Annotated in this window: 57 protein-coding genes, 1 tRNA gene and 1 pseudogene (2 of these 59 cut by a window edge); 26 read left to right on the plus strand and 33 right to left on the minus strand. The window is 65.4% G+C overall.

The genetic code is table 11. The features are described from left to right. The 4 genes from NR101_RS01915 to NR101_RS01930 all read left to right on the plus strand — a co-directional run. Positions 1-77, plus strand: the end of a protein-coding gene (locus tag NR101_RS01915; protein ID WP_256774472.1) for a TonB-dependent receptor. 2,062 nt of this gene lie to the left of the window's left edge; only the last 77 of its 2,139 coding nucleotides appear in the window; the start codon falls outside the window, past its left edge; the stop codon is at positions 75-77. Between the two features lie 8 nt (positions 78-85). After that, positions 86-1,216 carry a PepSY-associated TM helix domain-containing protein gene (locus NR101_RS01920; RefSeq protein ID WP_256774473.1) on the plus strand — a complete coding sequence of 377 codons (1,131 nt, stop codon included), beginning with the start codon at positions 86-88 and terminating at the stop codon, positions 1,214-1,216. Next, complete coding sequence (locus tag NR101_RS01925; RefSeq protein ID WP_256774474.1) at positions 1,213-1,338, plus strand: hypothetical protein; 126 nt, start codon at positions 1,213-1,215, stop codon at positions 1,336-1,338. Before NR101_RS01920 ends, NR101_RS01925 begins: the two co-directional genes overlap by 4 nt. Before the next feature lie 161 nt (positions 1,339-1,499). After that, positions 1,500-1,862, plus strand: coding sequence for a hypothetical protein (locus NR101_RS01930; RefSeq protein ID WP_256774475.1), 363 nt, complete (start codon positions 1,500-1,502; stop codon positions 1,860-1,862). A 49-nt stretch (positions 1,863-1,911) separates the two neighbouring features. Here NR101_RS01930 and NR101_RS01935 read toward each other — a convergent pair whose 3' ends face one another. Together NR101_RS01935 and NR101_RS01940 are read right to left on the minus strand one after the other, a co-directional pair. Then, the gene (locus NR101_RS01935) at positions 1,912-2,607 is read right to left on the minus strand and encodes a thermonuclease family protein (RefSeq protein ID WP_256774476.1); all 696 of its coding nucleotides are present in this window, start codon (positions 2,605-2,607) and stop codon (positions 1,912-1,914) included. A 201-nt stretch (positions 2,608-2,808) separates the two neighbouring features. Further along, positions 2,809-4,053, minus strand: a complete 1,245-nt coding sequence (locus tag NR101_RS01940) for an MFS transporter (RefSeq protein ID WP_256774477.1) — start codon at positions 4,051-4,053, stop codon at positions 2,809-2,811. A 103-nt stretch (positions 4,054-4,156) separates the two neighbouring features. Here NR101_RS01940 and NR101_RS01945 point away from each other — a divergent pair, with 103 nt between their 5' ends. After that, a complete protein-coding gene (locus NR101_RS01945) occupies positions 4,157-5,122 on the plus strand; it encodes an AraC family transcriptional regulator (protein WP_256774478.1) in 966 nt (321 codons plus the stop codon). 370 nt (positions 5,123-5,492) lie between these two features. On the opposite strand, the gene NR101_RS01950 is transcribed toward NR101_RS01945, so the two are convergent. The 8 genes and pseudogenes from NR101_RS01950 to NR101_RS01985 form a co-directional block, all read right to left on the minus strand. After that, complete coding sequence (locus NR101_RS01950; RefSeq protein WP_256774584.1) at positions 5,493-6,044, minus strand: CPBP family intramembrane glutamic endopeptidase; 552 nt, start codon at positions 6,042-6,044, stop codon at positions 5,493-5,495. Between the two features lie 192 nt (positions 6,045-6,236). Next, positions 6,237-7,034: a bifunctional hydroxymethylpyrimidine kinase/phosphomethylpyrimidine kinase gene (gene thiD, locus NR101_RS01955; protein WP_256774479.1), complete on the minus strand. Its 798-nt coding sequence runs from the start codon at positions 7,032-7,034 to the stop codon at positions 6,237-6,239. Positions 7,035-7,112: 78 nt separating this feature from the next. Further along, the gene (locus NR101_RS01960) at positions 7,113-8,462 is read right to left on the minus strand and encodes an acyl-CoA thioesterase/BAAT N-terminal domain-containing protein (RefSeq protein ID WP_256774480.1); all 1,350 of its coding nucleotides are present in this window, start codon (positions 8,460-8,462) and stop codon (positions 7,113-7,115) included. Positions 8,463-8,567: 105 nt separating this feature from the next. Continuing rightward, a complete protein-coding gene (locus tag NR101_RS01965; RefSeq protein ID WP_256774481.1) occupies positions 8,568-9,272 on the minus strand; it encodes a LytTR family DNA-binding domain-containing protein in 705 nt (234 codons plus the stop codon). Then, positions 9,269-10,390: a histidine kinase gene (locus NR101_RS01970; RefSeq protein ID WP_256774482.1), complete on the minus strand. Its 1,122-nt coding sequence runs from the start codon at positions 10,388-10,390 to the stop codon at positions 9,269-9,271. The genes NR101_RS01965 and NR101_RS01970 overlap by 4 nt, the downstream gene beginning before the upstream one ends. Before the next feature lie 83 nt (positions 10,391-10,473). Further along, positions 10,474-10,866, minus strand: a complete 393-nt coding sequence (locus NR101_RS01975; RefSeq protein WP_256774483.1) for a hypothetical protein — start codon at positions 10,864-10,866, stop codon at positions 10,474-10,476. Positions 10,867-10,951: 85 nt separating this feature from the next. Beyond that, a complete protein-coding gene (locus NR101_RS01980) occupies positions 10,952-11,311 on the minus strand; it encodes a hypothetical protein (protein WP_256774484.1) in 360 nt (119 codons plus the stop codon). A 389-nt stretch (positions 11,312-11,700) separates the two neighbouring features. After that, positions 11,701-12,097 (minus strand): annotated as a pseudogene (locus tag NR101_RS01985) (RHS repeat-associated core domain-containing protein); the annotation flags it as partial. A gap of 374 nt (positions 12,098-12,471) precedes the next feature. Between NR101_RS01985 and NR101_RS01990 the strand changes: the two are divergent. The 4 genes from NR101_RS01990 to NR101_RS02005 all read left to right on the plus strand — a co-directional run bounded on the left by NR101_RS01990 (position 12,472) and on the right by NR101_RS02005 (position 16,801). Continuing rightward, complete coding sequence (locus tag NR101_RS01990; protein ID WP_256774485.1) at positions 12,472-14,226, plus strand: asparagine synthase C-terminal domain-containing protein; 1,755 nt, start codon at positions 12,472-12,474, stop codon at positions 14,224-14,226. Positions 14,227-14,846: 620 nt separating this feature from the next. Continuing rightward, positions 14,847-15,335, plus strand: coding sequence for an EAL domain-containing protein (locus tag NR101_RS01995; protein WP_256774486.1), 489 nt, complete (start codon positions 14,847-14,849; stop codon positions 15,333-15,335). A gap of 378 nt (positions 15,336-15,713) precedes the next feature. Continuing rightward, positions 15,714-16,478 (plus strand): EAL domain-containing protein, encoded by a 765-nt coding sequence (locus tag NR101_RS02000; protein ID WP_256774487.1) that lies wholly within the window; start codon positions 15,714-15,716, stop codon positions 16,476-16,478. Beyond that, complete coding sequence (locus tag NR101_RS02005) at positions 16,478-16,801, plus strand: hypothetical protein (RefSeq protein ID WP_256774488.1); 324 nt, start codon at positions 16,478-16,480, stop codon at positions 16,799-16,801. Before NR101_RS02000 ends, NR101_RS02005 begins: the two co-directional genes overlap by 1 nt. Positions 16,802-16,941: 140 nt before the next feature. Here the strand turns inward: NR101_RS02005 and NR101_RS02010 are convergent. After that, positions 16,942-17,031 (minus strand) — tRNA-Ser (locus NR101_RS02010). A gap of 156 nt (positions 17,032-17,187) precedes the next feature. Next, complete coding sequence (locus NR101_RS02015) at positions 17,188-18,180, minus strand: LysR substrate-binding domain-containing protein (RefSeq protein WP_256774489.1); 993 nt, start codon at positions 18,178-18,180, stop codon at positions 17,188-17,190. A 124-nt stretch (positions 18,181-18,304) separates the two neighbouring features. Here NR101_RS02015 and NR101_RS02020 point away from each other — a divergent pair, with 124 nt between their 5' ends. Further along, positions 18,305-18,886 carry an NAD(P)H-dependent oxidoreductase gene (locus NR101_RS02020; RefSeq protein ID WP_256774490.1) on the plus strand — a complete coding sequence of 194 codons (582 nt, stop codon included), beginning with the start codon at positions 18,305-18,307 and terminating at the stop codon, positions 18,884-18,886. Positions 18,887-19,213: 327 nt separating this feature from the next. On the opposite strand, the gene serS is transcribed toward NR101_RS02020, so the two are convergent. Then, positions 19,214-20,494 carry a serine--tRNA ligase gene (gene serS, locus NR101_RS02025; RefSeq protein WP_256774491.1) on the minus strand — a complete coding sequence of 427 codons (1,281 nt, stop codon included), beginning with the start codon at positions 20,492-20,494 and terminating at the stop codon, positions 19,214-19,216. Between the two features lie 134 nt (positions 20,495-20,628). Between serS and NR101_RS02030 the strand changes: the two genes are divergently transcribed. After that, on the plus strand, positions 20,629-21,264 hold the full coding sequence (locus NR101_RS02030; RefSeq protein WP_256774492.1) for an energy transducer TonB: 636 nt from the start codon (positions 20,629-20,631) through the stop codon (positions 21,262-21,264). A 169-nt stretch (positions 21,265-21,433) separates the two neighbouring features. Continuing rightward, entirely contained in the window at positions 21,434-22,015 is a 582-nt protein-coding gene (locus tag NR101_RS02035; protein ID WP_256774493.1) for an energy transducer TonB, read from the plus strand. A 207-nt stretch (positions 22,016-22,222) separates the two neighbouring features. On the opposite strand, the gene aroA is transcribed toward NR101_RS02035, so the two are convergent. From aroA to NR101_RS02055, 4 genes are all read right to left on the minus strand, one after another. After that, entirely contained in the window at positions 22,223-23,536 is a 1,314-nt protein-coding gene (aroA, locus tag NR101_RS02040) for a 3-phosphoshikimate 1-carboxyvinyltransferase (RefSeq protein ID WP_256774494.1), read from the minus strand. 117 nt (positions 23,537-23,653) lie between these two features. After that, positions 23,654-24,862 carry a prephenate dehydratase gene (gene pheA / locus NR101_RS02045; RefSeq protein ID WP_256774495.1) on the minus strand — a complete coding sequence of 403 codons (1,209 nt, stop codon included), beginning with the start codon at positions 24,860-24,862 and terminating at the stop codon, positions 23,654-23,656. Positions 24,863-24,914: 52 nt separating this feature from the next. Further along, a complete protein-coding gene (serC, locus tag NR101_RS02050) occupies positions 24,915-26,000 on the minus strand; it encodes a 3-phosphoserine/phosphohydroxythreonine transaminase (RefSeq protein WP_256774496.1) in 1,086 nt (361 codons plus the stop codon). 192 nt (positions 26,001-26,192) lie between these two features. After that, positions 26,193-26,993: an FHA domain-containing protein gene (locus tag NR101_RS02055; protein WP_256774497.1), complete on the minus strand. Its 801-nt coding sequence runs from the start codon at positions 26,991-26,993 to the stop codon at positions 26,193-26,195. Positions 26,994-27,113: 120 nt separating this feature from the next. On the opposite strand from NR101_RS02055, the gene NR101_RS02060 reads away from it, so the two are divergent. From NR101_RS02060 to NR101_RS02070, 3 genes are all read left to right on the plus strand, one after another. Beyond that, a complete protein-coding gene (locus NR101_RS02060; RefSeq protein ID WP_256774498.1) occupies positions 27,114-27,389 on the plus strand; it encodes a polyhydroxyalkanoic acid system family protein in 276 nt (91 codons plus the stop codon). A gap of 87 nt (positions 27,390-27,476) precedes the next feature. After that, the gene (locus NR101_RS02065; RefSeq protein ID WP_256774499.1) at positions 27,477-27,977 is read left to right on the plus strand and encodes a phasin family protein; all 501 of its coding nucleotides are present in this window, start codon (positions 27,477-27,479) and stop codon (positions 27,975-27,977) included. Between the two features lie 271 nt (positions 27,978-28,248). Then, positions 28,249-29,268: a restriction endonuclease gene (locus tag NR101_RS02070; protein ID WP_256774500.1), complete on the plus strand. Its 1,020-nt coding sequence runs from the start codon at positions 28,249-28,251 to the stop codon at positions 29,266-29,268. Between the two features lie 68 nt (positions 29,269-29,336). On the opposite strand, the gene hutC is transcribed toward NR101_RS02070, so the two are convergent. Then, entirely contained in the window at positions 29,337-30,065 is a 729-nt protein-coding gene (gene hutC, locus NR101_RS02075; RefSeq protein WP_256774501.1) for a histidine utilization repressor, read from the minus strand. Between the two features lie 30 nt (positions 30,066-30,095). Next, on the minus strand, positions 30,096-31,487 hold the full coding sequence (locus tag NR101_RS02080; protein WP_256774502.1) for a formimidoylglutamate deiminase: 1,392 nt from the start codon (positions 31,485-31,487) through the stop codon (positions 30,096-30,098). A 63-nt stretch (positions 31,488-31,550) separates the two neighbouring features. Here NR101_RS02080 and hutI point away from each other — a divergent pair, with 63 nt between their 5' ends. The 6 genes from hutI (at position 31,551) to NR101_RS02110 (ending at position 40,107) form a co-directional block, all read left to right on the plus strand. Then, positions 31,551-32,750 (plus strand): imidazolonepropionase, encoded by a 1,200-nt coding sequence (gene hutI, locus NR101_RS02085; RefSeq protein ID WP_256774503.1) that lies wholly within the window; start codon positions 31,551-31,553, stop codon positions 32,748-32,750. A 23-nt stretch (positions 32,751-32,773) separates the two neighbouring features. Then, positions 32,774-34,315, plus strand: a complete 1,542-nt coding sequence (hutH, locus tag NR101_RS02090; RefSeq protein WP_256774504.1) for a histidine ammonia-lyase — start codon at positions 32,774-32,776, stop codon at positions 34,313-34,315. Further along, positions 34,312-35,166, plus strand: coding sequence for an N-formylglutamate deformylase (gene hutG, locus NR101_RS02095; RefSeq protein ID WP_256774505.1), 855 nt, complete (start codon positions 34,312-34,314; stop codon positions 35,164-35,166). The genes hutH and hutG overlap by 4 nt, the downstream gene beginning before the upstream one ends. Further along, positions 35,163-36,830 carry a urocanate hydratase gene (gene hutU / locus NR101_RS02100; RefSeq protein ID WP_256774506.1) on the plus strand — a complete coding sequence of 556 codons (1,668 nt, stop codon included), beginning with the start codon at positions 35,163-35,165 and terminating at the stop codon, positions 36,828-36,830. Before hutG ends, hutU begins: the two co-directional genes overlap by 4 nt. A gap of 191 nt (positions 36,831-37,021) precedes the next feature. Continuing rightward, on the plus strand, positions 37,022-37,822 hold the full coding sequence (locus NR101_RS02105; RefSeq protein ID WP_256774507.1) for a restriction endonuclease: 801 nt from the start codon (positions 37,022-37,024) through the stop codon (positions 37,820-37,822). Between the two features lie 176 nt (positions 37,823-37,998). Further along, positions 37,999-40,107, plus strand: a complete 2,109-nt coding sequence (locus NR101_RS02110) for a TonB-dependent receptor (RefSeq protein ID WP_256774508.1) — start codon at positions 37,999-38,001, stop codon at positions 40,105-40,107. A gap of 108 nt (positions 40,108-40,215) precedes the next feature. Here the strand turns inward: NR101_RS02110 and NR101_RS02115 are convergent, their stop codons facing one another. From NR101_RS02115 to NR101_RS02130, 4 genes are read right to left on the minus strand one after another with little or no spacing between them, the layout of a single operon-like run. Then, positions 40,216-40,578, minus strand: coding sequence for a hypothetical protein (locus tag NR101_RS02115; RefSeq protein WP_256774509.1), 363 nt, complete (start codon positions 40,576-40,578; stop codon positions 40,216-40,218). A gap of 2 nt (positions 40,579-40,580) precedes the next feature. Then, the gene (locus NR101_RS02120; RefSeq protein WP_256774510.1) at positions 40,581-41,369 is read right to left on the minus strand and encodes a hypothetical protein; all 789 of its coding nucleotides are present in this window, start codon (positions 41,367-41,369) and stop codon (positions 40,581-40,583) included. After that, the gene (locus tag NR101_RS02125; RefSeq protein ID WP_256774511.1) at positions 41,366-41,746 is read right to left on the minus strand and encodes a VOC family protein; all 381 of its coding nucleotides are present in this window, start codon (positions 41,744-41,746) and stop codon (positions 41,366-41,368) included. The genes NR101_RS02120 and NR101_RS02125 overlap by 4 nt, the downstream gene beginning before the upstream one ends. 46 nt (positions 41,747-41,792) lie before the next feature. After that, entirely contained in the window at positions 41,793-42,377 is a 585-nt protein-coding gene (locus tag NR101_RS02130; RefSeq protein WP_256774512.1) for a TetR/AcrR family transcriptional regulator, read from the minus strand. A gap of 70 nt (positions 42,378-42,447) precedes the next feature. Between NR101_RS02130 and NR101_RS02135 the strand changes: the two genes are divergently transcribed. Then, positions 42,448-42,990, plus strand: a complete 543-nt coding sequence (locus NR101_RS02135; protein WP_256774513.1) for a thioesterase family protein — start codon at positions 42,448-42,450, stop codon at positions 42,988-42,990. A 93-nt stretch (positions 42,991-43,083) separates the two neighbouring features. Here NR101_RS02135 and NR101_RS02140 read toward each other — a convergent pair whose 3' ends face one another. Both NR101_RS02140 and NR101_RS02145 read right to left on the minus strand, forming a co-directional pair. Further along, entirely contained in the window at positions 43,084-43,866 is a 783-nt protein-coding gene (locus tag NR101_RS02140; protein WP_256774514.1) for an SGNH/GDSL hydrolase family protein, read from the minus strand. Between the two features lie 62 nt (positions 43,867-43,928). Then, positions 43,929-44,606, minus strand: a complete 678-nt coding sequence (locus NR101_RS02145; protein WP_256774515.1) for an HAD family hydrolase — start codon at positions 44,604-44,606, stop codon at positions 43,929-43,931. Between the two features lie 142 nt (positions 44,607-44,748). Here NR101_RS02145 and NR101_RS02150 point away from each other — a divergent pair, with 142 nt between their 5' ends. After that, positions 44,749-45,726, plus strand: coding sequence for a hypothetical protein (locus NR101_RS02150; RefSeq protein WP_256777695.1), 978 nt, complete (start codon positions 44,749-44,751; stop codon positions 45,724-45,726). Positions 45,727-45,828: 102 nt separating this feature from the next. On the opposite strand, the gene NR101_RS02155 is transcribed toward NR101_RS02150, so the two are convergent. Together NR101_RS02155 and NR101_RS02160 are read right to left on the minus strand one after the other, a co-directional pair. Next, positions 45,829-48,291 carry a prolyl oligopeptidase family serine peptidase gene (locus NR101_RS02155; protein WP_256774517.1) on the minus strand — a complete coding sequence of 821 codons (2,463 nt, stop codon included), beginning with the start codon at positions 48,289-48,291 and terminating at the stop codon, positions 45,829-45,831. 147 nt (positions 48,292-48,438) lie between these two features. After that, positions 48,439-48,768: a hypothetical protein gene (locus NR101_RS02160; RefSeq protein ID WP_256774518.1), complete on the minus strand. Its 330-nt coding sequence runs from the start codon at positions 48,766-48,768 to the stop codon at positions 48,439-48,441. Between the two features lie 298 nt (positions 48,769-49,066). Here NR101_RS02160 and NR101_RS02165 point away from each other — a divergent pair, with 298 nt between their 5' ends. After that, a complete protein-coding gene (locus NR101_RS02165) occupies positions 49,067-49,519 on the plus strand; it encodes a hypothetical protein (protein ID WP_256774519.1) in 453 nt (150 codons plus the stop codon). Between the two features lie 18 nt (positions 49,520-49,537). Here NR101_RS02165 and NR101_RS02170 read toward each other — a convergent pair whose 3' ends face one another. The 4 genes from NR101_RS02170 to NR101_RS02185 all read right to left on the minus strand — a co-directional run bounded on the left by NR101_RS02170 (position 49,538) and on the right by NR101_RS02185 (position 52,419). Further along, positions 49,538-49,906, minus strand: coding sequence for a hypothetical protein (locus tag NR101_RS02170; protein ID WP_256774520.1), 369 nt, complete (start codon positions 49,904-49,906; stop codon positions 49,538-49,540). A gap of 127 nt (positions 49,907-50,033) precedes the next feature. After that, positions 50,034-50,516 carry a LuxR family transcriptional regulator gene (locus NR101_RS02175; RefSeq protein ID WP_256774521.1) on the minus strand — a complete coding sequence of 161 codons (483 nt, stop codon included), beginning with the start codon at positions 50,514-50,516 and terminating at the stop codon, positions 50,034-50,036. A 131-nt stretch (positions 50,517-50,647) separates the two neighbouring features. After that, positions 50,648-51,907: a cytochrome P450 gene (locus NR101_RS02180; protein WP_256774522.1), complete on the minus strand. Its 1,260-nt coding sequence runs from the start codon at positions 51,905-51,907 to the stop codon at positions 50,648-50,650. A 359-nt stretch (positions 51,908-52,266) separates the two neighbouring features. Continuing rightward, positions 52,267-52,419, minus strand: a complete 153-nt coding sequence (locus tag NR101_RS02185) for a hypothetical protein (RefSeq protein ID WP_256774523.1) — start codon at positions 52,417-52,419, stop codon at positions 52,267-52,269. 58 nt (positions 52,420-52,477) lie between these two features. On the opposite strand from NR101_RS02185, the gene NR101_RS02190 reads away from it, so the two are divergent. After that, on the plus strand, positions 52,478-53,254 hold the full coding sequence (locus tag NR101_RS02190; RefSeq protein ID WP_256774524.1) for a HipA family kinase: 777 nt from the start codon (positions 52,478-52,480) through the stop codon (positions 53,252-53,254). Then, entirely contained in the window at positions 53,232-53,624 is a 393-nt protein-coding gene (locus tag NR101_RS02195; protein WP_256774525.1) for a DUF3037 domain-containing protein, read from the plus strand. Before NR101_RS02190 ends, NR101_RS02195 begins: the two co-directional genes overlap by 23 nt. Before the next feature lie 7 nt (positions 53,625-53,631). Here the strand turns inward: NR101_RS02195 and NR101_RS02200 are convergent, their stop codons facing one another. Both NR101_RS02200 and NR101_RS02205 read right to left on the minus strand, forming a co-directional pair. Then, complete coding sequence (locus tag NR101_RS02200; RefSeq protein WP_256774526.1) at positions 53,632-54,135, minus strand: DUF4952 domain-containing protein; 504 nt, start codon at positions 54,133-54,135, stop codon at positions 53,632-53,634. 64 nt (positions 54,136-54,199) lie between these two features. Continuing rightward, positions 54,200-55,513, minus strand: partial view of a membrane-bound PQQ-dependent dehydrogenase, glucose/quinate/shikimate family gene (locus NR101_RS02205; protein ID WP_256774527.1) — the 3' portion only. It continues 1,203 nt past the right edge of the window; 1,314 of the gene's 2,517 nt are visible here — the last part of the coding sequence; its start codon lies beyond the right edge, outside the window — the gene reads right to left on this strand; its stop codon occupies positions 54,200-54,202.

Genomic DNA, 55,513 nt, shown 5'->3' on the forward strand with positions numbered 1-55,513 from the left:
GTGGCTTCACCGAGCGCACCGGCCACTTCCCGGGTGAGCCACGCCGCGTGTACGTGCAAGCGGCGTACGCCTTCTGAGCCCGCCCATGCGCCAGCCTACGCCAGCGCCCCCCAACCGCCCTGCACGCAGCGGGAGTGGGCGCCGGCTGTGGTTCGACCTGCACAGCTGGCTCGGCCTGAAGCTCTGCCTGTTCATGGGCTTTGTCTGCCTCACCGGCACGCTGGCGGTGTTCTCGCAGGAGATCGACTGGCTGCTGCACGCCCCCATGCGCGTGGCCGATGGGGGTGAGCAGGCCGGCTGGGGGCCGGTCATCCATGCCGCGCAGGCGGCACATCCGGACTGGGAGCTGGAAGGCATCTCCGCCGGCCACACACGCCTGTTCGCGGCGCGCGCGCAGATGCGCCTGCCCGATGGCAAACGACGCTTTGTGTGGGTCAACCCGTATACCGCGCAGGTGACCGGCGACACGGGCTGGTTCAATACGCAGCGGCTGCTGCGCAACACCCACCGCCACCTGATGCTGCCGGTGGCCTGGGGCGTGCCACTGGTGGCGGCGCTGTCCATCCCGTTGCTGCTGTCGCTGTTGAGCAGCCTGTACATCTACAAGAAGTGGTGGCGCGGTTTCTTCAAACGGCCCGACCCCTCACGACCGCGCCGCCTGTGGGGCGATGTCCACCGCTTGGCCGGGGTGTGGTCACTCTGGTTTCTGCTGCTGATCGGGTTGACCGGGGCGTGGTATCTGATCGAATCCCTTGGCGGCGATGCACCGGCCGCGCCGACCATGCGACTGGCCAAGGGCGATGACCGCGTTGCCGCCGTCGACCCGGCCGCCGTCGACGCCGCTGTGCAGACCGTCCGCCAGCAATGGCCCCGCCTTCACATCCTCGGCGCCATTCCCGCACGCGATGGCGGGAGCATCCTGTTCCTGGGGGAGGCCGACGCCTGGCTGGTGCGGGAGCGGGCCAACAACATCGCCGTGGACCTGCGCACCGGGCACGTGATCGGCATGCATGACGGCCGTGCGCTGGGGGTCCATCAGCGCATCGCCGAAATGGCCGACCCCCTGCACTTCGGCAGCTTCGGCGGTTGGCCCATCCGACTCCTGTGGTTGCTGGCCGGCACGCTGTTGACCGGGCTGTGCTTCACCGGCGTGTATCTCTACGGACTTCGCACAGTGGATTCGCTGCGATCAGCAGCCAAAAGGCGGCAGACATGAGTCATGAAAAACTGCCCGGCCCTTGGCGCGCGGCGTGGCACGGCATGGGACGTTGGCGATGGCTGTGGCTGGCCCTGCTGCTGGTGTGGGCGTCGCTGGTGCCGCTGGAGGCCATGAAGTAGCGGGGCCTCACCCGTCTGGACGAGCTGAATTAACTACGTCCAGCACAACGTGGATCGATTGCGCGTTTGGCCAGCCCATGACGTCGAGTGGCCATGCCGGTGCTGGTCATACATCGTCAAGGCGACAGTGGCATGCTGCATGTTCGTGCGGGAGATCAACGATGCGGATAACGGGAAATATTCTTGCAGCGAGCGCTGTCACGCTGAAGGTCGGCGTGGTGTTCTGGGTGCTGGTGGCCTGGCGGACACCGGGGGGCGAGCCGTGGGATGCGCCTGCGTTCTGGACGGTCGTCTATCCCATCGCATTGGGCATCGCCGCAGTGCTGGGTGCCTGTTTCCCCCGGCAGGCGTGGCTGTGGGGACTGCTGCTCATGGTGCTGCAGGTGCCGGTGGTGGCCGTGACGTCTGGCTTTGGCCCGTTGTTGCTGGCCGGACTGGTATACGCACTGGTGCTGGCGGTGCCTGCGATGGCTATCGCGGCGGCGGCCGGGGCGCTCCGTCGCCACCTGCATGGGATGGCTTGAGAGGCACGCGCCCAACGCCGCGCTAGTCGTGATTACGCAGCAAGGGCGCTCAGCGCCTCGCCGGCTGCCACCCTGCTCGCATTGCATCCGAAGGGCTGCAGAACATGCGCTCGCCGCGGCTCAAGTCGATGCGCGTGCGCGCGTAGTCCCGCTGGCCCGGCACGTGGTAGATCTTCTTGCCCTCGCGGGAGATGTTGCCCTTGATGCGGCATCCGCCCGGCGCCGGCTGCGCGGCCACCGGGGCTGATCGTACCGTCTGGTCACGCTTGCTGCGACGGTAGTCAGCGGGCATCTGAAACGGCCCCTGCCAGAGGTTTTGCCGGTGCTGGCGCGCGTCGGCTTCGTCTGCGATGAATGCCGTCGCGTATTGGCGATAGGCGACCGCCCAACCGGAGCGCACCATCCACCGATTGACCGACTCACCCCGAACAAAGCACTCCGCCACCACCCTGCCGTAGCGGTCCGTGTCCTTGGGCAGGCAACGAACGGTCTGGTCCAGCAGATAGCCGTCCAGCGCGGCGGCGGACCGCCGGCCACAGGGCCAAGCGCGCCCATTTTTGGTGGTGCATTGCTGCGCGCTTTCCGGGGCATCGACTCCCCACAGGCGGATGCGCTGCTTGGCCACGGTGACGGTGTCCCCATCCGTGACCGTCGCGCGGCCGACCAGCTCTGCTGCGACACCAGGAACCGAAGCAAAAACCAACAACAAACCCACCATACCTTTCAACACCATCAACAACGACATCCTCTAAGCGCATGCTCGGTGCGAGCGCGAGTACAAACACGGGCGCACACTTTAACGGAAGTGGAACAGGGACGCCGATTACATCGAGAGTCCTTCAATCCCTGCTTGCGTTCCTGGCGTGGTCGCCGCCGGTCTCCTCTACGACAAAATAGATCCAAGGCGTGTTTAGCGATCACGAGGACAGCCTGGGGCGGATGTCGACTAAATATGAAACGCCGGACCTGCCGACAACGTCGGCGCGTTCACCCTGACTCGCAACGCGATGAGCAGGCTGGCAAGGAGCATTACTGCGGCAGCGACGGTGAGGACTGCAACGATGCCCCCCAGCCCGAACACCAGGCCGCCCAATGCGGCTCCCGCAGCGATGGAGGACTGCACCGCTGCGACCACCATCCCGCCGGCACTCTCGGCCTGATCGGGCACCGCACGCGCGACCCAGCTCGACCAGGCAACGGGCACGCCACCGAAGGCCAGGCCCCAGAGCGCAACCAGGATCGATAGCCCGCCAACGCCCACCGGCAACAGGAGCATGCCCAGAGCGGCTACGCCCACCAAGGCGGGCATGATCACCAACGTGACTTTCAAACTGCGCTCCATAAGCCAACCGGCCAGTAATGTGCCGACAAAATTCGCCACACCGAACCCGAGCAGGATCAGCGCCAGGCCATCAGCGCTCATCTGCCCCAGGCTCTCCAACGTGGGGCGGATGTAGGTGAAGAGCGAGTACTGACCGGTGTGTGCCAGAACGCAGCCCAGCATGCCGATTGCAATGCCTGGCCGGCGCAGGAGCCCCACCACCGAGTCGGGGACTGCCGCCTTGCGCGGGGCCATGCGGGGCAGCGTGAACCACTGGAACGCAAACGTGAGTCCACCTACCGCCGTCGCCGCCCAGAAGGCGCTGCGCCAGCCCAGCAGCCCGCCCAGGTAGCTCCCCAAAGGAACGGAAACCACCGTGCCGACCGCAATCCCGCTGAAGATGATGGACAGCGCGCGAGGCACGCGCTGCGGCGGCACCAACCGCATGGCCACGGCCGCTGCCATGCTCCAGAAACCGCCCAGCGCGACGCCCAGAAGGACGCGCATCACCAGCAGGACGCCCATGCTGGACGACAATGCCACCAAGGCGTTGGAGAGGATCATCAGAGCCGTGAAACTCAACAGCACCAGCCGCCTGTCTATCGAGCGGGTCAGTCGCGGCACAAGCAGGCCAGCGAACAAGGCCACGACCGCAGTAACCGTCACGGCTTGACCGGCCAGCGCCTCCGACACCCCCAGGTCCGCCGCCATCGGCGTCAACAGGCTGGCAGGCAGATATTCGGCCGTGAGCAGCCCGAAAACACCCATGGCCAGCGAAAACACGGCCACCCATGCCGATGAAGACGGCTCCGCGCTATCCGTGGCCACAGAATCACGCGCGCCTGCAGCATCAACTACGTTATTGCTCATCAAAGATCCCAGTGCATTCGTGCAGCCGAGAGTTTAGGGAGCCATGCCAGGATGATCTATGATTGTCCAACCTGTATTTTTGATCGAACCCCCGAGCCGTCTCATGAGCCACGCTACACCCCAGCCCACGGATCTGATCAACGAGCTGCTGACCGGCATGCGGCTGCATGGCGTCCAATACCGGCGCATTCAGACCGGGCCGACCTTTGGTCTTGGATTTCCGCCAAAGCCAGGCCATGCCTATTTCCATTACCTGGCAGTGGGCACCGCGATTCTGCGTGGCGCGGACGGCAGCCAACACCTTCTCTCTGCCGGGGACGTCGTGCTTCTTCCCCGCGGAGAAGGCCACGCGTTGTTGTCTGGCGAGGACCATCCGGTCCAGTGCCTGGAAACGATAGACGCCGCCCCACTAGGCGACACGGTGAGTGGCATAGACACGTGCCCGAGCACCCATGCCGTGCCAAGCGCGGTGCTCTTCCACGGATGCATGGTGTTCGATCTGGGCGGCATGCAAGGGTTGAGCAAGTTGATGCCGGCGGTGATGTTGGCCGATGGCAACGCCGCTCACTTTCCTGGGCTGTTGCCGATCGTCGACGCGATGAAGCGCGAGGTGTGTTCCGGTCGCATCGGATTTGCAGGAATACTCGCCCGGCTGGCGGATGCAGTGGCCGCCATGATCGTGCGTGACTGGGTCGAGCGCGGTTGCGACGGCGCATCCGGCCTGGTCATGGCCATGCGCGACCCGCGCCTATCGCTGTCGTTGCTTGCCCTGCACAGAGACCCTGGGCGTGACTGGACCGTTGAAGCGCTCGCTGCAGAATCCAACATCTCACGTTCTGTCTTTGCAGACCGGTTCCAGACCGTCATTGGAACCGCGCCCCTGCGGTACGTGACTGAGCTGCGAATGCAGTTGGCAAGTCAATGGCTGACCCACCAGAGCCTGTCCATCGAGGTCGTGGCAGAGCGCCTGGGCTACGCCTCGCAGGCAGCGTTCAGTCGTGCCTACAAGCGCGTCATGGGGCACTCTCCTGGCGCGACTCGGCGCGGGCGCGCCTTGGCCTCGGCATAGGGGGAGCCAGTCCTGCCTTCGAACAATCGCCTCGCCCTTCGCGGCTTATCGCCGCTGCAAGGTCGGTACTTTGCCCGCCTTGAGCTTGGGGCAGCCGCAGACCGAGGCCGGCCGCTGCTGCGCCTGATCCTGCTTCAGGCACATAGACTTCAATCGGGCACCATGCCGTCGCCTGAGGAGAGCCACGGGATGCAAAAACCCCCGAGTTCCATCTCAACCGTCGGCATCCCCTCTGACCCCTGCACGCCGTCCCGTGACTTCAGGGAGCCCTGCCCCATTCCGAATCCGGAAGACGGCCATCAATAGCCAAACGCACCTGTCAAAGCGTGCCATCCGAACGCGGTGCCTCGGCCAACAATAGTCAACTTGATCAATACCAACCAAGGTAGAGCGTCGCCACTCCCCACGTATCGATCAAGCCGTGCGCCAACACGAGCGACCAGAGGTTGCGCCCAGATCGGAGGTAGGCAAACCCAAAAAGTGCACCGACCAGACCCGTCACGACGATCCCCGACAGCCCTTGATTTGCATGCATGAGGCCGAAGACCAGTCCGCCCGTCAACGACGCGGGATAGATGCGACCAGGCACCCCACCGAATAGCGCGTGAAGCTGGTGCATGAGGAACGCGCGAAAGACGAGTTCCTCGCCGATTGCCGCACTAAGCCAAGCGCCGGCAACAAGCGTCAGTGCAGCAGGCAAATTGCCAAGCAACGGTCCGTAGCCGCTGTAGTCGGCCTTCGTGTTCGTCAGATGATCCACGAGGGGTTGAATGAGCGGGTCGACAAGGCCCACGACAATCCCGACCACCAGGGCCGTCCACGCCAGCGTCTGGCCGAGTGATCGCCGTTGCAGCCCGCAATACGACGGTGAGCGCATCTCCATCCAAACGAACGTCATGCCCAGCAGACCGACCAGGGGCATGCGCCAAGGGAATGGGAGCCATGGAAAATATGCCAATGCAAGCACACATGCCACCAGCAGCAGCCTGATGGGCATCGCTATCCGGACGTGCGGGCGTGAGGGCACTGTCGAGTCAGAGTTGGTCTGCATAGGGAATTCCTGGTGTCAAAGTTCAGCCATCACTTTGGGAGCGGTCTGAGTCCCTTGCAGCGACTAACGCCACAAGGCGTGGAAGTGGTGGACAGGACCCTGACCATGGCCTACGTCAAGCTTCTCAGCTGCGCTTATCGCACCGCTTAGATAGGCCTTCGCCTCCCCAACTGCATCGGCTACGGGCATTTTGGGAATCAACGCGGCAAGTGCCGCCGATAGCGTGCAGCCGGTTCCATGCGTGTTGCGCGTGGCGATCCTCGGTGCGTTGAAGGTCCACCTCCCTCCATGTCCGGCCAGCAGGTCAGTGCTCTCATCACCCTTCAGGTGTCCGCCCTTCAACAGCACCCACTCGCTCCCAAGATTCACCATTGCATCCAGGGTTTGATGCATCTGCTCAATGCTGGCGGCCTCCGGCACACCAAGCAAATCGCTGGCCTCGGGCAAGTTGGGAGTGACGATCGTGCATAGCGGGAGCAGCTCATCTCTCAGCACCGCAACCGCGTCTTCCTCCAAGAGGCGGTCACCACTTTTGGCCACCATCACTGGATCCAGAACAATAGGGCACGTGGCACGCTCGCGTAGCGTCTTGGCGATGGCTCGGGCAACGCCCGCGTTGGCAACCATGCCAATTTTGATTGCATCCACGCGCACGTCATCGAAGACAGCCTCAAGCTGTGCCTGCACGAAATCGGGGTCAAGCGCTACAAATCGCCGGACACCTTGGGTGTTTTGGGCGACAACCGCAGCAATGACAGTCATGCCATACGCACCCAGCGCTGAGAACGCTTTAAGGTCTGCTTGAATGCCGGCGCCGCCGGTGGGGTCTGTTCCTGCAATGCTCAAAACGTTGGGGATCACGTGTTCCTCCAAAACCCGGTCAACCGCAGAGGCGGAGAGCTTAGCGCTAGGCGTTCGCAGGGTGAACTGCCTATTCGTTCACTTCGACGAGGGGAGCGAGTCACGTTCACTTTTCAGTGCCGCTCGCAGGAACCGGATGACAGCCACACCACCCTCGCGGTCCGCGCGCGCATAGCCCTTGGGAGTGCCGCCCACTTGGAGGTGAGGACCTAGGTCGTGTCGATACGTGGTTGGCTGCCAGAACAGGGAGATCAAGTGCCCGGCATCACTGAAATAGACGATCTCGTCCGGCTTATCACGATGATGATTCGCCAGATAGCCACTCGCCACCGCCGCCATCTCACCAGAGAGACCAAGCTGATCGTCTCCCGCTGCTACGAGCATGAGCGGGCCGTTGATCTTCTCGATCGGCAACATGGCAGATTTCAACGCTGACTGTGCCGTAGCGTCTTCCTCATCAAACCATCGCGAATCCTCCATATACGGCAGGAAGGGCAGATCTTTCCCCTTCAAGGTCAGACCGGGCTCATCGACCGCACGGAAATCGGCTGGTGCGATATCTCGCCGTATGCCTCGGAAGGGCGCTGGACTTCCCACTATCGAGACCACGGCGCGCAGGCGCTGGTCATGCGACGCGGCGGCCATCGCAATCGTGCCGCCCCAGGACCCTCCCAACACGCCTATTCCAGACGCGTCCACGTAGCTTTGCTCTTGCAGCCAATCCACCGCCACCGAAACGGGATCAATCGGAACCCGCACGAGGTCCTTGGGCAAGCCAGGCATGCGGTAGTAAGCCACTGACATGGCCAGGAACCCATGAGAGGCAAGCCACGCGGCGTACATGTTTGCGCTCTCAATGCCACCCTCGGAGCCACCGAGCGTAATGACGACGGGATGACGGCGACCGTCTGTCAGCACTCTCCTGGGTGCGTAGATGTTGGCGATCAAGCCAGGAGACTCCACAGTGAACGCCGAGACGTCTTCGCCGTCGATCCAGCGGCGGAGTTGGACGGTTTCCGCGACGTTTCCTTCAATAACCAGTTCGAGCGTGAAAATCGCAGGCTCGAATCGCAAGTCTCCCTCTCTCCTTTTGATGGGGAAAGGCGACGGCCTTCCTGGACCGTCCGGTTTCATCGACCAGAACAGTCCCGTCTGATCGACTCCCGTATAGCTGCCCGCCTCGGCGGCCGTCGTCGTGGGGTCAACCCTGCCTTCCAGATCTGCTCGATAGACCGCGTTGGAGCGCCAGCTGGTGCCCTTGGAGTCCCGCATGGCCAGCCGAAGCTCAACGACATCCGTAGGCCGCATGCCTGAGATAGACACCCCCAGTGGCGCGTCAGCCCGACTGTCTACCGAGACGATGTTCAGTGTCGCGGCATAACTATTGGCGCAAGCCAGAAGAAGCAATAAGAGGGCGAATCGACGCATTCAGGGGGCACTCTGAGGGTGACCTCAGAGCTTGCGAGCAGGACGCATGCCTGAGACGGGCTTTGGCGTGAGCCGTGCTCTACGTGGCACCAATCGTGCAGACATCTACGGCAATCGCGGCAAACTGGCTTCGAGTTGTGTTCGGAACTGTCGGCTGACCCGGAGGATCGTGCCGTCAATGAGTTCCAATAGAGCGTCCTGGTTTCGCGCGGAACGAAGTGCTGCGATACGCCTTACATTCACCAATGAGGATCGGTGGATACGGATAAATCCGCTCGGCTCCAACGCCTCCGCAAGACTTGCCATGCTATCGCGGCGCAGATACGTGTCCTTTCCCACATGGATGCAAACGTAATGGCCAGCCACGTCAACATAGTCAATGTCTGCCGGCGACAGATAGACCGTCCGATCGCCCGATTGAACCGCTATTCGCACGGTGCGTTCGACCTTTCCATCCAGGCGCTCCCGGACACGTCGCATGGCCAACTGCAACCGGTGTGGATCCACCGGTTTGAGCAAGTAATCCAACGCCCCGGTCTCGAAGGCGCGAACGGCGTGTGCACTGTAAGCGGTGATGAAGACGATGTGCGGCACCAGTTCCTCAAGATGCTGCACGAGATCCAAGCCGCTGCCGTCCGGCAGCCCGATATCGAGAAGAACGAGATCAACATCCCCAACCTTCGCGCGCTCAAGCGCAGCCTCCAATGTTGATGCCTCCCCTACGACCGTGACGTCAGGCTCGCTTGCCAGCAAACGAGTGAGTCGCGCTCGCGCAAGAGAAATGTCGTCAACAATCAACGTGCGAATCATGGTTGATCGCGTTCCATCAGCGGGAGACGGATTGAAGCAATAAACCGTTTCTTCTCACACTGGGTCGTCAACGATGCCCCAGCCCCATGCGCCAGTACCAATCTCTTCCTGAGGTGGTCCAAGCCAATCCCCAGACCGCCTGATGAGCGCCCATTGACCGAGTTCACCACACTAATGACAAGATCCCCGTCTTGAAGGGTGGCGCCAATTTTGATTTCGACTGCCCCGTCAGTATCCGCGCCGTGCTGGATGGCATTTTCCAAAAGCGGTTGCAACACCATCGAAGGGACGGATGCATCCCAGGCACCGGGCTCGATCTCCGCAACGAACGTAATGTTGCCGGACAGCACCTGATGCAACTCGATGAACTCAGCGCATGCCCCAATTTCGTCCCTCAAAGCCACCGCAGGAGCGCTTTCCAGCAACGCTCGAAGCAAGTTTGCGACATGCCCTAAGGCCCGATCAGCTTTGGGAGCATCACGATATCCAAGCTCGCCGATGGCATTGAGCGCGTTGAAGATGAAGTGTTGGTGTAGCCGTGATCGCAGTGCTTCTTCGTTCAAACGCGCCAGAAGCGTCTCTCGTTCGCTTTTCAGGGCAGTATGCGCCAACAGCTGCCCTACCCCCATCACAGCGACGTAAAGCGGTATGGCAAATAGAGCGGTGGCCACCAAAGCACGCTGACTGCTGTTCAGATCCGACTGCCCTTGCCCAGCAAGTCCGAACATATTCAAGATGCCATGCCCCAATCCCCAGCCCGCCCCTGTTAGAAGGGGAATCGCTGGAAGACCGAACAATACGACCCAAATCAGGTGGTAGGCAGACCGGCCACCTCCGATGATCCATCGTCCTGAGAGACGGAGCAGCATGGGGGTCGCCAATGCCCATGGCGTGTAGCTGCCGACGAGAAACAAGAAGGCATGCAGGAAATCCGAAGCCTCCGGCGCGCCCGCTGAGGGGGCCGTCAAGACGACGGCAGGTGTGTAGGCGAACGCGAGCACGAGCCAAGACAGCCCAACCCACTGCCATCGAACTCTCACGATGGACCAATTGCCCGTCATCCGGGCGCTTAAAGGCGCAGAGGTGGTGTTCGACTTGATCAAAGGAGCTGCGGGCATCGAATCATCCGGGCCATTTTCTACTCCCCTAGACAGAATGCAAGAGCAAGCCATAGCCCAATAAGGAACGCCTTGGCGAGTGCTTACCGCCGCAGCAATGGTGAGGGCCGCAACGATGCCCCAAGCCTGAACACCAGGCCGCCCAATGCGGCTCCCGCTGCGATGGAAGACTGCAACGCTGCGACCACCATCCCGCCAGCACTCTCGGCCTGATCGGGCACCGCACGCGCGACCCCGCTGGACCAAGCGACGGGCACGCCACCGAAGGTCACGCACCAGAGCGCAACCAGGATCGATAGCCCGCCAACACCCACCGGCAACAGGAGCATGCCCAGAGCGGCTACGCCCACCAACGCAGGCATGATCACCAACGTGACTTTCAAACTGCGCTCCATAAGGCAACCGGCCAGTAATGTGCCGACAGAATTCGCGACACCGAACCCGAGCAGGATCAGCGCCAGGTCATCAACGCTCATCTGCCCCAGGCTCCCCAACGTGGGGCGGATGTAGGTGAAGAGCGAGTACCGACCGGTGTGTGCTGGCTTAGGCGGATCTGCCTGCTCACTGAGTTCTCTGCGCGAAAGCAAATGCAAGCTTCCTGAGCTCAACCCACGCCGGCTTCCTGAGATCCTCAATACCATCTCCAGCGTAAGCATCAGTCGGCATTTCTTCTTCCGCAATCACAACTGCATTGATCATTGCCTTTGCCTCACTGGAAATCTGATCCCATTGAACCAGGGGCTTACCAGCAAGAATTTCCTGCCTCAACTCCCAAGCTACGCCAGGATGTCCATCAAAGTCTGCGAACAACTCCTCAATGGGCTTCGCCATAGATCGAACTGCATCCTCGAAATAGAGAAGGCAAGTGGCCATAGATTCATCTAAAGAGATCACATTTCCTTCTTCAGTACGGCTCTTCATTTTCGCCCCTAATATCAATTGTTTGTTGTTCGCTTTCCCCAAGAGGCGCCGAGTAGCTCGACAGAGCGAAGACGAGACCCCAACCGGAGGTGGCGCCAGCCAACCGAATAAACTTGGCGCCCTGCTGGGGCAAGGATGAGCCATCTGAGGCGTCAGCGGAGATCCTGTTGGACTGTAGCGCCGCCAGCCCTTCTCCGTCGGGGATTTCGCCTTCCAGCACCCTCCATTTGTGGCAGAAGCGGGCCCACCATTTTTAGCATCAGGCACGTATCTGCACACCTGTCAGTTGGCGCCATTTGCAGGACTCATGAATTTTCCAGGGGCTTGACCTGGTGCCGGGGACCACGGCCCCCTGGAATCCCGGTTGGAGGACTTTGGCCGGAGTAGGCCTGCAAGCCCAAGGGATCAACGGCACCTAAGGGGTTTCCCTCAGCGTAAGAACATGCGCTCATTCCACCTGAAAGCCCAATCGGATCACTCTGAGAGTACCTACCCACCGATGGGTCGTACTCGCGCTGATAGTTATAGAACAACCCGCTCGCGGCCGTGGCTTGCTGACCCGGGAAGCGCAGCGATAGATCATAAGCCACGCCATCACCATCCGGATCCGCACTCGGGATCTGGTCGCCGAACACCTCGCTCTTATTGCTCCAATGCCAGATCGCAACATCCCGCACCGGGTCGATCACCACACGAGGCGTGCCCAGGTGATCAGGCTGGATGTAGGCGAGCTCGTGGGATACCGGTACTTGGCGTGTTGATCAGAGCAACCGGATGGTTGTCCAGCAAGGGCAATCTCAATCGAATCCTGACAACTTCCTGACGCTCAACAAATGAATCTGGTCATTGCCCGTCGCGGCCGTGGGTACGCGCTTTCCAGCGAGTAGTCCACTTGACCAAGATCGGCTCTGTGGAGCCGCTTTCATACTTTGCCTCGTGCCATCCCACGTGGACAAGGAACGCGAGGCGTCTTATCCCCGTCGTTGGCCGGCGGCATTGGAGTGAACGTGTCTGGAATCGCTGGCAAGTGGGTTGCGCATCGAACGTCGTGTGCCGAGGAGCTCAATAGCACGGCGAGGCGATTGGCGCACTCGCTTTCGCATAGAGGTAGCCACTCACATGACTGGACCGGAGGCTCCTGCGCGCCTGCATTGGCGACAGTGTCATCTGACGAGGGCGCATCCGGTCTCGCGGCAAGCCTGGACGGACGCTATGTCGTGGCGGCAACAGATTTCTCAACACCACGGCCACTGGGGAACTGCACGACGGTTGCTCAGCTGATCGCAACCAGATTGCCTGGGCTTGGCGTTATGGGTTCCCTGCAACTGGTTTCAGAGCCTGTCAGCGTGGCCATCTGGGACGGGCAGGAGAAGACACTGACGTTGATGCGCGATCGTATGGGCCAAACGGATCTCTACTACAGTTGCAATGCGTTTGGGCTGACCTTCGCGACAGATCTCAAGACGCTGGCAGATGAATCGGCCGGCTCCCAGGACGTTGATACGGATTCGCTTTCACACCTATTTCGCCTTGGCTACATCCCCGCCCCTTTCACCGCGTATCGCGGCGTCTTCAAATTGCCGGCTGGGTCTACTCGAACGTTTCACTTGTCCGATGTCCGCCAATGGCAGTCAATCCATGCGTCCCCTGGTCCGTTCATCCCCCACTGGGACCTGCGTGAACAGGCAGAGCGAAACATAGCGTGCAAGCGCACGGGCTCTCTGACATCTTCCATCGATGCCGTGATAAATGCACTCGACGAGGCCATTTCCCGCACTGCCAACCAGTCTAGCGCTACGTTGCTGTCTGGAGGAGTTGACTCCAGCTTGATTGCTGCGTTGCTTCAGCGTCAGAGCGTTGCGCCCATAGAGACAATATCCGTCGGATTCGATGATCCGGGTCATGACGAGGCCCGATGGGCAGCGGAAGTTGCAACGCACCTGGGTGCAAAGAACACGCGCCTGGTCATGGCTGACAGTGACGCCCTGCGCCTGGTTGAAACGGCCGCCAGGGTGTTCAGTGAGCCCTACGCAGACTCTTCTGCCATTCCAGCACTTCTGGCCGCAGAGGCGACCAGCGGCTTCAACACGGTGCTCACCGGCGACGGGGGCGACGAGCTCTTCTTTGGTCACGGCGCGTACGTCAAATCGCTGAGAAATCACAACCTCGTCCGCCACGTTCCACGTTGGCTACGGAGAGCATCACGCGGCTACATGTCTCGCGCTCCGGAAAGCGCCAGGCTGGGCGGTATTGCCGCGCTGCTGTCTGAAGCTCAATGCGAGTCATTGGCTGAGATTTACCAAACGCGTGCCTCAAGGTGGAGAAATCCAGCCGGCGCGTTGAGGTTTGCTGCCAGCTCGACTTCCCCGCTGCTCAATGCCACGAGGCACCTGCGAAACGGGCATCCAGGTGAGCTTCTCCTCTATTTGGATCAGACCAACGAGCTTCCCGACGGGCTGTTGACCAAGTCAGATCGAGCGTTTGGCGCGTACGGAGTTAAGGCACGCAATCCCTTCCTTGATGACCAGGTGGTGGGCCTAGCATGGCGCCTCCCCTTCGAACACAAGTTCCGGGATGGCGAGACCAAAGTTGTGCTCAAACGTGCGCTGGACCGCTTCCTTCCCGAGCAACACAGTCGCAGACCCAAGAAAGGATTCGGCGCCCCCATTGCTCGATGGCTCAATGGACCGCTGCGTGACTGGGCCGAAGACCTGCTGGATCCGATTGCCATCAGGAACAGGGGAATCCTCAATGAAGAGGTGGTTTCTGGAGTGTGGCGGTCGTTCCTGGATGGGAATCGTAAATTCCACACGCACCTGTGGCCAATATTGATGTTTCAGGCGTGGGACCGGGAATGGAATGGTGCCTATTCCGGCGCAGGCTCTGGCCGAGTGAGACAACAGGAGGCCGCATGAGAGCACTTCAACGTTGGTTTCTATGGCTGACATGCAGGCATAAGAGAGCACCTGGGTTGAACGAGGGCTTTGTGATTGAAGATTGAGGACTACACAGCCTCTGGAAGTCCTGATCAGGCGCGCCGGTGTTCGGCTTCGCACTGCCCTAGAGGGGATTGCCACGATCTACCACGTGGAGGCAACGCGGTTCGCGTTCTTGGTCGACATGCCCTCCGCCCAACAACTCGAACGCTTGACCATGGAACTGAGGACCAAGATGCTCCGCCCTCTGATGGCCGTCTCGTTCCCTATCTCACCAAGCCTCCACGCAGGCATCTGCACTGTTTTCGATGAAGATGAAAGCAGTCACAACCTGCTGGTTAGCACCTATGGGGCGCTCGATACCCGCGCAGCGTTTCTCTGGTACTCCGCAGATCGAGACGAGCGAGTTCACGGCGCAAAGGCGACAGATTCCTCTGTCCATCAATCTCTCCAGTGGTTTTCTCTCCCGCCTTACCGCTTGGCACGCCATCCGCGAAAAGCTCTCCCTTAGGTCTACACCTCTTTCGATGATCGAGTTTGAAATCACCTAGGGTGAGTGGCTTGGCCCCAACTCGACTGCGGCCAGGCAGATTGTCGCCATGACACGCGCTGGCGTCAGGATCTCAATCGATGACGTTGGCAGTGGCTACAGTAACTTCAGCTATCTTTCCGACCTTCCCATCCACACCATCAAACTCGACAAATCACTGATCGATGGCGTCGCTAAAGACCCCCGCTCAAGAGCAAGGGTCTCAGCCATCCACCAGCTAGCGCACGAACTCGGTTACCTCACGGTGGCTGAAGGCGTGGAACACCGCGATCAGCTCGATGTCCTGAAGCGCTTGGGCTTCGATCAAATACAGGGATACCTGCTCGCCATTCCTGCGCCCGCCTCCAAGGTAGCCGAGCTTTTCGAGACGGTCGATGAGCACGTCCATCTTGCGGGCACCGTGCAGCCGAAGAGGTCGTTTCTGCGCAAAGTGCCGCTGCCGGACGGGCCCGCGGTGGCCCACGGCAAACAGCACCGCCGGATTGCAAGTGAGTTGTCCACGCGCTTCCAGCGCCTTACACGTCGTAACTCTATGTGACCCCTCGGTCCCCGCGCCCAGATAGAGTCAATTTCCATGCCGAACCGCCGCCGCCCCCCCCTTCCCTTCCAAGGGGCTGCACCCATGCATAGCCACTGATTGGCGACGGATCAATGCCGCCATGCCCCTCAGACCGGGTGCGCCTGCAGCACCGCACTGGCTTCCGGCAAAGAACCAAGCAACACCCAGGGCTGCCCGCTACTTCCTTGGCAACTTGACTCAGCCGATGGCGACCGGTAGTCAGTTCACGCAGAGGCGCTGGTGGTCCAGCCTGCGTGCAACCCTGCAGGCTGTTAGCGGCACCCGCCCCGGCGGCGTAGACATGGCCGTGATGGGCGTCGGTTATTCTTTGCCTTAGCCGAACACGGAATCAAGCGCATGCCTTCCATCGACAAGCCCGCTGGATGTGCGATATGCCGCGATGCGGATCCGCTGCAGTTCGAATTCACTTATGCATTCCAGCCTATCGTCGATGTGCGCGCACGCAAGGTGTTCGCGCATGAAGCGCTGGTGCGCGGTCCGGCCGGCGAACCTGCAAGTTCCGTACTGTCACGTATCACAGCGGAGAATCGCTATTCGTTCGACCAAGCCTGTCGTGAGAAGGCCATCCGGATCGCGGCTTCGTTGGACTTGCGCTCCCATCTTTCAATCAACTTTTTGCCCAATGCGATCTACCGGCCGGAGGTGTGCATACGTTCTACGCTTCAAGCTGCAGAGCGACATGGCTTTCCGGTTGAGAGAATAATCTTTGAAACCGTCGAGGGGGAGCAAGTCAGCGATGGAAAATGGCTGGCTGAGATCCTGAGTGAGTACAAACGTATCGGCTTCAAGACCGCAATTGATGATTTCGGTGCCGGTTTTGCTGGCCTGAACCTCTTGGCAGATTTCCAACCGGACATGGTCAAGCTGGATATGGCGTTGATCCGGGACATCGACCATAGCCTGTCACGACGTGCGATCGTGGCTGGCGTGGTATCCATGTGCGAGCAGCTGGCTATTGATGTGATTGCCGAAGGCATAGAGACCATTGATGAGGCGCACTGCCTGTCAGATCTCGGCATCAGCCTGATGCAAGGCTACTGGTTCGGCCGTCCGCAGTTCGAGTGCGCGCTACGCGAGGCCGACATCCCCTGGACGATGTGATGCGCGCCATGGCAGGTTCGCTCTCAACCTATAGCAACCTCGCTTTGTCCGCCTATCAAGCAGCCAGCCGCCCGCCCCAGTCCCCGGTTGCAATGCCGACATTGAACACGCCCGCATGCAGCGATCCGGCAACCTCCATGGCCCGGGTGACGGCATTCATCATCCAGGTCATCGGACCCAACGACACGCCTCCGTACGCCCCATCCCACAGCACCAATGAAGAGACGGACATCGTCTTTGCTGTCGATCTGCCAGCGTTCCGTGATCGTGCCGGCCGCCGCTTGCGTTCGATGACAACCTGCAAGTCGCTGGGAACACACTGACGAGAGGCGTAGGTGCCGGAAGGGGGTGCGGATGAGGTGATGGGGGATGCGCATTCGGGAGATGTGTCCCGATCCGTGTCCCGCTGGCAGACCCAGGCATTCGAAGTAAGTTACATAAACTCAATAACTTAGATGAATATTGGCGGAGAGAGTGGGATTCGAACCCACGGAAGGTTTGACCCTTCGCCGGTTTTCAAGACCGGTGCCTTAAACCGCTCGGCCATCTCTCCGTATCGGTAGCGCTGTCCGCGCACCGCGTGCCCAGGTCATTGCAACCCAGACATCCAGCCGGGGCATCGCCCCGACCAGCATGGCTCCCCGGCACGAAGCCGGGGGTCGCATTCTCGCATTTCAGGTGGGGTTTGCCCACCCGGCCGGTGCCGGGCTCAGCCCGCATCCACCGCCAACGCACCCAGCGCGCTGGCCTTGATCTTCTCCTTGGCCCGCTCGCACGCGCCACCGCAATCCAGGCGCGAGGCCTCCAGTTGTGGCGGCAGGTGTTCGGCCAGGAAGTCGATGAACACCCGCACCGCCGGCAGCAGGCCGCGGCGCGAGGCGAACACGGCGTGGCACACGCCCTGCGGCAGCGACCATTCCGGCAGCACCACTTCCAGCTCGCCGCTGCGCACGGCATCGGCGCAGACGGTCTCGGGCAGCATGGTGATGCCGAAGCCGTCCTTGACCATGCTTTGCAGCAGCGGGAAATCGAAACCGGCCACGCGTGGCTGCAGGTCCACGCGGCGTACCGCGCCTTCGGGGCCGTGCAGTTCCCAACGCTGGCGGGCTTCGTCTTCGCTGATGCTCAGGGTGACGTGGTTGGCCAGTTCGTCCGGGTCCTTGGGGCGGCCGGCACGGTCGAGGTATTTCGGGCTCGCCACCAGCAGTTCCTGCACCTGGCCGAAGCTGCGCATGACCAGGCTGCCGTCATCGTCCAGCCGCGAGCGCACGCGCAGGGCGACGTCGTAGCCTTCGTTGATGATGTCCACGCGGCGGTTGCTGATGTTCAGCTGCAGCCGCACCTTGGGGTACTGGGCCAGGAACTTGGGCAGCAGCTTGGGCAGCTGCATCTGCGCCAGCGACACCGGTACGCTGGCGCGCACCAGGCCGCGTGGCTCGGCGCTCAGCCGGTCCACCACTTCGCGCGCGGCCTGGGCCTCGGCGAGCATGGTCTGGGCGTGGCGGTGCACGCTGGTGCCCACGTCGGTCACCGCGAAGCGGCGCGTGGAGCGCTGCAGCAGGCGTACGCCCAGGTCGGTTTCCAGCTGGCTGATGCGGCGGCTCAGACGCGATTTGGGGATGCCCAGGGCGCGTTCGGCGGCGGCGAAACCACCGTGGTCGACCACCATGGCGAAGTAGTAGAGATCGTTGAGGTCTTGCATACCGAAGTTCCAGATATAGAACAATACATGGTATTCAACCACCTTTATTCCAACCAAGCAACAACCTAACCTGTTTTCCGTCGGCGGCGCCTTGCCCGCCCCTCCCAGATAACAGGTGATTGCCATGAAGCTTCTTCACATCGATGCCAGCGTCCTTGGCGACAACTCGGTTTCCCGCCAGCTCTCGGCTGCCGTGGTCCAGCAGTGGCGTGACCAGGTGCCGGGCCTGGAGGTCACCTACCGCGACCTGGACGCCCAGCCCGTTGCGCACCTGCGCAGCAGTTCGCTGGCCCAGACCGACGCGGCCGAAGTGGCCGACGCGGCGCTGGTGCTGGAGCAGTTCCTGGCCGCCGACGTGGTGGTCATCGGCTCCCCAATGTACAACTTCAGCGTGGCCTCCACCCTCAAGGCGTGGATCGACCGCCTGGCGGTGGCTGGCAAGACCTTCAAGTACACCGATACCGGCCCGGTGGGCCTGGCCGGCGGCAAGCGCGTGATCGTGGCCAGCAGCCGCGGCGGCCTGCACACCGGTGCCCCGACCGACTTCCAGGACCCGTACCTGCGCCAGGTGTTCGCGTTCTTCGGGATCGACGAGGTGGAATTCGTGCGCGCCGAGGGCATCGCCTACTCGCCGCAGCACCGCACCGACGCGATCGCTCAGGCGCTGGCCGCGCTGCCGCAGCCGCGTGAGCTGGCCGCTGCCTGAGGTGTAACCCCACGCCACTCCCTCCCCCTCGTCGTGGTGGCGTGGTGCGCGGCGCCGGTTTTCTCTCCCTTGCCGGTGTTGCGCCTGATGGCCCCTTTTGGGGCCATCTTTTTGAGATCGCGGGTATGCACTTGGCCGCGGTTGGCTCGCGTTGAATCAACGTGGAAAGCGTCAGCCACGCAGGGCGTGGCCTACCCGCCCAGGAACAACGGGGGTAGAGCCACCCCATGGGTGGCTGCACGTGGTGCCCGAACGGTACGGCAGCCACCCATGGGGTGGCTCTACCTCCTGGGTGCAAAAAACCCGCATTTCGGCGGGTTTTTCGTTTCAGGCGATGGTCTCGATGCCGCCCATGTAGGGCTTGAGCGCGTCCGGCACGGTGATGCTGCCGTCGGCGTTCTGGTAGTTCTCCATCACCGCGATCATCGCCCGGCCCACGGCCACGCCGGAGCCGTTGAGGGTGTGCAGCAGTTCGGGCTTGCCGGTTTCCGGGTTGCGCCAGCGGGCCTGCATGCGGCGGGCCTGGAAATCGCCACAGTTGGAGCACGAGGAGATCTCGCGGTAGGTGTCCTGCGAGGGCAGCCACACTTCCAGGTCGTAGGTCTTGATCGCCGAGAAGCCCATGTCGCCGGTGCACAGCAGCACCTTGCGGTACGGCAGGCCCAGCTTCTCCAGCACCACTTCGGCGCAGCGGGTCATGCGCTGGTGTTCTTCGTCGCTCTGCGCCGGGGTGCAGGCGGCCACCAGTTCGACCTTCTCGAACTGGTGCTGGCGGATCATGCCGCGCACGTCGCGGCCGCCGCTGCCGGCTTCGGCGCGGAAGCACAGCGAGTGGGCGGTCATGCGCAGCGGCAGCTGGTCGGCGTCGACGATGTCATCGCGCACGATGTTGGTCAGCGGCACTTCCGAGGTCGGGATCAGGTAGCGCGTGGACTCGCCCACGGCGGTCTTGAACAGGTCGTCCTCGAACTTGGGCAGCTGGCTGGTACCGCGCAGCGACTCGGCGTTGACCAGCGCCGGAACGTTCGTTTCTTCATAGCCGTGCTCGCCGGTGTGCAGGTCCAGCATGAACTGCGCCAGCGCGCGGTGCAGGCGCGCGATCGGGCCGCGCAGCACGGTGAAGCGCGAACCGGACAGCTTGGCGGCGGTCTCACCATCGAGCCAGCGGTTGCGGGCGCCGAGTTCGACGTGGTCGAGCACGGGGAAGTCGAACGCGCGCGGGGTGCCCCAGCGCTTCTGTTCTACGTTCTCGGTCTCATCCTTGCCGGCGGGCACGTCGTCGGCCGGCAGGTTGGGGATGCCCAGGGCGATGGCTTCGATCTTGTCGCGCAGTTCGTCCAGGGCCACTTCCGAGGCCTTGAGCTCATCGGCGAAGGCGGCCACTTCGGCCATGATCGCCGAGACGTCTTCGCCCTTGGCCTTGGCCTGGCCGATGGCCTTGGAGCGGCTGTTGCGCAGGCTCTGCAGTTCCTGGGTACGCACCTGGATGCGCTTGCGGTCCGCTTCCAGCGACTCCAGCCCGGACACATCCAGCTCGAAACCCCGCGAGGTGCGCAGGCGTTCGGCAAGGTCGGCGGGATGTTGGCGAAGCAGGGCTGGATCAAGCATGGCGGTGGCAGGTGGGTTCGGGTACGGAGGGGGATTATCGCCTGTTACGCGGATTTCTGCCGCCCGCGCGCCGCCATGTACCCCTCAGTCATTGCCGGCGTGGCAGAATCGGGCTGTTCACAACGGTATGGCTCATGTCCGCTTCCCGCTCTACGTCTGGCAAGAACATCACCTTCCACCTGCCCCGCCGCAGCCTGATGATCGCCGGTATCGCCTTTGGCGTCGGCATCCTCCTGTTTCTGGTGGTGTGGCTGAGCAGCCGCAACGACGAGTTCTACAAGGCCGGCCCGGCGGCGACGCCGCAGCAGGTGGCCGAGATCGAGCCGCTGCCCGAGCCCCTGCCCGCCGCGGCCGGCTCCAGCGACATGCCCGATGCGAAGGCGCTCCCGGCCAATGCGGAGAAGCCGCAGCTGGTGGAAACCGCGCCGCCCCCGCCGCCGGCCGCTGCCGCCGCCCCGCCTGCCGACGCCGCCCCTGCCGCGCCCGCCGCTGGCGGCGAGCGTCCACAGCCGATCGCCGATCAGTCGCCGCCGCCAAGCTACCCGCCGGCCGCACTGCGTCGCGGTGATACCGGTACGGTGGTGGTGCGCGTGGAGGTGGATGCCACGGGCTATCCGTCCAATGTCACGGTGATCGAGCGCAGCGGTTCACGCGATCTTGATCGTGCCGCCTCCGATGCCGTGCGTCGCTGGCGCTTCACCCCGGCGCACAGCAATGGCCAGGCCGTGCCGGGAAGCATTGAAGTGCCGTTCGACTTCAAGCCGCAGTAATGCGCTGCAACCATCCTCGTTCGCGCGGCTGTCACGCGCGGCGATTTGGCAACGACTCATCAAGCTGAACCTCGTCGGGAATGCAGTCGCCGCGTTGACGTTGCGGTGACACATCCGCAACCGTTCACGGGCAAGACTGCGGCTGTCACAACGACACCAGGAGTCCGCCATGAGTGTTACCCATGCCCACGACATGCACGCCTCGCCGCAGCACCAGCGCGATGCGACCGATGAACCCGCCCGTCGCGGCACTTCGCCGTGGATGTGGATGGCGTTGATCGTGGCGATGTTTGCCGCCGCGCTGGTCTGGCTGCGTTACGCCAACCCTGATGACACCAGCACTGCACCGGTCGGCGAGCGCATGCTGCCGGCGACGCAGACCCCGGTAGCCACGACTGCGCCGGCACCGGCTGCACGACAGGCCACCCCGGCCACTACCGCCCAGCGCAAGGCCACGCCGGTGGCGCGCAACCGCGAGGCACGCCCGCTGGCCAGCAACACCAAGCCGACCTATCCGGCCTCCGCGCTGCGTAATGGCGTGCAGGGCAGCGTGGTGGCCAGCTTGAACGTGGACCCGCGCGGCCATGTCACCGATGCCAATATCGTGCAGCGCACCGGTTCGCGCGATCGCGATCTGGACCGTTCGGTGTTGAACACCGTGCGTCAGTGGCAGTTCGAGCCGGCCATGAGCAATGGTCGTGCCGTGGCCAGCGTGGTGCGCGTGCCGGTGGATTTCCGCACCGAGCGTTAAGCGGTTGCGTTGACGCGTAACGAAAAGGGAGGCCATTGGCCTCCCTTTTTCGTTGGCAATTCGCATGCGGTGCAAAGCACCGGTAGTGCCGAGCCATGCTCGGCAGCCAGGCGACGCACGAAACGGAGCGGAGGAGCGGAGGAGCGGAAGAGCGGAAGAGCGGAAGAGCAGCCGAGCATGGCTCGGCTCCACCCTGCCTTCCCTCGATCAGCCTTGGCGGAGTCCGAATCCTGCCCCTGTGGCCAGGCCATCGAAATCCGGGAACGAGGTTGCCACGTTGGCGATGTCATTCACGCGCACCTCGCCATTGCTGAGCTGGCCGGCAATGGCAAACGCCATGGCGATGCGGTGGTCGCCATGGCTTTCAAGGGTGCCGCTGCCGAGCACGGCGCCGCCGTGGATGGTGGCGCCGTCGTCGGTTTCGTCCACCTGCACGCCCAGCGTGCGCAGGCCCGTGGCCATGGCCGCGAGGCGATCGGATTCCTTCACCCGCAGTTCGGCGGCACCGCGCACCACGGTGTTGCCGTGCGCAGCGGCGGCAGCGACGAACAGCGCGGGGAACTCGTCGATCATGTCCGGCACGAGCGCTTCGGGAATCTCCGCGCCGTGCAGCGGGGCATATCGCACGACCAGATCGGCCACGGCTTCACCGCCCTGCTCGGCGTGGTTCTCTTCGCTGATATCCGCGCCCATCAGCCGCAACGCGGCCAGCAGGCCGGTGCGGCGCGGGTTGAGGCCGACCGCGCGCAGGCGCAGTGCCGAACCGGGAATGATGCTGGCGGCCACCAGGAAGAACGCGGCCGAAGAGAAATCGGCCGGCACCACGATATCGGTGGCGCGCAGGCGCTGGCCGCCGCGCAGGCGGGCCTTGCCGGGCGAGAACTCGATGTCCACGCCGAAGGCGCGCAGCATGCGCTCGCTGTAGTCGCGGGTGGGGTGCGGCTCGCTGACCGAGGTCTCGCCATCCGCGTACAGGCCGGCCAGCAGCACGGCCGATTTGACCTGGGCACTGGCCACCGGCGAGGCGAATTCGATGCCCTTGAGCGCCTGCCCGCCGTGCACGCGCAGCGGCGGCGTGCCATCGGCTTCGGTATCGATCTTCGCGCCCATCAGCGCCAATGGACCGGTGACGCGGCGCATCGGCCGGCGCGACAGTGACTCGTCGCCCACCATCACGCTGTCGAACGGCTGGGCGGCCAGGAGGCCGGCGAGCAGGCGCATGCCGGTGCCGGCGTTGCCGCAGTCCAGCGGCGCCGACGGTGCCTTCAGCCCATCCACGCCGACGCCATGCACCACGCGCTGCGACGGCGACGGGGTGTCGATGCGCACGCCCATCTGCGAAAAGATGGCAGCGGTGGCGCGGGTGTCTTCGCCTTCCAGGAAGCCATCGATATGCGAGATGCCATCAGCCAACGCGGCGAACATCACCGAGCGGTGCGAGACGGACTTGTCGCCGGGAATGATCAGGCTGCCCTGCAGGGGCTGGCCCTTGTGGGCGATCCAGTACGGAGAAGCAGTCATCGAAATTCCTAGGGGACGGGCCGCCACGGCGGCGATGCAACGGTGTGCGGGAGTGGCCTGGGCAGCCGCAGGGGCGCCGGGCCGGGCGTAGCGCGCATCGCGGCTACGCCCCGGGGATCAAGGAATGGCAACCGGATAAGAGCCAAGGATCTTGATCTGCGCCGAGTGCGCCTTGAGTTCGGCCAGCGCGGCCTGCATGGCGTCGTCCTCGACATGGCCGGCCAGGTCGATGAAGAAGCCGTATTCCCACTTGGCGTTGTGCGAGGGCCGCGACTCGATGCGGTTCATGCTGATGCCGTGGCGGGCGAACGGGCTGAGCACGTCGAACAGCGCGCCGGGCTTGTCGTGGATGAACACCAGCACCGAGGTACGGTCGTGGCCGGAGCTGGGGAAGATGTTGCGGCCGACGACCAGGAAGCGCGTGGTGTTGTCCGCGTCATTCTGGATCGGCTTGGTCACCACCTTCTTCAGGCCGTACACGTGCCCGGCACTCTCGCCACCGATGGCGGCGGCGTCATCGGCATTGCGCGCGCGGCGGGCGCCTTCGGCGTTGCTGGAGACCGGGATCTTCTCGGCCTTGGGCAGGTGGGCGCGCAGCCACGAGGAGGTCTGCATGAACGACTGCGGGTGGCCGTAGACGCGCTCGACATCCTCCAGCCGGCCACTGCGCGACATCAGGTACTGCTGCACGCGCAGTTCCACTTCGCCGCAGATCTTCAGGTTGGAGGTGAGGAACATGTCCAGCGTGATCTGGATGGTGCCCTGCCCCGAGTTTTCCACCGGCACCACGCCGAAATCGGCGTTGCCCGCTTCTACTTCCTGGAACACTTCTTCGATGCTGGCCAGCGGCAAGCCCAGCGCCGAGCGCCCGAAATGCTTGAGCACGGCCTGCTGGCTGAAGGTGCCTTCCGGACCGAGGTAGCCGATCTTCAACGGCTCCTGCTGGGCCAGGCAGGCCGACATGATTTCGCGATACACATGGACCAGCACTTCATCACTGAGCGGGCCTTCGTTGCGGTCCACCACCATGCGCAGCACCTGCGCTTCGCGCTCGGGACGGTAGTAGTCCACCGCGGCGGCGAGCTTGCCCTTGGCCTTGCCGACCTGGTGGGCGAAGTTGGCGCGCTCGGCGATCAGCGCCTGGATGCTGCGGTCGATGTGGTCGATCTTGGCGCGCACGTCCGACAGCACCGGCGCGGGCAACGCGGCCTCGGGCGTGGACGCGGGCTTGCCGTCAGGCGTGGCCTTGGCGGTGGCCTTGGTCTTGGTCGACGCCGGCGTGGCGGGCTTGGCCTTGGCGACGGGCTTGGCGGGTTGTTTGGCCATCAGGGATTCCAGGTGCAGTGGGGCGGCACGCGCCCCGGTCGAAACGAATGACTCAGCCGTGGCGTTGCTGGAACTCGGCCATGAAGGTGGCCAGCGCCTGCGCGCCCTCCACCGGCATGGCGTTGTACAGCGAGGCACGGATGCCCCCGACGGCGGCGTGGCCCTTCAGCGCGAGCAGGCCGGCGGCCTTGGACTCGCTGACGAAGCGCGCGTTGAGGGTGTCATCGGGCAGGAAGAAGGGGATGTTCATGCGCGAGCGGGCAGCCGGCACCACGCCATTGCGGTAGAAGCCGCCGGAGCCGTCGATGGCGCCGTAGACCAGCGCGGCCTTGGCGGCGTTGCGGCGGGCGAACTCCTCCACGCCACCCTCAGCCAGCATCCACTGGAACACCAGCCCGGCCAGGTACCAGTTCCAGGTGGGCGGGGTGTTGAGCATCGAATCGCGGCCCACGTGCGAGCGGTAATCGAAGATGTCCGCGCGCGGCTGGCCGCTGCGCTCGAGCAGGTCGCGGCGCACGATCACCACCGACACGCCGACCGGCCCGAGGTTCTTCTGCGCGCCGGCGTAGATCAGCCCGTATTTGCTGACATCCAGCGGTTCGCTGGCAATGGACGAGCTGAAATCGGCGAACAGCGGCACCTGACCGACGTCCGGGGTATCGCGGAATTCGACACCGTGGATGGTCTCGTTGGCGGTGATGTGCACGTAGGCCGCATCGGCCGAGAGCTGCCAGGTGTCGCGCGCGGGAATGTCGTGGAAGCCGTTGGCTTCGCTGCTGGCGGCGATGTGGACGTTGACGTAGGGCTTGACCTGCTTGATCGCGGTCTTGCCCCAGTGCCCGGTGAGCACGTAGTCCACCGTCTGGCCGGGCTGGGCGAAGTTGAGCGCGAGCAGGGCCTGCTGGGTGGTGGCGCCACCGGCCAGGAACAGCACGGCGTAGTCATCGGGGATGCCGATCAGACGGCGCAGATCGGCGTCGGCCTGGGCGGCGACAGCCATGAACTCCGGGCCGCGGTGGCTCATTTCGACAATGGAGGCGCCAGCGCCATTCCATTCCAACATCTCTTCCTGCGCCTTGCGCAGGACCGATTCCGGCAGGGTTGCAGGGCCGGCACTGAAGTTGAACGCGCGCGTCATGTCACACCTATGGGGCAAGACCCCTAGTATGCCGCAGCGCACCAGGCTTGCGGCCTTGCAGCACAAGGCAAATTTGGTTGCAAACGAATCTATCCGACCACCTTCCGGTAGTGCCGGCCGCTGGCCGGCAACCCATGCCCCCCCAGCCGGACACGCGCCGAGCCACCCAACAGCCGCCCTACCGCAGACGCGTCACCGTGCCCCGAACCACAGCAGGCCGCTGATGACGGCCGCCAACAGCAGCGAACTGGCCAGCAGCCACGGCCAGCGGCTCACGCGTCGCGGCTTGACCGGCACGGCGGTCGGTGCCGGCAGGTCGAGCAGGTCATCCTCGTCTTCGCTGACGATGCGCACGCGGCTGTCGTGCGGCACTTCCAGCACGAAGCGGTGCTGGGTATCGAACACCAGCTGGTCGCCCGGCAGCAGCCAGCAATGCCGCACCGCCACGCCGTTGACCCGGGTTGATTCACCCGCCCCAAGGTCACGCAGCAGCACGCGGTCGCCGTGCAGTTCCAGCCGCGCATGCTGCTCGGCGAAGGCCGGATCGTCGACGACGATGTCCGCGTCGGCGCTGCGGCCGATCAGGCGCGGGCGGTCCAGGGTGAAGCTGCGGCCGTGGTGCTGGCCTCCGAGTCCGCGTAGCAGGCGCTGCTCTTCGCTGCCGGCGTCGCTGCGCACGGGGGCCTGGTTGGCCGCCTCGCATTCGCCCTGGATGAGCATCTCCACGCCATCGGCGTAGACCGCATCACCGGCCCGCAGCATCGCCATGCGCCGCACCGGGCGCCCGTTGACGTGGATGCCACGGATGCCATTGGCCACCTGCAGCCACAGGCCGCGGTCGTCCAGGCAGAACTGGGCCAGCAACAGGTTGCCGACCGCGTCGTTGCTGAGGCGGACACTGCCCGAGGCGTGGCGCACGATGCGTTGCACCCCGGGCCGCAGGGGCTGGTCGGGCTGTTGGCGATGGGTGAAGTGAACTAGCAGGTTCTGCACGCGGCGAAAGCCTAGCAGGTTGCATGTCATCGAAGAAGAAGTGTGACGCAGACCTTGGAGTTGCGCGCAAGGATGCGCACAATGCACGCCCTTCCCCGCAGCCGCCCGCCAGGAGCCTTCATGTCCAACATCGATATCCGCCACGCCCACACCCTGCCCGCCGATGGCGCGCGCCAGGCGATCGAAGAGGTGGCCGCCAAGCTGTCCGAGCGCTTCGGGCTGCAGAGCAGCTGGGTGGGTGACGTGCTGAATTTCAACGGTTCCGGCGTGGACGGTGCGATCGAACTGCAGCCGGGCGCCGTGCGGGTCACCGCCAAACTGGGCTTCCTGCTGTCGGCGATGAAGGGCATGGTGGAGAGTGAGATCCAGCGCGTGCTTCAGGAAAAGCTGGGCTGAACCCCGTCCGCCGCGCTGCGCCGGCCATCACACCGCGCAAAGCCGGCGCTGATTAGCATCCGGGGTGTCCATCAACAGGATCGCCCCATGACCGCACACGACGACTTCGACGACCGCGATACGCGCAGCCCCGGCGACAAGCCCTCGCTGCAGGAACAGGCCGAACGCTTCTCGCGCAAGCTGACCGGTTCGGCCCAGCAGGTGTGGCTGGCCGGGCTCGGCGCCTTTGGCCGTGCCCAGGCCGAAGGCAGCCGCTTCTTCGACAATCTGGTGAAGGAAGGCGAGACCATCGAGGCCCGCAACCGCGAAGAAGCTGGCGACGCGCCGCGCTGGCGCGATAACGTGGAAGAACACCTGGGCGAAGCGCGCGAAAAGGCCGCCGGTACCTGGGACAAGGTGGAGAAGGCCTTCGACGACCGTGTCCAGGGCGTGCTGAAGCGCCTGCACATCCCCACGGCCGAAGACGTGGCCGCGCTCAATGCGCGGATCGATGCGCTGAACGCGCGGGTCAACCGGGCCGAGTCGCGCAACAACTCCCCCAATGCCGACCCGGCTCCGGGCAGCCACCAGTCTCCGGGCGGCGCCTGACTGCCGCCCCACCCCGACTCCACCGAATGTTGCAAAGCAGCACCGCTTTGTTGACAATCGGAATCGACCCGCCAATCGCTGTTGCGCCGTTTGTTCCCTCCCCTCACGGCTATGGATTGGCGGGTTTTTTGTGCCCGACAGCCTGACAAACTGAGACGCCTGTCACCGGGTACGCACGCGGTGCCGCTGGACCTGCATTGATGACGTTCCGCAGACGCCCGCCAGCGCATATAAACTGTCTACGCACCCCCGCGTTCAACCTCAGCGCCTCATGTTCTCCTGGATTCTCGCGTTACTGTTGGCCCTCATCGTCTGGACGCTCTGCACCGCCTGGTTCTGGCTGGTGAAGCGCCGCCGCAAGGAGACCCGGCTGGGCCTCAATGCCCTGGCAGGCATGCACTGGCGTGACTTTTCCGAGATCGTGCGGCGTGCCATGCGCGAGCAGCGCGGCCTCCAGGACGTGCCCGGCGAGGTGGACGACAGCCGCGAACCGCGCAGCGATTTCCTGATGCGGGACGACCAGCAGCAGCGCTGGCTGCTGTCGTGCAAGCACGGCCGCGCGTACCGGATCGGCACGGCGGCGGTGAATGAGCTGGGCGCCGCCGCGCGGCTGGCTGGCGCCCGCGGCGGCATCCTGATCACCGAGGGCATGGTCGAGCGCGATGGCCGCAGTGCCGCCGAGAAGCAGGGTGTGGAAGTGCTGGACGGGCACCTGCTGTGGCCACTGCTGCAGCCCTACCTGCCCGGCGATATGGAATCGCAGGTCAAGACCGCCGCGCGCCGTGAGGCGATTCGCCGCATTTCGATTGCCGCACTGGGCTCGCTGACGCTGGGGCTGCTGGTTGGCATGGGCTACCTGACCTCGCGCATGGATCACGCCACGGTGGCCGAGGCCGAGGCGCCCGCCCGTGCCGCTGGGGCCACGCCTGCCGCATCTGTGGCGGCGCAACCCGCGCTTTCGCCGGCTGCGCCGGACCCCGCGCCCTCCGCTGCACCTGCCGCCGGCACCCCGGGCATCCTCGGCGACGACGCCGATCCGGACCCGGCCACGCTGGCGCGTTACCAGAAGGAACTGGCCCGCACCCTGGCCACCCAGCCGGGCGTGCTCAGCGCGTTCTGGTTGACCCGGCAGACCCTGGCGGTGAACCGCAACGACGATATCGACACGATCTGGCCGCGGGTCTGCAACGAAGTGAAGCGCTACCCGTCACTGCGCACGGTGCGCATCCAGCTCAACCCGCGCGTGGGCGTGGACGAGCCGGTGCGCTGGCGCCAGTGCGCCACGCTGTGACCCAGCACGGGTAGATCGGCCACTCGGAACCGCGCGCATGGCGGTCCCCGCAACGGCAGTAACAGCCGCTAGCGCCCGCCGGGCGCGAAGCGCGCCACCAGGTCCCAGGCATCGCCGAGGAACATCTGCCGCACGCAGGTGATCGGCTGCTCGCCGCGCCAGGTCAGCCGGTCGATGACCAGGCAGGCCGTCCCCGGCTTGACCTCCAGCAACGCGGCAGCCGCCTCGTCGGCGCCCCAGGCACTGATGCGGTGCTGGGCGCGCGTCCAGGACACGTTCTGCAGCAGCCAGCTGCCCGGCGCGGTGGTGTCGAAATCCACGTCCAGCACTTCCGGCACGCAGACCGGGCTGATCAGGCGGTGTTCGAGCGCGAACGGGCGCCCGTCGGCGCGGTGCAGGCAGCGGATCGCCAGCAGCTTTTCGCCACCGGACAGGGCCATCTCTTCTTCAGCCTGCGCACGCGGCCGGCGATAGGCCCGCTCCAGCAACTGGTAGCCATAGACATGCCCGCGCGCGGCCACGGCCATGGCGATATCGGGGATTTCCAGCGCCACCTGCTCCAGATGCGGGGGCTGCCGGGCAACGAAGGAACCGGCACGGCGACGGCGCTCGATCATGCCGCTTTCGGCCAGCGCGGTCAGCACCTTGTTCACGGTCATCCGCGAGCAGCCGTACTGCTCCATCAGTTCGTGCTCGTAGGGGATGCGGAACCCCGGCTGCCACTGGCCGCTGAGGATGCGGCTTTCCAGTTCGGCGCGGATGCGCTGGTTGAGGGTTTCTGCTTTCTTGCCCGTCACTCGGGAGTCCTGGAAGGGTGCGACCGGCACTCAGCCGGCCGACAACAACGTACGCAATGCATCGGCGAAACGAGCGGCCACTGCGTCACGCTGCAGGTGACGGCCCTGCTGGACGAGCTGGCGACCTTGGCGCCACACCGAACGCACCGCACCATTACGTGCGGCGAACACCCAGCTGTCAAGCAAGGCATCGCCGTCACGGGCGATCAGCGCCGGATGCGACGGATCCAGCTCCACCACGTCGGCCGGCGCGCCCGCCTGCAGCCCGCTGGCCACGCCCAGCGCCTGGCCGGCGCCGTGCAGCGACTGTTCGAACAACCAGCGGCCGCTGGACTGGCCATCGCCCGGGGCCAGCACGTTGCGCCCGCGTAGCTGCAGGCGCTGCCCGTATTCGAGCAGGCGCAGTTCCTCGGCCGCATCGATCAGCACGTTGGAGTCCGAGCCAACCCCGAACCGGCCGCCGGCCCGCGCGAAGGCCTGCATCGGGAACAGACCGTCGCCGAGGTTGGCCTCGGTGATCGGGCACAGGCCCACGACCGCGCGGCTGGCCAGGATGCGGCGCACTTCATCGTCATCCACATGGGTGGCATGCACCAGGCACCAGCGCGCATCCACGGCGGCATGTTCATACAGCCAGCGCACCGGCCGCAGCCCGCTCCACGCCACGCAGGCATCAACCTCGCGGGTCTGCTCGGCGATGTGGATGTGCACCGGGCCGGTGGTCAACGGCAGCAGCGCCGCCAGCTCATCACCGGTGACCGCGCGCAGGCTGTGCGGAGCGATGCCGAGCACCGCGTCGTCCATGCCTTGGAGTGCGCGGGCGCAGCCCTGCAGCAGCTCGGCAAAGCCGTCCACGTCGTGGATGAGGCGGCGCTGGTCCGGATTGGGCGGCGCGCCACCGAAATCGGCGTGCGCATAGAACACCGGCAACAGGGTCAGGCCGATGCCACTGCCCTGCGCGGCCGCAGCAATGCGCTCGGCCATTTCGGCACGGTTGGCATACGCGCTGCCGTCGGCGGCGTGATGCAGGTAGTGGAACTCGCCGACCCGGGTGAACCCGGATTCGAGCATCTCCACGTAGGCCTGCTCGGCGATGGCCTGCACCGCGTCGGGCTGCAGGTGCGCCAGGAAGCGATACATCAGCTCGCGCCAGCTCCAGAAGCTGTCACCGCTGTTGCCGCCGATTTCGGTCAGCCCGGCCATGCCGCGCTGGAAGGCGTGGCTGTGCAGGTTGCCCAGCCCCGGCAACGCAATGGCCAGCGCGGTATCACCGGGTTGCGCCGGCACCCCGGCGCTGACCTCGGCCAGCGTGCCGTTGGCGCAGACGATGCGCACATCGCGGGCCCAGCCCTGCGGCAACAGCGCGCGGGCGGCATGGAAAACGAGCGGCGGCGTCAGAGCGGAGACGGGGGTGGCTGGCATCACTGGACATCCCGGAAGTGGCGCCTATATTGTATAGACATATAAGCCGATGTGGTTGCTGCCATGCACTGTGACACCCTCTGGTACAACGCCCACCTGATCACCGTCGATGGCCCGGACTTGGGGATTATCCAGGACGGTGTGATCGCGGCCACCGATGGGCGCATCGTGCATGTGGGTGCAGCCGGTTCAGAGGCACACCTGCAGCCGGCCCAGCGCATCGACGCTGGCGGGCGCTGGATCAGCCCGGGCCTGATCGATTGCCACACCCATCTGGTCTACGCCGGCAACCGCGCCGGCGAATTCGAACAGCGCCTGCAGGGGGTGAGCTATGCCGATATCGCCCGTGCCGGCGGCGGCATCGTCTCCACGGTGCGCGCCACGCGTGCGGCCAGCGAAGCCCAATTGCTGGCCGCCAGCCTGCCGCGGCTGGACGCGATGCTGGCCGAAGGCATCACCACGGTCGAAATCAAATCCGGCTACGGCCTGAGCCTGGACGATGAGACCAAGCAGCTGCGCGTAGCCCGCGAGCTCGGCCAGCGGCGTGCGGTCGAGATCGTGCCGACCTTCCTCGGCGCGCACGCGATTCCGCCGGGGCGCGAGGCGCAGGAGTACATCGACGAGGTCTGCAACGTCATGATTCCGGCGGTGGCCGCGCAGGGCCTGGCGGAAGCGGTGGACGTGTTCTGCGAAAACATCGCCTTCAGCACCGCGCAGGCCGAGCAGGTCTTCGTGGCCGCGCAACAGCATGGACTGGCGATCAAGATCCACGCCGAGCAACTCAGCAACCAGCATGGCGCCGCCCTGGCTGCACGCCATGGGGCGCTGTCGGCCGACCATATCGAACACCTGGATGCCGACGGCATCGCCGCGATGGCCGCCGCCGGTACCGTGGCGGTACTGCTGCCGGGCGCGTTCTATTTCACCCGCGATACCACCCTGCCCCCGATTGCCGCGCTGCGCGCCGCCGGGGTGCCGCTGGCGCTGGCCACCGATTCCAACCCGGGCACCTCGCCGCTGACCAGCCCGCTGCTGGCCATGAACATGGCCGCCACGCTGTTCCGCATGACCGTGGCCGAGTGCATTGCCGGCTTCACCCGTGAAGCAGCGCGTGCACTGGACCGCCATGAGCGCATCGGCCGGCTGGCGGTTGGCCTGGACTGCAACCTGGCCCTGTGGGACATCGAGGCGCCTGCCGACCTGGTGTACCGCATGGGCTTCAACCCCCTGCACGCGCGCGTCATGCGCGGCGCATCCGTCTGACCTTTGTGATGTCTGGAGATTCCATGAGCACTACCCTGACCCTGCAGCCCGGCGCGGTGACGCTGGCGCATTGGCGCGCGATCTTCGACGGCGCGCGCGTGCGCCTGGACCCGTCTTCGGCTGCGGCGGTGCTGCGCAGCGCGCAGACCGTGGCCGATATCGTGGCCAAGGGCGACCCGGTCTATGGCATCAATACCGGATTCGGCAAGCTGGCCAGCGTGCGCATCGAGCGCGATGACCTGGAAACCCTGCAGCGCAATATCGTGCTCTCCCACGCCGCCGGCGTCGGTGAGCCAATGCCCGCACCGGTGGTGCGGCTGATGATGGCGTTGAAGCTGACCAGCCTGGCCCAGGGCGCTTCCGGCATCCGCCCGCAGACGCTGGCACTGCTGGAAGCGTTCCTGCAGCACGACATCGTGCCAGTGATCCCCTGCCAGGGCTCGGTCGGCGCCTCGGGCGACCTGGCGCCGCTGTCGCACCTGGCCAGCGTGATGATCGGCGTGGGCGAAGCGTACTTGAACGGTGAGCGCCTTCCCGCCGCCGAAGCGCTGGCGCGCATCGGGCTGACCCCGCTGGTGCTGGGCGCCAAGGAAGGCCTGGCGCTGCTCAACGGCACCCAGTATTCCACCGCCTACGCACTGGCCGGGCTGTTTGCGATCACCACCGTGTTCCATGCCGCGCTGGTCACCGGCGCGCTGTCGGTGGAAGCGGCCAAGGGCTCGGACACCCCCTTTGATCCGCGCATCCACCAGATCCGCGGGCAGCGTGGACAGATCGCCACCGCCGCAACGCTGCGCACGCTGATGCAGGGTTCGGCCATCCGCGAATCGCACCGCGACAACGACGTGCGCGTGCAGGACCCGTACTGCCTGCGCTGCCAGCCGCAGGTGATGGGCGCGGCGTTCGACGTGATGCGCCAGGCCGCCACCACGCTGGCGATCGAAGCCAACGGCGTGTCCGACAACCCGCTGGTGTTCACCGACACCAACGAGGCACTGAGCGGTGGCAACTTCCACGCCGAGCCGGTGGCCTTCGCCGCGGACATGCTGGCGATGGCGATCTGCGAGATCGGCTCGATCAGCGAGCGCCGCACCGCGATGCTGGTCGACCCGGCACTGTCGGGCCTGCCTGCCTTCCTCACCCCGAAGCCGGGCTTGAACTCGGGCTTCATGATTCCGCAGGTGACCGCCGCCGCGCTGGTCTCGGAGAACAAGCAGCGCGCCTACCCGGCCAGCGTTGATTCGATCCCGACCTCGGCCAACCAGGAAGACCATGTGTCGATGGCCGCACATGGCGCGCGTCGGCTGCTGGCGATGGCCGAGAACGCGGCCAACGTGGTCGGCATCGAACTGCTGGCCGCCGCGCAGGGCTGTGATTTCCACGCCCCGCTGCGTTCCAGCGACGCGCTGGAAACCGTGCGTGCGCGCCTGCGCGCGCAGGTGCCGACGCTGCAGGACGATCGCTATTTACATCCGGACATGGTGGCCGCCACAGCGCTGGTCCGCAGCGGCGCGGTGGCCGAAGGCCTGGCGCACGTGCTGCCGCAGGTGGAGCCGCTGGCATGACCCTGCACCCGGACTGGCTGCAGGTGCACGAAGGCGAGGCGCCATTGATCGTCAGCTTTCCGCACACCGGCAGCGAGCTGCCGCACGACCTGATCGACCGTTACCAGTCGCCGTGGCTGGCCCGGCGCGATACCGACTGGTGGGTGCACGATCTGTACGACTTCGCGCGCGGCATGGGCGCCACCACGGTGCGCTCGGCGATTTCGCGTTCGGTGATCGACCTCAACCGCGATCCCAGCGGCGTGTCGCTGTACCCCGGGCAGAACACCACCGGGCTGTGCCCGCTGACCACCTTCGACGACCAGCCGCTGTACCACACGGGCATGGAACCGGACGAGGCGGAAATCGCGCGCCGTCGCGACACGTATTTTGCGCCCTACCACGATGCCCTGGCCGCGCAGATCGCGCGGCTGCGCCAGCGCCACGGCACGGTGGTGGTGTACGACGCGCACTCGATCCGCTCGCACATCCCACACCTGTTCGACGGCGAACTGCCACAGTTCAACCTCGGCACCGCCGGTCCGTCCGGTACGTTGGACACCTCCTGCGACAACACGCTCAGCGACGTGGTGGAGAACCTGTGCCGGATCAGCGGCCTGCCGCACGTGCGCAACGGGCGTTTCAAGGGCGGCTGGATCACCCGCCACTACAGCGATATCCCCGCTGGCGTGCACAGCCTGCAGATGGAACTGGCCTGCCGTGGCTACATGCACGAGCCGGCCCCGGACCAGGTGGACGAACGCAGCTGGCCCACCCCGCTCGACCCCGACCACGCCGCACCGCTGCGCCACACCCTGGCGCAGGTGCTCAACGCCTGCCTTGAATTCGCTACGAACCGGAGCGCCGCATGACCCGCAACGACCCGACCCGCACCATCATCGCGCCCACCGGCACCACCCTCACCGCCAAGAGCTGGCTGACCGAAGCGCCGCTGCGCATGCTGATGAACAACCTGCACCCGGACGTGGCCGAACGCCCGCAGGAACTGGTGGTGTACGGCGGCATCGGCCGCGCCGCGCGCGACTGGGAGAGCTTCGATGCCATCGTGAAAACGCTCACGCGCCTGGACGACGACCAGACCCTGCTGGTGCAGTCGGGCAAGCCGGTGGGCGTGTTCCGCACCCATGTGGATGCGCCGCGCGTGCTGATCGCCAATTCCAACCTGGTGCCGCGCTGGGCCAACTGGGACCACTTCAACGAGCTGGATAAGAAGGGTCTGGCGATGTATGGCCAGATGACCGCCGGCAGCTGGATCTACATCGGTGCGCAGGGCATCGTGCAGGGTACCTACGAGACCTTCGTGGAGATGGGCCGCCAGCATTACAACGGCAGCCTGGCCGGCAAGTGGCTGTTCACCGGTGGGCTGGGCGGCATGGGCGGGGCGCAGCCGCTGGCTGCGGTGATGGCCGGTGCCTCGTGCCTGGCGGTGGAATGCCGCAAGAGCAGCATCGAGATGCGCCTGCGCACCGGCTACCTGGACACCTGGACCGACGACCTGGATGAGGCGTTGCGCCTGATCGAGGCGTCGTGCACGGCCAAGAAGCCGCTCTCGGTGGGCCTGCTCGGCAATGTCGCCGACGTGCTGGACGAGCTGCTGGTACGCGGAGTCAAGCCGGACCTGCTGACCGACCAGACCTCCGCGCACGACCCGGTCAACGGCTACCTGCCGCAGGGCTGGACCGTGGAGGAATGGGATGACAAGCGCGTGTCGGCACCGAAGGGGGTGGAGAAGGCCGCGCGCGAATCGATGGCCAACCACATCCGCGCCATGCTCGCCTTCCACGCGTTGGGCGTACCCACCGTGGACTACGGCAACAACCTGCGCCAGATGGCGCTGGAAGAAGGCGTCGAGGATGCGTTTGATTTCCCCGGTTTCGTGCCGGCCTACATCCGCCCGCTGTTCTGTCGGGGCATCGGCCCGTTCCGCTGGGTGGCGCTCAGCGGCGATCCGGAGGACATCGCCAAGACCGATGCCAAGGTCAAGGAGCTGATTCCGGACAACCCGCACCTGCACCGCTGGCTGGACATGGCCGCCGAGAAGATCAAGTTCCAGGGCCTGCCGGCGCGCATCTGCTGGGTGGGCCTGGGCGACCGTGACCGGCTGGGCCTGGCCTTCAACGAGATGGTGGCCAGCGGCGAACTGAAGGCACCGGTGGTGATCGGCCGCGACCATCTGGACAGCGGCAGCGTGGCCTCGCCGAACCGCGAAACCGAAGCCATGCAGGACGGCTCCGACGCGGTATCCGACTGGCCGCTGCTCAACGCCCTGCTCAATACCGCCAGCGGCGCCACCTGGGTGTCGCTGCACCATGGCGGTGGCGTCGGCATGGGCTTCTCGCAGCACGCCGGCATGGTGATCGTCTGCGACGGCACCGAAGCGGCCGCCAAGCGCATCGCGCGCGTGCTGTGGAACGACCCGGCCACGGGCGTGATGCGGCATGCCGATGCCGGGTATGAGATCGCGGTGGAATGTGCGAAGGAGAAGGGGCTGGATCTGCCGGGGATCCTGGGCTGAGCGAGCGGCGTCTCGACCAACGTCGTGACCTGCCGGGGATCGCGGCGTAGCTGCGCCGTGGGTGGTTGCGGTTTGATCGGGCATTGCGTGCAGCCACCCGTGGGGTGGCTCTACCTGGCGGGACCTTCCCGGTAGAGCCACCCCATGGGTGGCTTCGCCTTACACTGCGCCCCATACAGGAGAAACCACGCATGGGACGCAAGCGAAGCGGTCTATTGGAGGTCATGGCGACATGGCCCTGGTATATCAACGTTGGCGTGGGCGTACTTGGATTCGCCGCGTTGCGCACTCTCGCGCCACGATGGCATGAGGAGTCTGCCGGCACTGCGACTGCGTTGATTGCAGCGATCGCCGCACAGACGCCGATTGCATGGCTGTGGCTGGCTCTCTGCGCGGCGCTGGCCGTTGTATCGTGGGCCGGCGCGCGTCGGCGACGTCGGCTACTCGACACTCAAACCGGCCTGGCAAGCCTTGCCAGCAGTGGTTGGCGTGACTTCGAGCGCTTGGTAGGCGAGGCCTTCCGTCGCCTGGGCTATGCAGTGGAAGAGAATGGTCTGGGTGGCGCCGACGGCGGCATCGACTTGATCCTGCGGCGCGATGGTCGTCGAACGCTGGTGCAATGCAAGCAATGGCGGCGCCAGCAGGTCGGGGTGTCAGTCGTACGCGAGATGTATGGCCTGCTTGCGCATCACCGCGCCGACGCCGTGCTGATCGTGAGCAGCGGAGACTTCACCCGCGATGCGCAGGAATTCGTCGTCGGAAAACCGATCACACTGGTCTCCGGCGAGAACCTTCTGCGGATGGTAAGGATGGTACAGATGCGGCAAACGCCGATATCTGCCGCAAAACCTGAGCCGGTGTCGACGTCCTCACCCCCCAGCTCCGACGTGTCGACCTGCAGACGCTGTAGCGCGCCGCTGGTGGAGGGTCGCAACCGCAGAACCGGCGAGATGTGCATGGGCTGCAGTCGCTTTCCCGCCTGTCGCGGCTGAGGGCTGCGGATTTCCGTCGATCTGGTGCACGTTCAACCGGCGGGACGAAATGCAGCCGAGCATGGCTCGGCTCTACCCGGGGCCGGTGCCGGCCGATGGCCATACGGTCGTGACGGGTGACGGGCGGCGCCGCACCTGTTAACTTGCGCGCCAGTTTTTTAGTTTACAGCCTCCCCATGCCCTTGCTGTCGTATCGCCCTACCCGTTGCCCGATCTCCCTCGCGGTCGCCCTCGCGCTGTCGGCCACCGCCTACGCCGCCCCGCAGGCGACCACCCTGGATGCCGTCAACGTCACTGCCGCCAGCGAGACCGAGCAGGCCCGCGCGGCGCTCAAGCGCGTGCCCGGTGCCGGCAATGTGGTGGACCTGGCCAACGCCGACCGTCGCCTGGCCACCAGCGCCGATGTGCTGGCCTACCAGCCCGGCATCAGCGCGCAATCACCCGGCAACGAAGGCGCCAAGGTGTCCATCCGTGGCTCGGGCATCAACCGTGGGCCAGGCGCGCATGCGTCGGGCATTTCGGTGTCGCTGGATGGACTGCCGCTGACCGGCCCGGGCGGCACGCCGTACGAGCTGCTGGAACCGCTGTGGCTGAGCCGTGTAGAGGTGCTGCGTGGCGCCAACGGTTTCGAGCGCGGTGCGCTGGCACTGGGCGGTGCGATCAACTACATCAGCCGCAGCGGCCGCGATTCGGCCGGGCTGGAGCTGCAGTACGAAGCCGGCAGCCGTGGATACCAGAAGCGCAGCGTCGGCTATGGTGGCGTGAGCGGCGATGTCGACTACTACCTGGCCTACACCGATACCGAATCGGACGGCTACCAGCGCCACGCCGCCAGTGACGGCAAGGGCGCGATGGCCAACCTGGGCTGGCAGATCACCCCGACCCTGGAAACCCGCTTCTTCGTGCGCTACCGCGAGACCAATCACGAAACGCCCGGGCGCCTGACCCGCGACCAGATACGCAACGACCCGCGCGCGGCCAATCCGGCCAACCTGGCCATCGATGCACGCCGTCCGCAGCCGGGCAGCACCTGGATCGGCAACATGACCACCTGGCAGATCGATGAGGCGTCCTCGCTGCAGGCCGGGCTGGTCTACCACACCTACCCGATGGACTTGAACGAGAGCCTGTACCGGCAGCAGCTGGACTACAGCAACCTCAACGCGACGCTCGACTACCGCCACCGGCATGTACTGTTCGGCCGCGACAGCGTGACCACGCTCGGCCTGCGCGTCACCCACGACCTCGATGCAGACGTGCGCGAGACCCTGCGCTTTGCCAGCAACGGCTATGCCGCCGGCACCCACACGCGCGACTTTTCGCACCACGGCACCGACAGCACGCTTCACGTCGGCAACGATCTGGCGCTCACCGATGCCCTGCACCTGCAGACCGGGCTGGCGCTGATCAACACCCGCCGCGATGTGCAGGTCACCTGGCCGGCCACGCCCGAACGCCTTCGCGAGCAGCAGTGGGATTACGCGCCGCGCCTGGGCTTCACCTGGCAACAGACGCCGCAGGTGCAGTGGTTCGGCAACCTGAGCCGCTCGGTGGAGCCGGCGCACCCGTGGTCGATGATCTGGGGCTCGAACCAGTACTTCGGCGCCGGCAACGGTGCCTCCACCGGTCGCCAGCGCGCGCCCGTGCAGCTGGAGAACCAGACCGCGACCACGCTGGAGCTGGGTGCACGGGGCGACAGCGCGCTCGGCCGCTGGGAGCTGACCGGCTATTACGCGCGGGTACTGCACGAGCTGCTCACCGTGGAGGTGATGCCGGTACCAAACCTGTTCGTGGCAGAAAACAACGCCAGTCCCACCACACACCGTGGCCTGGAAGCCGGGCTGGACAGCACGCTGTGGGAAGGCCGCGATGGCCGCCTGTCGCTGCGCCAGGCGTACACCTTCAGTGACTTCCGCTACCGGCATGACGCCCTGTTCGGCAGCAATCGCCTGCCGGGATTGCCGCGCCACTACTACCAGGCCGAGCTGCGCTACGACCACCCGACCGGCTTCTACGCCGCGCTCAACACCGAGTACGCCTCGACGATGTTCGTGGACTACGCCAACAGTTTCCGCGCCGACAGCCATGCCATCGTCGGCAGCCGCATCGGGTTCGACGCACCCAACGGGCGCTGGCAAGCGTGGGCGGAGCTGCGCAACATCGGCGACCGCCACTACGCGGCCACGGTGACGCCCGGCTACAACGATGCCGGCAAGGACGTGGCCCGCTCGACGCCCGGTGAAGGGCGCGGCGTGTATGCAGGGCTGCGCTGGCGCTTTGAGTAAGCTGAGCGGCCGGCGTGCAGCGGCCCTGCCGCTGCCGTCGGTGGCGGCGACCCAGTAGAAATACTGAGCCAAACGCGGGCGATTGCCGTGGCACAAGCGTGACGCCAGTCAGATCGCGCTGGCCTGCGCGAACAGTGCCATGTACATCGCCACCACCGCGATGCTGCCCGCGACCAGCATCGAAGCCAGGCCGACCACGCCGGCCAGCCAGCGGCCGTGCACACCGCCGAAGCGCCAGACCAGCAACACCACCAATGGCCCCAACCACGCCAGCGGGTAGCCCGCGGCGAATGCACTGGTGAGCGATGGCAGCGGCATGCCCTGCGCCTGCAGGGGTGCCAGCAACCGTGGCAGGATCACCGCGCCCATCAGGGTAGTGAGCAGCGCGGTCACCCCGCTGGTGGCCAGCCCTACCACCAGTGCGCCCACGCCAACGGCGCGATAGGCGGTCAAAGTCGTCAACCCAGGCATGGTCATCGATCCCGTAAGGTCTGCAGCACATCCATCAAGGTGTTGGCGTGCGGCGCGATTTCCTGCGCGACCCAGCCAAGCGCGGCGAAAAACAGCAGCACGCCGAGCAGCGGCCAGAAGGTGTGGGCAAGACACAACCGCCACCAGCCCTGCGCCTGCATGCCCTGCATGCGCCGGTACAGGCCGCCGGCGATGGCCGCGTCGACCAGCAGTTCGGCCATGAGGATCGGCGCTGACCAGATCACCCAGCTGGCCGCGACCAGGGCTGCAGCCACCACCGTCACGACACCTAGAAGCGCGAGGATCGGCAGGCCTGCTTCGCCATCGGCAAGGTCCAGCACTGCGCCATCGCTGGCGCTGCTGGACGTGCTCGCCCCCGCCGCTTCGCCCCACGAGGCAGAGGCACCGCCGCCACCGGAGCGGCCGCCGCTGCCGAACCAGTCCGGTCCCGCGCCAGGCTTGGGCGAGCCGCCCACCGCGCCGGCATCGGGGATCACCGCATCGGCAGCCACATCGCCGCGCCAGCGCAACCATGCCCACATCAGCAGAAGAAAGATGGCATACGCCAGCAGCACCGCCAGCGGATAGCGCAGCAGCATCGTATCGATACCGCCCATCCGCAGCAGGTGCGAGGCCAGCAGCCCGGCCACAGCGGTGACCAGCACGATGGCCGCCATCTGCAGACGCGGCCAGCCGCCGCGTTGGAGCTGCTGGCGGGCACGCGCGATTTCGCTGCCACGGGTCAACGGCAGCAGCAGCGGCCGGCTGGGCCGTGGCACGCGGCGCTTCACGCATCCGCCTGCTTGGTCACCGCTTCGACGCGATGGCCATCGGGATCGATCACGAAGGCGGCGTAATAGTGGGCGCCATAGTCCGGGCGCACTCCAGCCGCACCGTTGTCCTGGCCGCCGGCAAGCAGCGCGGCGTGATGGAAGGCATCGACCGCAGCGCGCGTGGTCGCACTGAACGCAAGATGGAAACCCGGTCCAGGCGCGGCCGCACCGTCGTGCAGCTTCAGGCACAACAGGTCCTCATCGTCGACCAGCCCATAGCCGATCGCGGTGTCGTCTTCGAACACACGGCGATAGCCCAGTGCGCCCAGCACGGCATCGTAGAACGCGCCGGCCACGGCCAGGTCACGGACCCCAAGTGAAAGATGATGCAGCATGCGGACGTCCTTGCCGTGGGATGCGGAGTGCGGGCAGGTTAGGAAGTTACGGTGGCGAGTGCAATGCGCACAGCGCCAGCAACTGCGCAGCCACCCGATCAAACGGCCCGATGTCCTGCATCGCCCGGCACATCGCCACCGCGCCTTCCACGGCGGCGATGATCATGGTCGCCTGCATGGCTGCTTGCGCGGGGGCGTGGCCGGCCTCGGTCAGTGCGCTGCCAAGCCGCTGTTCCCAGCGTGCAAATACCGCCGCCGCCGCGCCCCGTGCCTGGCTCGGCACGGCTTCCACCGGCGCTTCCACCGACGCGGCCAGCACCGGGCAGCCGGCATCGAAGTTGCTGCGCAGCAGGCGCTCGCGCCACAGCTGCAGGAACTGCGCGATACCCGCTGCAGCGCCCTCCTGCAGCAGCTTCTCCAGCAGGGCATCCACCTTGTCACCGGCCAACGTGGTGGCGCGCGCCAGCAGTTCCTGCTTGCCACCGGGGAAGTGATGGTAGGTCGAGCCGAGTGGCGCGTCGGCGGCCTTGGTCACCTCGCGGATGCTGGTGGCGTTGAGCCCCACCCGCGCGAGCATTTCCGCTGCGGCGGCGACCACGCGTTGCGGTGCATCGCTGGGACGTGGACTCATGGCGCCGATCCTTGCTAAGACAGTCGTCATAGCCTAGCGTATCCGATCTATTACAGTCGTCATATTCAGCATGAATCTCTGGTTCCGCCTGCTCCATCTGCTGCTGTGCAGCCTCTTCCGCCCAAAACTGGCCGCACCGTTCGGGGTGTCGCGGGTGGCGTTCCGGGTATTGCCCAACGACCTGGACAGCAACCTGCACATGACCAATGGGCGCTACTGGAACATCTTCGACCTGGGCCGCCTCGACCTGATCCTGCGCATGGGCCTGGGGCGGGTGGCGCTGCGTGAGAAGTGGGCACCGATCGTCGGCGCCGGCACGATCCAGTTCCGCCGCGAGCTCAAGCCGTTCCAGCGCTTCACCCTGGAAACGCGACTGGTCGGCTGGGTCGGCACGCGGGTGATCATGGAGCAGCGGGTGTTGCTGGGCGAAGAGAAAATCGCCACCCGCGCGCTACTGGTCACCGGCATCTATGATCGGCGCCAGCGCCGCTTCGTGGACATGCCACGGATGATGCAGTCCATCGGTGCCGAGGATGTGCCCTCGCCTGCATTGAGCAAGGCGGCCGAGGCGTTGCTGGCTGCCGATGCGGCGTTGAAGCAGGACGAGGGCTGAGCAGGCCCACGGCCGACCGCAGCGGGCGGCGACGCCGAGCAGGCGGCTTCCGCGCCGTCGTGAAAGCGCGCTGACGCCGCCGCTACCGCGTCATCATCGCGCTGCGCGCAGCGCCTGGGCAATCGCCGCTTCGGCCAGCGGTGCCATCCGCGCATACCCCGCCGCTGTCGGGTGCACGCCGTCGTCGGCCAAGGCCTTGTCCAGGCCACCCTCGTGGTTGGCCAGCGGCGTGTAGTAATCCAGGTAGACCAGCTTCTGCTGCCCTGCATAGCGCTGCAGCGCGGCGTTGAGCGCACGCACCTTCGGCGCCGGCTGCACGCCCGGCTGCCACGGGTACTCGCTGACCGGCAGCACCGAGGACAGCACCACGGCGATGCCGTGCGCCTTGGCCAGCTCCACCATCGAGTGCAGGTTGTCTTCGATCATCGCCTGGCTGGCCGGCCCGGTGTTGCCGGCGATGTCGTTGGTGCCGGCCAGGATCACCACCACCGCCGGTTGCAGCGCGATCACGTCCTGGCGGAAGCGCAGCAGCATCTGTGCGGTGGTCTGCCCACTGATGCCCCGGTTGAGGTAGCCCTTGCCGGCAAAGAACGTCGCGCTGCCGGTACGGCCCCAGCCTTCGGTGATGGAATCGCCGAAGAACACCACGCGTGGCTGGCCCGGCACGGCGACGGGCAACGCGGCATTCTCGGCGCGATAGTGCTGCAACTGCGGCCAGTCGAGCAGGCGCTGCTGCATGCCGCGCACCTCTTCCGCGCTGAGGGCATTAACAGGCTTCACCAGCAGCGGATTGATCGCCGGCGATTGCGCCCCTGCCGTCGGGGACAGCAGGGACAGCGCAGCAGCCAGGATGACGGCGTGCAACGTGGACGGCATGGTCTGTTCTCCCGTGGTGGCCGTGATCAGGCTAGCACGCAGCGCCAGCGGCGGTGTGGGCGTCAGACCCGCCAATCCAGTATCCGCGCCGGTGACTGCAAGGCATCCTCGATGCGGCGTAGACAGCCGGCCTTCGGGCTCACCAGGTACCACCGCGCGCTGTTGCGCAGCAACGGCAGGTCGGCGTGGTGGTCGGTATAGGCCATCGCCCACGGTGGCGGATAACCGCGCGCGGCCAGCATTGGAATCTTGTTGGCCCCCAGGCAGTGCTGGTCGCTCACCCAGCCCCCCCATGCCGGGCGCAGCGTGGACGCCACCAGTGGCACATCGCCCAGGCCGCCGCGCGCCAACAGCGCGCGCGCCAGCGGTTCCCAGCAGCCGGTGGCGATCACCACGCGTGCGCCATCGGCCTGATGTTGGCGAAGGTGCGCCACCGCGGCGTCGATGAACAGCACTTCGTCGCCATCGAACACGGCTTCGGCATGTGACGCTGCGAGCGCCTCCAGCGCGTGTCGACTACGGCCAAAGGTCGCCAGCCAGACGCCAAACCTCGTCGGCAGCCGCCGCGTGTGGGAGGCCAGCAGCAATGGTCCCAGCACCGGCAATGCGAGCAACAGAATCGACAACCGCCATGGCGCGCGCCGCAGCAAGCCCTTGAAGAAACGCGACGCGGTTTCCCACCGGGTCAAGGTCAGGTCGAAATCGAAGACCACCACGTCGGCGTCGTTCGCGTCAGGCATCCGCTTCATTCCGTAATGCGGGGAAGCGTCGATCATAAGCGCGGGCGAGGGTCGCGCCTATCCCGCTTTGCGCGGCACAGCACGCGCGCCGCGTTACGTGGCAGACTTCCGCGCGACTCCCCACACCACGACAAGGACCGTCATGATCGTTCCCGAGTACTGGGCCGAAGCCCGGCGCGAAGTCCGGCACAACCGCAAGCCGCTGATCGTGCGCCGCTTCGGCTGGTCCGACGACAGCGTGGCGGCCGCGCAGGTGCACGCCGATGCGCGCGTGCAGGAGGCGCTACACGCCATCGCCGCTGGCCAGCCGCTGCCGCGGCAGGAGCGCCGTACCAACTATGGCGTGGAAGGCGTGCCGATCCGCGAGCAGATCGTCGAACGCCACGGGGATGTCGTCATTACCCGCAACAGTTACGGCGCGCTGTGCCTGAACACCCCGGACGTGCTTTTTGCCGATATCGACCACCGCCCTGCGCCGTCCGGCTGCGTCATTCCCACCCTGCTGGCGTGCGTATTGTGGGCAGGGGTGGCCATCGTCGCCGGCAACGTATGGAACTGGGTGGCCGGTGTGACCGCAGCCAGCGCGGCGCTCATCGCGGTCAACGCCGTGGTACTGGCCGTCAAGAACGCCCACCATCGTGATGCACAACTGGAGACACGCGCGCTGGCCCGTGTCGAACAGTTCATCGGGCAGCACCCCGACTGGCACCTGCGCGCCTACCGTACCCCGGCGGGCCTGCGCCTGCTGGCCATGCACGCCACCTTCTCGGCCCATGACCCTGTCGTCCAGCGCCTGTTCGATGCCCTGCAGACCGACGCGCTCTACGCGCGCATGTGCCGGCTGCAGCATTGCTTCCGTGCGCGGCTGACAGCCAAGCCGTGGCGGGGGGGGATGCGTCGGCGCATTCGCCCACCGGTCGCGGCGTGGTCAGCCGAACAGGCATTGCTGCCCGGCCGCCTGCAGTGGATAGCCGACTACGCGCACAAGGCGCAAGGCCACGCAGCATGCCGTTTCCTGCGTGCCTATGGCGACGAACGCCGGGTAGATGCCAAGGCCGAAGCGGTGCGGGTGCTGCACGATCGTATTGCACGCGCCTACGAAGCACTGCCGCTTGCTTGAGCCGCTGCATTCGGCTGGCGTGGCTGCTGCACAATGCGAAACGGCCGCCCTTTGCGGGGTGGCCGATTCATTGCAACCAAAGCAGTCACCCCGCGGTCGACGTCAGCGGGCGTTCTTCACGTAGGTGTCGAACCAGTTGAGCATTTCGTACACCAACTGCTCGTTGGATTCCAGCGCGGTGTACCAGTGCGGCTCGTTGGGCAGCATCACCAGACGCGTGGTGCCACCGTTGCCGCGGATGGCCTGGTAGAGCTTGCGCGACTGGAAGGGTTCGGTGCCCGGGTTGGCGTCGTCCTCGCCGTGGACCAGTAGCAGGGGCAGCTTGATCTTGTCGGCATAGAAGAACGGCGACGCCTTCAGATACACGTCCTGCGCCTGCCACACCGAGCGACGCTCGTTCTGGAAGCCGAACGGGGTGAACGTCTTGTTGTACGAGCCACTGGTGGCCACGCCCGCCTTGAACAGGGTGGTGTGCGCGATCAGGTTGGCGGTCATCAGGCCACCATGGCTGTGCCCGGTGACGCCGATCCGGTTGCGATCCACCACGCCCAGGTCCACGGCCTTGTCCACCGCCGCCTTGGCATCGGCCTCCAGCTGTTCCAGATAGGTGTCGTAGGCGTTCTTGGGATCGCCGACGATCGGGAAGGAGGCGTTGTCGATGATCGCGTAGCCGGCCAGCAGCATCAGCCGGTACGGGGCCAGACGGGTGAAGGTCTGCTGCGACCCGGACACCTGCCCGGCTTGCGCGGCGTTGGCGAAGTCGGCCGGATAGGCGTACAGGATTGCCGGTACGCGCTGGCCTTCCTTGTAGCCCGGCGGTGTGTACAGGGTGAAGGACAGGTCCACGCCGTCGGCACGCTTGTAGGTCACCAGCCGCTTCTGGATCTGTCGCACTTCCGGGGTCGGGTCGGTGAGCCGGGTCAGCGCGGTGGCGGTGGAGGCGAACTGCGCCTCGCCCTCCTTGACCGACGCTGCACGCTCGCCCTGCTGGCGCACGAAGGCGTTCGGCGGGTCCATCACCGACTGGTGCCAGGTCAGGTAGCGGCCGGGCGTGGCGGTCAGGCCCAGCACCTGCTCGTAGGCGTCGGCGTCGCTGCGGAACAGGCGCTCGGTCTTGAGCGAGCCCAGGTCCAGGCGATCCAGGAACGGCCGGTCGCCCTGCGGCGAGGCACCCTGCCCGCGCAGGAACACGAACGCACCGTCCTGGCGGACCACCGACGCCCCGTTGGGCAGGCGCTTGAACACCAGGTTGCCCGGGTCGGCGTACTGCTCATCGCTGGACAGATCCCACAGCAGGCGGCCTTCCTTCTTCGGCTGGTCCACATCCACGATGCGGGTCTGCCGCCAATGCCGGTTCTCGTCGTTCTCGAACAGGAACGACACCGCCGGATCGGCGCTCCAGGCGATGCCTTCAAAGCGCTGCGCGGTACGGGCGATTTCCTGCGGCTTGCCGGTGAAGGGCGCCTTCAGCGCCAACACGCGATCGCGATGCGGCACGGTCACCTTCCAGTCGCCCTTGTCCAGCGCCTCGGCGTAGACCAGCGTGGCCGGATCGGTGGAGCGCCAGTCGAACTCGCGCGGGCCTTCCGGCACGCCATGCACCGGCACGCGGTCGGCCAGCGGCAGGCTGGCGATCGGGGTGCTGCGGCCGGTGCCCAGATCGAGTACGGCCACGTCATTGGCAAAGCGCTGGTAAGTCACTGCGTGCGAGAACGGCGCCTTCAACGTTTCGGTCAACACGTGCACGCCATCGGGGGCGGCATTGACGCCGTCGTACAGGGCCGGCGCGCCGACATTGCGTACGTTGCCGGCGACTACGTCCACCACCGCCAGCTGCGATGCACCGTAATAGGCGAACAGCTGCTCATCGTGCGCGCTGGTCAGCGTATCGCGCGCTTCATAGGTGCTGCTCTCGCCGCTGCTGCCCAGCGACTCCTGCACGTCCGGACCGCCCGCACCGTTGCCGCTGGACGGCGCTGGTCCCTGGTTGGGTGGCACCAGCTTCACCAGCAACTGCTGCCCACCGCCCAGCCACTGCACCGTCCCGCCGAAGATCGGATTGAGCTGTACGTTGGGAATCTGCTTGACCTGGCCGGTCACCGCATCGCCCACCCACAGTTGCACCGCGGTATCGACCGCGTTCTGGAACGCGAAACGCCGGCCGTCGGCCGACCATTGCGCCGCACCCGCGCAGCCCTGCGGCAGCGCCACCTTGGTGTGCTTGGCGGTGCCGACATCGACAAGGGTGAAATCGGCCACGCACGCCGGAATGCCATAGCCGCCCTGGGTGTCGTGGCGGCTACGGTTCTTCGGCTCCAGGCGCACGCCGGCCAGCTTGAGGTAGGGCTGGGCCACGCGCTCGATCGACGGATAGGTCTGCGCGGTGGTCAGCAGCAGGCGCTGGCCGCTGGGGTCCAGGCTGGGCACGGGCGGTGGCGGTGCCTTGAGCACCTTGAGCAGCTGCTCGGGCGGCTTGTCATAGCCGGCGAAGGCCGGCGCGGCAGCCAGCAGGCCGAGCGTGGCGACGGCGACAGCCGCAGCCAGCGAGGTACGACGGATCAGCATCCCTATCCCCTTACAGTGGTCATGAGGGCCCGTACGCGGGCATGACCCGAATCTAGCACCGCTTGGACCGATCCGAATGGGCCGAAAGGGCCAACCGCCCGACGCCGCAAAGGCTCTCCCTCGACGGCGTCGGGGACCCCTGGCCCGTCACTGCCGCGCGTGCAGGTCCCAGGTCACCACATAATCCGGATCAACCACCGTGGCGCCGGTGGAAAGCATCCGGTATTCGCCCGGCTCGGCGGCCATGTAGTTGTCCAGCATCGGCGGCAGATAGCGCTCGTGCCCGTCGACATCGTCGGCCAGCACCACGCCTTCGTCGAAACTGATCCGCAGCACCCGGCCGGCATATTGCTGCAGATCCTGCACCTGGCCATCGCCCCCATAACGGGTAACCCCGACCAGTACCACCTTGCCGATCATCTGCTCGGCCTTGGGGCCATCCAAGGGCGGCATTGCGTGAGTCGCTGTGTCGTTCATGCGTGCACCTCCGCGATGTTCAAGGACATCCTAGACCAGATGCGCGCTCTATTTCGCACGGGCGTTTCGGCTTAACCTGCGCTTCACCTGGCCGGTCCTACGGTCAGCGTTCATCACGCAAGGATCGCTCATGTTGGGGTACCCATTTGCACGACCGTGGACCATCGCCCTTTGCGCGGTTGCGTTCTCTGGATGTGCCCGTGCGACCGCGTCTTCGCCGACTGATCACGAGCCCGGCTATCCGGCACCGCTTCCCGCTCAAGATTCCCCGCCGGTCACTTTTACTTCCGAACAACTGTTGACGCGACTGCTGAACCTGATCAGGACTACGAAATCGATCAGCGCGTTGACGATCGAGCAGCTTTCGACAGCGATGAAGCAACCGGCACGTTCATTCGGCCCGGGAAAATCTGGGTTCAGTGGCAACCTCACCGCCAGCTGGGGCTTTGCACTGGTACTCAGGAACGCAGGCGAAACGCGGGCCCGACTTGATTTCGAATTCCTCGATGGCAGCCCGCGCAGAGACTCGTATGCGACAGAGATCTGCAGCGCCGACGTCGATTACGTCGCTTCTGAGCTGGAAGCCCTCGGCTTCAAACGAGGGAGGGTTTATGGAGAGCATGGAAGCGTAATACATGACCGGTTCTACCGACCCGGCCTCTCAATTGAGATGGATTCCATTCGCGAACCGCACTCCGCATCGTCCGACCGCACGCCCCGTTCCTGCGTGCTCGCGCTGAGGATGGAGTGAGGCACTGATCGCGACTCGCTACTCCGGCGATCGCGGGCTGGTCGCAAAGGTATGCAAGGTGTCGCCCTGTAACATGAAAGCCAGTTGCAACGTCATCGGGTGCGTGGCGGTACCGCCTCTGGCCTGGGGATCGTCCGCCAAGCATTCGGTGAGGGGTGAGGCAACAGCAGTCTTCTCGCACTGAAGCATCAAATGGTGCGCGGCCGCGAACGCTTCCACCGCAGCACGGGATTTGCCCTGCAATGCAGCATCATCCACCTGCGCCTGCCAGTACGCCTCGCGCTTGCGCAAATTGGTGCCACCGGCCACTTCGTCGAACTGACCGGCTGCCCACAGCATCAGCGCACCGATGACCGTCAGCGCCAGATACGCAAATCCCTTTCCCATCCTTTCGCCCCGTGGCCATGTGGCCATGTGGCCATGTGGCCATGTGGCCGGCAAGATCGCATGCCGGCCACGGCTTGCCAATACGCCCGAAACGGGGGCCGTCAGGTCGCCACGGCTGAGCAAGCCATCACTCTCTGACGCGATCGAAATGTGCCGTCCGCAGCACCGGCTGACCGTCCCGGAAATAGGCCTCGGTTTCAGTCAGTACCTTGCCGTCGGCGCTGACGGTGTACACGCGGGTGGAGCGAGGAATGTTCTGGTAGATAAACTGCACCACCAGCACCCCGGGGGCCGGCATCTTTCCCGCCACGCGGTCCACCGCATAAGTGCCGGTGGCCGGGGCCGGCGTGCCATCCAGCGCCATGGTCGAGCTGGCCTCCAGTCGGTTGCCGCTGTGCTCGACGATGGCGACACGCGAGGACCATTTGCCTCCTGGCACTTCCGCAAACTCCAGGCTGACGCTCTGCGGGCGGGCATCCGCCGGCATCGGCAACGTTGCCACATCCAGCGTCCAGCGCCCTGCCAAGGGTGAACCCGCCCGGGGCGCGGCAGATGTCGAGGATGCCTGCAGCAGCACCAGTGCGAGTGATGCGGCGATGATCCTGTTCATATGACCTCTGTCGTGAGCCGGGTTGACCCCTGCCTTCTAGACCCCGCCAGGGGGCAGGTCAAGACGCGCCGCACGATGCCCGCCGCCGCCACGGCCGACCGGCGCACCGGCGGCCCCCTTCATGCGTACCGTCAGGCGGGACACGCGCGCGGCGACACCACGCCCTTGAAGTCGATTGGAATGGCAAACCCCTCCAGTTTCATCCACGGAGCGGGGTCAGCCTGAACCTGGATGTCAAAGTCACGGGTGATCAACGCACAGAAGAGCACCAGCTGCGCGTGCCCGACCGCACTGCCGATACACGCGCGTGATGAAAACCCGAAGGGCACATAGGCGCCCTTGTTGGGCTGACGGCGCGATGGCAGCCAGCGGTCCGGGTCGAACACGTCCGGCTGGTCCCAGAATTCGGGTGAATGATGCTGGTAGTACGAGGACAGCTCGTAGGCCGCGCCCTTCTTGATCGACACTCCTTCGGCATCGATGTCATGCCAGGCCGGGCGCCGCAGCGCGAACAACCCCGGCCACACCCGGATCGTCTCCTTGATGAAACGCGAGGTACACGGCAGCTCCCGCATCGGCAGCGTATACAGCGACTCGAGGCTGATCGCGGTGGTCTCGGCGCGGATCCGTTGCTGCCACTCCGGGAAGCGGTGCATCGCGTACAGCAAGCTGGCTGCGGTAATTCCGGGCAGTCCGGACATGCCAGCCAATACGGTCGAGATCAGGTAGGCCACGCGGTCCACGCCAATCCGCCCGACCAGAGGCAGCAGCGACTGCAGGAAATCATCATGCGGGGTGGCATCGCGCACCCGGCGCCTGATATGGCGCACCACGGTGCGCGCCGCCCTGCGCGAAAGATGGACATTCAGCATGCGGCGGAAAAAGGTGAAATCCTGCAGCACGATGCCGCTGTACCGGGTCTTCTGCTCGCCGATCAGCGCATCGGTATCGCGCGTGTCCATGCCATCGATCAACAATGGCAGCAGCGACTCGGAAATCGCCCACCAGCTTAGCTCGCTCAGGTCATGAACCCCACCGCAGCGCTGCGTAAGGAAGGCGTGCATCCGCAGATACAGCGCACGCATCTGTCCGGGTGCGGCCAGGCGACCGCCCTGCTCGCTCAGCAGCGCGCGTACCTCGCGCCACGCCACCGGCGGGGCAGAACCGCGCAGCCCGAGATAATCGATAAGCGAATCCGGCACCGTGTGCTGGTCGGTGTTCGCCTTGTCGACTTTCACCGCCAGGGCGGGATCGAAAATACCCACCACATCATTCTGGAACGTGAGGACCGGACCTTCCTGCCGGACCCGTTCCAGCAGATCATCAATGGAAATGACTTCCGTGCCTGCACCGCGATCCGCCATATGCCCTCCGAAGCCAGGGGTGGCCATCGACCACCCCTGGAAGTTCATGAAAACACGCGAAAACCGCTGCGCTTAGAAGATGATCCAGTAGATGTATTTCGAACGGATGCTCTGGGTCGGACTGTGCGAACGCAGATTGAGGGAAACCTGCAAGGCGCGAACAAGATTAGCCATGGTATGACTCCTTAGTTTCGTCGTGGTCCCAACATCGAATACCAGACAAGGCTTGCCTGGCGCCTCCTTGTATCATGCAAAACCCGGCGCGGCGGGCATTTCACCTCATTAAAACTCAGAGAATCAGATTCGCCCGAATTTCACTGACGAGCACTCATATTCACCGAGAAACTCATCACATTTTCATGGCCCTTCGAAAGCCGGCGCAGGCCTCATGGCACAGACTCGCGCCGGGCGCGGCCAAACGCTGGCGGCAGCGCCAGTCCCTGCATGTAGCGGCTCTGGGAGGACATCATCACGCACACCCGACCCTGCAGGCTCAGCGATTGCACAAACGCCGCATGCACCTCGATGAATCGAATCATGCACGCCGCTGCATCTGCCGGTGCTTCGGCCATTGACGCCACACGCTAGAATGCCCCCATGCGAACCGTGCACGCCCTGCGCTACATCACCCCACTCCGCGAAGGCGGCTCCCTGCCCGCCGTGGTCGAGACCGACGACGAGGGCATGGTGGTGCTCAAGTTCCGTGGCGCTGGGCAAGGTCCCAAGGCGCTGATCGCCGAGCTGATCGCCGGGGAGATGGCACGCAGCGTGGGGCTGCCGATCCCGGAGATCGTGTTCGTCGAGCTGGACCGCGAGTTTGCCCGCACCGAGCCGGATCCGGAGATCCAGGACCTGATCCGCGCCAGCGAGGGCCTCAACCTGGGCAGCGACTACCTGCCCGGCGCGATGAACTACGATCCGGCCGCGATGCCGGTGGACGCCGACCTGGCCTCGCGCATCGTATGGTTCGATGCCCTCACCAGCAACGTGGACCGCACCGCGCGCAACCCGAACCTGATGGTCTGGCACCGCAAGCTGTATCTGATCGACCACGGTGCGGCGATGTACTTCCATCACGACTGGGCCACTGCCGGCGATGCCTGCGAGAAGCCCTTCGTGCTGATCCGCGACCACGTGCTGCTGCCGTTCGCGACGAAGATCGCCGAGGTGGAGGCCACGCTCGCCGCCTTGCTGCCCGATGCGGAGATCGAGCGCATCGTCGCGCTGGTACCGGACAGCTGGCTGGTGGATGAGCCGTTGTTCGACAGCCCGGCGGCGTATCGCCAGGCCTACATCACCTATCTCAAGCGCCGCCTGCAGGTGCGTGCCGTCTTCGTCCAGGAGGCCGTCCGTGCCCACGCTGCACACCTATGACTATGCGGTGATCCGCGTGGTGCCCCGCGTCGAACGCGAGGAGTTCATCAACGTCGGAGTCATCGTGTCGTGCCCCGGGGCGAAGCATCTCGAGGCTGCGATCGAAATTGATCCGGCACGCCTGCACGCCTTTGCGCCGGCGCTGGATCTGGACGCGCTGCAGCCGTGGCTGGATGCGATCGTGGCGATCTGCCGTGGCGATGCCGGTGCCGGCCCGATCGCACAGCTGCCGGCGCGTGCGCGCTTCCACTTCCTCACCGCCAAGCGCAGCTCGGTGGTGCAGATGTCCAGCACGCACGTGGGCCGCACCGCTGATCCGCCTGGCGTAGTGGAGCACCTGCTCAACCGGATGGTGCGGGTGCCGCGCTAGCTGGATATCAGGGGCTTTTCCTTGTGACGCCCACGCGGATGTCGAAGCTGGGAATCTGCGTCCACTGCTCGCGCGGATAATGCAACGATTCCACGCCCATCCCGATTTCATAGGCCACGCTGCCCGCCCCTGCGCGCCAGACGTAAGGCGCGCCACTGCTCCAGCCGCAGCACAGGTAGCTCAGCGCGGGCATGCCGAAGGTCTGCTGCAGGTAGGTTTCAACCTCCGCCGCGGACGCGCCGCTGACCCGGTAGTGGGCCGTCATCGGCTGCAGGTAGGACGCGTCGTCCTGGTCGCAGCCGAGATACTCGACCGTGTCGGGCTTGCGTCCGATGGCCTGCAGAAAATCCTGGCAGACCGCATCGGGTCGCGCCAGGCCCTCGAGGCGGCCGTTCGCTTCCCAGTCGGCCAATGCCTCGGCCGACGTCCGAGCGCTGGCGGCGTCAACGATGAGTGCCAGCACGCACCACAGGGATCCCAGTAGACAACGCGCGGTGCTGGTCGTGCTCATGGTCGTTGGCGATAGCGTGAAGTGACCGCATCGTAATCGATACGGCCACTCCTGCCCTTGTCACTTACTTGGGCAACGCGTAGGCAATCACGTAGTCGCCGGCCGGGGTTTCCATGAAGTGATGCCCGCCGGCCATGATCACCACGTACTGGCGTCCGCCGAATGCGTAGATCATCGGGTTGGCCTGGCCGCCGGCCGGCAGCTTGGCGTGCCACAGTTCCTTGCCGGTCTTCAGGTCGATGGCGCGCAGCAGGTCATCGGTGGCTGCCGCGATGAAGATCAGGCCACTGGCGGTGACCACCGAACCGCCGTTGTTGGGCGTGCCGATCTCGATCGGCAGACCGGAACGGATGCCGAACGGCCCGTTGCCGCGCGCGCTGCCGAACGGGCGGTCCCACAGGGTCTTGCCGGTGCGCAGGTCGACCGCGCGGATGCCACCGTAGGGCGGCTGCTTGCAGAGCAGTTTGGTGAACGGCAGGCGCCAGCCGGCGTTGACGTCGATGGCATACGGCGTGCCGATCTGTGGATCGCCCGCGCCTTCGGCACCGCCCTTGTCGGCGCGCACATCCTCGCGCGGCACCCAGCCCAGCTTGTCGGCCTTGGCGCGGGGCACCAGCAGGTTGTAGTTGGGCATGTCGTTGTAGTTGGCCACGATCACCCCGCGACGCGGATCGACCGCGACGCTGCCCCAGTCCGACCCCCCGTTGTAGCCGGGGTATTCGATGGAATGACGATCGGCTTCCGGCGGGGTATAGAACCCCTGGTAGCTGGCCTTGCGGAACTGGATGCGGCACACCAGCTGGTCGATCGGAGTAATGCCCCACATGTCACGCTCGGTGAGGTCCGGCTTGCGCAGCGTGTGGTACAGCGAGAACAGCTGGGTCGGCGAGCGCTGTTCAGGCTCCACGCCACCGCCGGGCACCTTGCGCTCCTCGGCCGGGGTCAGCAGCTGGCCGGTGCGGCGGTCGAGCACGTACATGTCGCCCTGCTTGGTCGGCAGCAGCAGCGCGGGCACCTTGCCGGCGGCGGTCGGGTAATCGATCAGGGTTGCCTGCGAGCCCATGTCGTAGTCCCACACGTCCTTGCGCACGGCCTGGAAATGCCAGACCGGCTTGCCGGTGTTGACGTCGATGGCCACCAGCGAGGTGGCGTACTTGTTCTGGTTTTCGGTGCGCGAGCCACTCCAGTAATCGCCGGCCGAATTGCCCATCGGCAGGTAGACCAGGCCAAGCTGGTCATCGCCGGTGGCGGTGGTCCACATGTTCGGCGTACCGCGCGTGTAGGTCTTGCCGTGCGCGGGCAGGCCGGTCAGTTGCGGCTGGTCCATGTCCCACGCCCAGCGCAGCTTGCCGGTGACGGCGTCATAGGCCTGGATCAC

This window comes from Stenotrophomonas sp. Ste86, assembly GCF_024519465.1.
Lineage (GTDB): Bacteria > Pseudomonadota > Gammaproteobacteria > Xanthomonadales > Xanthomonadaceae > Stenotrophomonas.

What these genes read in the sequence shown, in the direction of transcription:
- NR101_RS01995 (WP_256774486.1), top strand. Translation starts at nt 14,847, where the DNA reads ATGACACGCGCTGGCGTCAGGATCTCAATCGATGACGTTGGCAGTGGC.
- NR101_RS01980 (WP_256774484.1), bottom strand. Translation starts at nt 11,311, where the DNA reads ATGAAGAGCCGTACTGAAGAAGGAAATGTGATCTCTTTAGATGAATCT.
- NR101_RS02180 (WP_256774522.1), bottom strand. Translation starts at nt 51,907, where the DNA reads ATGGCCACCCCTGGCTTCGGAGGGCATATGGCGGATCGCGGTGCAGGC.
- NR101_RS02005 (WP_256774488.1), top strand. Translation starts at nt 16,478, where the DNA reads ATGCGCGCCATGGCAGGTTCGCTCTCAACCTATAGCAACCTCGCTTTG.
- NR101_RS02185 (WP_256774523.1), bottom strand. Translation starts at nt 52,419, where the DNA reads ATGATTCGATTCATCGAGGTGCATGCGGCGTTTGTGCAATCGCTGAGC.
- NR101_RS02000 (WP_256774487.1), top strand. Translation starts at nt 15,714, where the DNA reads ATGCCTTCCATCGACAAGCCCGCTGGATGTGCGATATGCCGCGATGCG.
- serS (WP_256774491.1), bottom strand. Translation starts at nt 20,494, where the DNA reads ATGCTTGATCCAGCCCTGCTTCGCCAACATCCCGCCGACCTTGCCGAA.
- NR101_RS01920 (WP_256774473.1), top strand. Translation starts at nt 86, where the DNA reads ATGCGCCAGCCTACGCCAGCGCCCCCCAACCGCCCTGCACGCAGCGGG.
- NR101_RS02060 (WP_256774498.1), top strand. Translation starts at nt 27,114, where the DNA reads ATGTCCAACATCGATATCCGCCACGCCCACACCCTGCCCGCCGATGGC.
- NR101_RS02065 (WP_256774499.1), top strand. Translation starts at nt 27,477, where the DNA reads ATGACCGCACACGACGACTTCGACGACCGCGATACGCGCAGCCCCGGC.
- NR101_RS01975 (WP_256774483.1), bottom strand. Translation starts at nt 10,866, where the DNA reads ATGAGCGTTGATGACCTGGCGCTGATCCTGCTCGGGTTCGGTGTCGCG.
- hutH (WP_256774504.1), top strand. Translation starts at nt 32,774, where the DNA reads ATGAGCACTACCCTGACCCTGCAGCCCGGCGCGGTGACGCTGGCGCAT.
- NR101_RS02020 (WP_256774490.1), top strand. Translation starts at nt 18,305, where the DNA reads ATGAAGCTTCTTCACATCGATGCCAGCGTCCTTGGCGACAACTCGGTT.
- NR101_RS01925 (WP_256774474.1), top strand. Translation starts at nt 1,213, where the DNA reads ATGAGTCATGAAAAACTGCCCGGCCCTTGGCGCGCGGCGTGGCACGGC.
- NR101_RS01945 (WP_256774478.1), top strand. Translation starts at nt 4,157, where the DNA reads ATGAGCCACGCTACACCCCAGCCCACGGATCTGATCAACGAGCTGCTG.
- NR101_RS02130 (WP_256774512.1), bottom strand. Translation starts at nt 42,377, where the DNA reads ATGAGTCCACGTCCCAGCGATGCACCGCAACGCGTGGTCGCCGCCGCA.
- NR101_RS02030 (WP_256774492.1), top strand. Translation starts at nt 20,629, where the DNA reads ATGTCCGCTTCCCGCTCTACGTCTGGCAAGAACATCACCTTCCACCTG.
- NR101_RS02135 (WP_256774513.1), top strand. Translation starts at nt 42,448, where the DNA reads ATGAATCTCTGGTTCCGCCTGCTCCATCTGCTGCTGTGCAGCCTCTTC.
- NR101_RS02125 (WP_256774511.1), bottom strand. Translation starts at nt 41,746, where the DNA reads ATGCTGCATCATCTTTCACTTGGGGTCCGTGACCTGGCCGTGGCCGGC.
- NR101_RS02145 (WP_256774515.1), bottom strand. Translation starts at nt 44,606, where the DNA reads ATGCCTGACGCGAACGACGCCGACGTGGTGGTCTTCGATTTCGACCTG.
- NR101_RS02150 (WP_256777695.1), top strand. Translation starts at nt 44,749, where the DNA reads ATGATCGTTCCCGAGTACTGGGCCGAAGCCCGGCGCGAAGTCCGGCAC.
- NR101_RS02115 (WP_256774509.1), bottom strand. Translation starts at nt 40,578, where the DNA reads ATGCCTGGGTTGACGACTTTGACCGCCTATCGCGCCGTTGGCGTGGGC.
- NR101_RS02170 (WP_256774520.1), bottom strand. Translation starts at nt 49,906, where the DNA reads ATGGGAAAGGGATTTGCGTATCTGGCGCTGACGGTCATCGGTGCGCTG.
- NR101_RS02175 (WP_256774521.1), bottom strand. Translation starts at nt 50,516, where the DNA reads ATGAACAGGATCATCGCCGCATCACTCGCACTGGTGCTGCTGCAGGCA.
- serC (WP_256774496.1), bottom strand. Translation starts at nt 26,000, where the DNA reads ATGACGCGCGCGTTCAACTTCAGTGCCGGCCCTGCAACCCTGCCGGAA.
- NR101_RS02140 (WP_256774514.1), bottom strand. Translation starts at nt 43,866, where the DNA reads ATGCCGTCCACGTTGCACGCCGTCATCCTGGCTGCTGCGCTGTCCCTG.
- NR101_RS01970 (WP_256774482.1), bottom strand. Translation starts at nt 10,390, where the DNA reads ATGCCCGCAGCTCCTTTGATCAAGTCGAACACCACCTCTGCGCCTTTA.
- NR101_RS01960 (WP_256774480.1), bottom strand. Translation starts at nt 8,462, where the DNA reads ATGCGTCGATTCGCCCTCTTATTGCTTCTTCTGGCTTGCGCCAATAGT.
- hutG (WP_256774505.1), top strand. Translation starts at nt 34,312, where the DNA reads ATGACCCTGCACCCGGACTGGCTGCAGGTGCACGAAGGCGAGGCGCCA.
- NR101_RS02110 (WP_256774508.1), top strand. Translation starts at nt 37,999, where the DNA reads ATGCCCTTGCTGTCGTATCGCCCTACCCGTTGCCCGATCTCCCTCGCG.
- pheA (WP_256774495.1), bottom strand. Translation starts at nt 24,862, where the DNA reads ATGGCCAAACAACCCGCCAAGCCCGTCGCCAAGGCCAAGCCCGCCACG.
- NR101_RS02015 (WP_256774489.1), bottom strand. Translation starts at nt 18,180, where the DNA reads ATGCAAGACCTCAACGATCTCTACTACTTCGCCATGGTGGTCGACCAC.
- NR101_RS01930 (WP_256774475.1), top strand. Translation starts at nt 1,500, where the DNA reads ATGCGGATAACGGGAAATATTCTTGCAGCGAGCGCTGTCACGCTGAAG.
- NR101_RS01940 (WP_256774477.1), bottom strand. Translation starts at nt 4,053, where the DNA reads ATGAGCAATAACGTAGTTGATGCTGCAGGCGCGCGTGATTCTGTGGCC.
- NR101_RS02155 (WP_256774517.1), bottom strand. Translation starts at nt 48,291, where the DNA reads ATGCTGATCCGTCGTACCTCGCTGGCTGCGGCTGTCGCCGTCGCCACG.
- NR101_RS01950 (WP_256774584.1), bottom strand. Translation starts at nt 6,044, where the DNA reads ATGCCCCTGGTCGGTCTGCTGGGCATGACGTTCGTTTGGATGGAGATG.
- NR101_RS02080 (WP_256774502.1), bottom strand. Translation starts at nt 31,487, where the DNA reads ATGCCAGCCACCCCCGTCTCCGCTCTGACGCCGCCGCTCGTTTTCCAT.
- hutI (WP_256774503.1), top strand. Translation starts at nt 31,551, where the DNA reads ATGCACTGTGACACCCTCTGGTACAACGCCCACCTGATCACCGTCGAT.
- NR101_RS02035 (WP_256774493.1), top strand. Translation starts at nt 21,434, where the DNA reads ATGAGTGTTACCCATGCCCACGACATGCACGCCTCGCCGCAGCACCAG.
- hutU (WP_256774506.1), top strand. Translation starts at nt 35,163, where the DNA reads ATGACCCGCAACGACCCGACCCGCACCATCATCGCGCCCACCGGCACC.
- NR101_RS02190 (WP_256774524.1), top strand. Translation starts at nt 52,478, where the DNA reads ATGCGAACCGTGCACGCCCTGCGCTACATCACCCCACTCCGCGAAGGC.
- NR101_RS01935 (WP_256774476.1), bottom strand. Translation starts at nt 2,607, where the DNA reads ATGTCGTTGTTGATGGTGTTGAAAGGTATGGTGGGTTTGTTGTTGGTT.
- NR101_RS02105 (WP_256774507.1), top strand. Translation starts at nt 37,022, where the DNA reads ATGGGACGCAAGCGAAGCGGTCTATTGGAGGTCATGGCGACATGGCCC.
- NR101_RS02070 (WP_256774500.1), top strand. Translation starts at nt 28,249, where the DNA reads ATGTTCTCCTGGATTCTCGCGTTACTGTTGGCCCTCATCGTCTGGACG.
- NR101_RS02200 (WP_256774526.1), bottom strand. Translation starts at nt 54,135, where the DNA reads ATGAGCACGACCAGCACCGCGCGTTGTCTACTGGGATCCCTGTGGTGC.
- aroA (WP_256774494.1), bottom strand. Translation starts at nt 23,536, where the DNA reads ATGACTGCTTCTCCGTACTGGATCGCCCACAAGGGCCAGCCCCTGCAG.
- NR101_RS01965 (WP_256774481.1), bottom strand. Translation starts at nt 9,272, where the DNA reads ATGATTCGCACGTTGATTGTTGACGACATTTCTCTTGCGCGAGCGCGA.
- NR101_RS02160 (WP_256774518.1), bottom strand. Translation starts at nt 48,768, where the DNA reads ATGAACGACACAGCGACTCACGCAATGCCGCCCTTGGATGGCCCCAAG.